The sequence below is a fragment of the Paenibacillus agri genome, assembly GCF_013359945.1.
GTDB classification, from domain to species: Bacteria; Bacillota; Bacilli; order Paenibacillales; family Paenibacillaceae; genus Paenibacillus_AQ; species Paenibacillus_AQ agri.
In genome coordinates, this window is the sequence record NZ_JABWCS010000221.1 from 519044 (window position 1) to 576714 (window position 57671).

At 46.4% G+C, this 57671-nt stretch carries 60 protein-coding genes and 1 riboswitch (1 of these 61 cut by a window edge); of the genes, 40 read left to right on the forward strand and 20 right to left on the reverse strand.

The window, feature by feature from the left end:
* The first annotated feature begins 237 nt into the window (after nt 1-237).
* From HPT30_RS29150 to HPT30_RS29175, 6 genes are all read left to right on the forward strand, one after another.
* Nucleotides 238-2202, forward strand: a complete 1965-nt coding sequence (locus tag HPT30_RS29150; protein ID WP_175374739.1) for an AraC family transcriptional regulator — start codon at nt 238-240, stop codon at nt 2200-2202.
* Nucleotides 2189-3238 (forward strand): FecCD family ABC transporter permease, encoded by a 1050-nt coding sequence (locus tag HPT30_RS29155; RefSeq protein ID WP_175374740.1) that lies wholly within the window; start codon nt 2189-2191, stop codon nt 3236-3238. Before HPT30_RS29150 ends, HPT30_RS29155 begins: the two co-directional genes overlap by 14 nt.
* Entirely contained in the window at nt 3235-4242 is a 1008-nt protein-coding gene (locus tag HPT30_RS29160; RefSeq protein ID WP_175374741.1) for a FecCD family ABC transporter permease, read from the forward strand. The genes HPT30_RS29155 and HPT30_RS29160 overlap by 4 nt, the downstream gene beginning before the upstream one ends.
* Nucleotides 4243-4527: 285 nt before the next feature.
* Nucleotides 4528-5145: a thioredoxin family protein gene (locus HPT30_RS29165; RefSeq protein WP_175374742.1), complete on the forward strand. Its 618-nt coding sequence runs from the start codon at nt 4528-4530 to the stop codon at nt 5143-5145.
* Nucleotides 5146-5341: 196 nt separating this feature from the next.
* Nucleotides 5342-6778: an alpha/beta hydrolase family protein gene (locus HPT30_RS29170; RefSeq protein ID WP_175374743.1), complete on the forward strand. Its 1437-nt coding sequence runs from the start codon at nt 5342-5344 to the stop codon at nt 6776-6778.
* Nucleotides 6779-6874: 96 nt separating this feature from the next.
* On the forward strand, nt 6875-8311 hold the full coding sequence (locus HPT30_RS29175; protein WP_175374744.1) for an alpha/beta hydrolase family protein: 1437 nt from the start codon (nt 6875-6877) through the stop codon (nt 8309-8311).
* A 60-nt stretch (nt 8312-8371) separates the two neighbouring features.
* On the opposite strand, the gene HPT30_RS29180 is transcribed toward HPT30_RS29175, so the two are convergent.
* The gene (locus tag HPT30_RS29180; protein WP_246317514.1) at nt 8372-9352 is read right to left on the reverse strand and encodes a MerR family transcriptional regulator; all 981 of its coding nucleotides are present in this window, start codon (nt 9350-9352) and stop codon (nt 8372-8374) included.
* 185 nt (nt 9353-9537) lie between these two features.
* On the opposite strand from HPT30_RS29180, the gene HPT30_RS29185 reads away from it, so the two are divergent.
* On the forward strand, nt 9538-10977 hold the full coding sequence (locus HPT30_RS29185; RefSeq protein WP_175374746.1) for an alpha/beta hydrolase: 1440 nt from the start codon (nt 9538-9540) through the stop codon (nt 10975-10977).
* 20 nt (nt 10978-10997) lie between these two features.
* Here HPT30_RS29185 and HPT30_RS29190 read toward each other — a convergent pair whose 3' ends face one another.
* From HPT30_RS29190 to HPT30_RS29210, 5 genes are all read right to left on the reverse strand, one after another.
* Entirely contained in the window at nt 10998-11984 is a 987-nt protein-coding gene (locus HPT30_RS29190) for a MerR family transcriptional regulator (RefSeq protein ID WP_246317516.1), read from the reverse strand.
* Nucleotides 11985-12184: 200 nt separating this feature from the next.
* Complete coding sequence (locus HPT30_RS29195) at nt 12185-12772, reverse strand: hypothetical protein (protein ID WP_175374748.1); 588 nt, start codon at nt 12770-12772, stop codon at nt 12185-12187.
* Between the two features lie 421 nt (nt 12773-13193).
* Complete coding sequence (locus tag HPT30_RS29200) at nt 13194-14282, reverse strand: hypothetical protein (protein WP_246317518.1); 1089 nt, start codon at nt 14280-14282, stop codon at nt 13194-13196.
* A gap of 57 nt (nt 14283-14339) precedes the next feature.
* Complete coding sequence (locus tag HPT30_RS29205; RefSeq protein ID WP_175374750.1) at nt 14340-15743, reverse strand: HAMP domain-containing sensor histidine kinase; 1404 nt, start codon at nt 15741-15743, stop codon at nt 14340-14342.
* A gap of 2 nt (nt 15744-15745) precedes the next feature.
* On the reverse strand, nt 15746-16405 hold the full coding sequence (locus HPT30_RS29210; RefSeq protein WP_175374751.1) for a response regulator transcription factor: 660 nt from the start codon (nt 16403-16405) through the stop codon (nt 15746-15748).
* A gap of 204 nt (nt 16406-16609) precedes the next feature.
* Between HPT30_RS29210 and HPT30_RS29215 the strand changes: the two genes are divergently transcribed.
* Complete coding sequence (locus HPT30_RS29215; RefSeq protein WP_217622568.1) at nt 16610-17575, forward strand: phosphotransferase; 966 nt, start codon at nt 16610-16612, stop codon at nt 17573-17575.
* Nucleotides 17576-17689: 114 nt separating this feature from the next.
* Here the strand turns inward: HPT30_RS29215 and HPT30_RS29220 are convergent, their stop codons facing one another.
* Nucleotides 17690-18067, reverse strand: a complete 378-nt coding sequence (locus tag HPT30_RS29220) for a PilZ domain-containing protein (RefSeq protein ID WP_175374752.1) — start codon at nt 18065-18067, stop codon at nt 17690-17692.
* 127 nt (nt 18068-18194) lie between these two features.
* Nucleotides 18195-18305: riboswitch (purine riboswitch) on the forward strand.
* 69 nt (nt 18306-18374) lie between these two features.
* Between HPT30_RS29220 and HPT30_RS29225 the strand changes: the two genes are divergently transcribed.
* Complete coding sequence (locus tag HPT30_RS29225; RefSeq protein WP_175374753.1) at nt 18375-19331, forward strand: EamA family transporter; 957 nt, start codon at nt 18375-18377, stop codon at nt 19329-19331.
* 421 nt (nt 19332-19752) lie between these two features.
* On the opposite strand, the gene HPT30_RS29230 is transcribed toward HPT30_RS29225, so the two are convergent.
* Nucleotides 19753-20115, reverse strand: a complete 363-nt coding sequence (locus tag HPT30_RS29230) for a winged helix-turn-helix transcriptional regulator (protein ID WP_281364550.1) — start codon at nt 20113-20115, stop codon at nt 19753-19755.
* Between the two features lie 124 nt (nt 20116-20239).
* Here HPT30_RS29230 and HPT30_RS29235 point away from each other — a divergent pair, with 124 nt between their 5' ends.
* Nucleotides 20240-20866 (forward strand): nitroreductase family protein, encoded by a 627-nt coding sequence (locus tag HPT30_RS29235; RefSeq protein WP_175374754.1) that lies wholly within the window; start codon nt 20240-20242, stop codon nt 20864-20866.
* Nucleotides 20867-20953: 87 nt separating this feature from the next.
* On the opposite strand, the gene HPT30_RS29240 is transcribed toward HPT30_RS29235, so the two are convergent.
* Nucleotides 20954-22429 (reverse strand): 4-hydroxyphenylacetate 3-hydroxylase family protein, encoded by a 1476-nt coding sequence (locus HPT30_RS29240; RefSeq protein ID WP_175374755.1) that lies wholly within the window; start codon nt 22427-22429, stop codon nt 20954-20956.
* Nucleotides 22430-22638: 209 nt separating this feature from the next.
* Nucleotides 22639-23460: a VOC family protein gene (locus HPT30_RS29245; RefSeq protein ID WP_175374756.1), complete on the reverse strand. Its 822-nt coding sequence runs from the start codon at nt 23458-23460 to the stop codon at nt 22639-22641.
* A gap of 509 nt (nt 23461-23969) precedes the next feature.
* Between HPT30_RS29245 and HPT30_RS29250 the strand changes: the two genes are divergently transcribed.
* Nucleotides 23970-24155: a hypothetical protein gene (locus tag HPT30_RS29250; RefSeq protein WP_175374757.1), complete on the forward strand. Its 186-nt coding sequence runs from the start codon at nt 23970-23972 to the stop codon at nt 24153-24155.
* A gap of 191 nt (nt 24156-24346) precedes the next feature.
* Here HPT30_RS29250 and HPT30_RS29255 read toward each other — a convergent pair whose 3' ends face one another.
* Nucleotides 24347-25699, reverse strand: a complete 1353-nt coding sequence (locus HPT30_RS29255; RefSeq protein ID WP_175374758.1) for a cryptochrome/photolyase family protein — start codon at nt 25697-25699, stop codon at nt 24347-24349.
* 271 nt (nt 25700-25970) lie between these two features.
* Here HPT30_RS29255 and HPT30_RS29260 point away from each other — a divergent pair, with 271 nt between their 5' ends.
* Nucleotides 25971-26291 (forward strand): hypothetical protein, encoded by a 321-nt coding sequence (locus tag HPT30_RS29260; protein WP_175374759.1) that lies wholly within the window; start codon nt 25971-25973, stop codon nt 26289-26291.
* 314 nt (nt 26292-26605) lie between these two features.
* On the opposite strand, the gene HPT30_RS29265 is transcribed toward HPT30_RS29260, so the two are convergent.
* The 4 genes from HPT30_RS29265 to HPT30_RS29280 all read right to left on the reverse strand — a co-directional run bounded on the left by HPT30_RS29265 (nt 26606) and on the right by HPT30_RS29280 (nt 31319).
* Nucleotides 26606-27496 carry a sulfurtransferase gene (locus tag HPT30_RS29265; protein WP_175374760.1) on the reverse strand — a complete coding sequence of 297 codons (891 nt, stop codon included), beginning with the start codon at nt 27494-27496 and terminating at the stop codon, nt 26606-26608.
* 248 nt (nt 27497-27744) lie between these two features.
* Complete coding sequence (locus tag HPT30_RS29270) at nt 27745-28884, reverse strand: toxic anion resistance protein (RefSeq protein WP_175374761.1); 1140 nt, start codon at nt 28882-28884, stop codon at nt 27745-27747.
* 36 nt (nt 28885-28920) lie between these two features.
* Nucleotides 28921-30609, reverse strand: a complete 1689-nt coding sequence (locus HPT30_RS29275) for a vWA domain-containing protein (protein ID WP_175374845.1) — start codon at nt 30607-30609, stop codon at nt 28921-28923.
* Between the two features lie 14 nt (nt 30610-30623).
* Complete coding sequence (locus HPT30_RS29280; RefSeq protein ID WP_312876390.1) at nt 30624-31319, reverse strand: hypothetical protein; 696 nt, start codon at nt 31317-31319, stop codon at nt 30624-30626.
* A gap of 327 nt (nt 31320-31646) precedes the next feature.
* Here HPT30_RS29280 and HPT30_RS29285 point away from each other — a divergent pair, with 327 nt between their 5' ends.
* Genes HPT30_RS29285 through HPT30_RS29305 form a run of 5 tightly spaced genes read left to right on the forward strand, consistent with a single transcriptional unit; the run spans nt 31647 to nt 35177 of the window.
* Nucleotides 31647-32612, forward strand: coding sequence for an ABC transporter ATP-binding protein (locus HPT30_RS29285; protein ID WP_175374762.1), 966 nt, complete (start codon nt 31647-31649; stop codon nt 32610-32612).
* On the forward strand, nt 32605-33351 hold the full coding sequence (locus tag HPT30_RS29290) for an ABC transporter permease (RefSeq protein WP_175374763.1): 747 nt from the start codon (nt 32605-32607) through the stop codon (nt 33349-33351). Before HPT30_RS29285 ends, HPT30_RS29290 begins: the two co-directional genes overlap by 8 nt.
* Before the next feature lie 2 nt (nt 33352-33353).
* Nucleotides 33354-33740, forward strand: coding sequence for a GntR family transcriptional regulator (locus HPT30_RS29295; protein ID WP_175374764.1), 387 nt, complete (start codon nt 33354-33356; stop codon nt 33738-33740).
* 1 nt (nt 33741) lies between these two features.
* On the forward strand, nt 33742-34443 hold the full coding sequence (locus HPT30_RS29300; RefSeq protein ID WP_175374765.1) for an ABC transporter ATP-binding protein: 702 nt from the start codon (nt 33742-33744) through the stop codon (nt 34441-34443).
* Nucleotides 34437-35177: a hypothetical protein gene (locus HPT30_RS29305; protein WP_175374766.1), complete on the forward strand. Its 741-nt coding sequence runs from the start codon at nt 34437-34439 to the stop codon at nt 35175-35177. The genes HPT30_RS29300 and HPT30_RS29305 overlap by 7 nt, the downstream gene beginning before the upstream one ends.
* Nucleotides 35178-35251: 74 nt before the next feature.
* On the opposite strand, the gene HPT30_RS29310 is transcribed toward HPT30_RS29305, so the two are convergent.
* Entirely contained in the window at nt 35252-35632 is a 381-nt protein-coding gene (locus HPT30_RS29310; protein WP_175374767.1) for a PilZ domain-containing protein, read from the reverse strand.
* 126 nt (nt 35633-35758) lie between these two features.
* Between HPT30_RS29310 and HPT30_RS29315 the strand changes: the two genes are divergently transcribed.
* The gene (locus HPT30_RS29315) at nt 35759-36364 is read left to right on the forward strand and encodes a pentapeptide repeat-containing protein (protein WP_175374768.1); all 606 of its coding nucleotides are present in this window, start codon (nt 35759-35761) and stop codon (nt 36362-36364) included.
* 93 nt (nt 36365-36457) lie between these two features.
* Entirely contained in the window at nt 36458-38089 is a 1632-nt protein-coding gene (locus tag HPT30_RS29320; RefSeq protein WP_175374769.1) for a diguanylate cyclase domain-containing protein, read from the forward strand.
* 69 nt (nt 38090-38158) lie between these two features.
* On the opposite strand, the gene HPT30_RS30540 is transcribed toward HPT30_RS29320, so the two are convergent.
* A complete protein-coding gene (locus tag HPT30_RS30540; protein ID WP_281364551.1) occupies nt 38159-38284 on the reverse strand; it encodes a hypothetical protein in 126 nt (41 codons plus the stop codon).
* Between the two features lie 328 nt (nt 38285-38612).
* Between HPT30_RS30540 and HPT30_RS29325 the strand changes: the two genes are divergently transcribed.
* The 4 genes from HPT30_RS29325 to HPT30_RS29340 all read left to right on the forward strand — a co-directional run bounded on the left by HPT30_RS29325 (nt 38613) and on the right by HPT30_RS29340 (nt 41012).
* The gene (locus tag HPT30_RS29325) at nt 38613-39416 is read left to right on the forward strand and encodes a glycoside hydrolase family 73 protein (RefSeq protein WP_175374770.1); all 804 of its coding nucleotides are present in this window, start codon (nt 38613-38615) and stop codon (nt 39414-39416) included.
* 6 nt (nt 39417-39422) lie between these two features.
* Entirely contained in the window at nt 39423-39698 is a 276-nt protein-coding gene (locus HPT30_RS29330; RefSeq protein ID WP_175374771.1) for a holin, read from the forward strand.
* Nucleotides 39699-39843: 145 nt separating this feature from the next.
* Entirely contained in the window at nt 39844-40266 is a 423-nt protein-coding gene (locus HPT30_RS29335) for a hypothetical protein (protein ID WP_175374772.1), read from the forward strand.
* A 248-nt stretch (nt 40267-40514) separates the two neighbouring features.
* Complete coding sequence (locus HPT30_RS29340) at nt 40515-41012, forward strand: GNAT family N-acetyltransferase (protein WP_175374773.1); 498 nt, start codon at nt 40515-40517, stop codon at nt 41010-41012.
* Here HPT30_RS29340 and HPT30_RS29345 read toward each other — a convergent pair.
* Nucleotides 40963-41184 (reverse strand): DUF6199 family natural product biosynthesis protein, encoded by a 222-nt coding sequence (locus HPT30_RS29345; RefSeq protein ID WP_175374774.1) that lies wholly within the window; start codon nt 41182-41184, stop codon nt 40963-40965. The genes HPT30_RS29340 and HPT30_RS29345 overlap by 50 nt on opposite strands.
* 230 nt (nt 41185-41414) lie before the next feature.
* Between HPT30_RS29345 and HPT30_RS29350 the strand changes: the two genes are divergently transcribed.
* The 5 genes from HPT30_RS29350 (at nt 41415) to coaD (ending at nt 45171) form a co-directional block, all read left to right on the forward strand.
* Complete coding sequence (locus HPT30_RS29350; protein ID WP_175374847.1) at nt 41415-41744, forward strand: CHY zinc finger protein; 330 nt, start codon at nt 41415-41417, stop codon at nt 41742-41744.
* A gap of 162 nt (nt 41745-41906) precedes the next feature.
* On the forward strand, nt 41907-42254 hold the full coding sequence (locus HPT30_RS29355) for a DUF898 family protein (RefSeq protein WP_175374775.1): 348 nt from the start codon (nt 41907-41909) through the stop codon (nt 42252-42254).
* A 667-nt stretch (nt 42255-42921) separates the two neighbouring features.
* Entirely contained in the window at nt 42922-43179 is a 258-nt protein-coding gene (locus HPT30_RS29360; RefSeq protein ID WP_175374776.1) for a DUF3973 domain-containing protein, read from the forward strand.
* Between the two features lie 884 nt (nt 43180-44063).
* The gene (gene rsmD / locus HPT30_RS29365) at nt 44064-44672 is read left to right on the forward strand and encodes a 16S rRNA (guanine(966)-N(2))-methyltransferase RsmD (protein ID WP_376767074.1); all 609 of its coding nucleotides are present in this window, start codon (nt 44064-44066) and stop codon (nt 44670-44672) included.
* Nucleotides 44656-45171, forward strand: a complete 516-nt coding sequence (gene coaD, locus HPT30_RS29370) for a pantetheine-phosphate adenylyltransferase (RefSeq protein ID WP_175374778.1) — start codon at nt 44656-44658, stop codon at nt 45169-45171. Before rsmD ends, coaD begins: the two co-directional genes overlap by 17 nt.
* On the opposite strand, the gene HPT30_RS29375 is transcribed toward coaD, so the two are convergent.
* Complete coding sequence (locus HPT30_RS29375; protein WP_175374779.1) at nt 45146-46387, reverse strand: nucleoside recognition protein; 1242 nt, start codon at nt 46385-46387, stop codon at nt 45146-45148. The genes coaD and HPT30_RS29375 overlap by 26 nt on opposite strands.
* 157 nt (nt 46388-46544) lie before the next feature.
* Between HPT30_RS29375 and HPT30_RS29380 the strand changes: the two genes are divergently transcribed.
* Nucleotides 46545-47582 carry a SepM family pheromone-processing serine protease gene (locus tag HPT30_RS29380; protein WP_175374780.1) on the forward strand — a complete coding sequence of 346 codons (1038 nt, stop codon included), beginning with the start codon at nt 46545-46547 and terminating at the stop codon, nt 47580-47582.
* On the opposite strand, the gene HPT30_RS29385 is transcribed toward HPT30_RS29380, so the two are convergent.
* Nucleotides 47572-48816: a nucleotidyltransferase gene (locus tag HPT30_RS29385; RefSeq protein WP_175374781.1), complete on the reverse strand. Its 1245-nt coding sequence runs from the start codon at nt 48814-48816 to the stop codon at nt 47572-47574. The two genes, HPT30_RS29380 and HPT30_RS29385, sit on opposite strands and share 11 nt — an antisense overlap.
* A gap of 160 nt (nt 48817-48976) precedes the next feature.
* Here HPT30_RS29385 and HPT30_RS29390 point away from each other — a divergent pair, with 160 nt between their 5' ends.
* The 11 genes from HPT30_RS29390 to smc all read left to right on the forward strand — a co-directional run.
* Nucleotides 48977-49489 carry a YceD family protein gene (locus HPT30_RS29390; protein WP_175374782.1) on the forward strand — a complete coding sequence of 171 codons (513 nt, stop codon included), beginning with the start codon at nt 48977-48979 and terminating at the stop codon, nt 49487-49489.
* A gap of 62 nt (nt 49490-49551) precedes the next feature.
* Complete coding sequence (gene rpmF, locus HPT30_RS29395; protein ID WP_026263995.1) at nt 49552-49725, forward strand: 50S ribosomal protein L32; 174 nt, start codon at nt 49552-49554, stop codon at nt 49723-49725.
* A 265-nt stretch (nt 49726-49990) separates the two neighbouring features.
* Nucleotides 49991-50587, forward strand: coding sequence for a transcription factor FapR (gene fapR / locus HPT30_RS29400; protein WP_175374783.1), 597 nt, complete (start codon nt 49991-49993; stop codon nt 50585-50587).
* Nucleotides 50571-51560: a phosphate acyltransferase PlsX gene (plsX, locus tag HPT30_RS29405; protein WP_175374784.1), complete on the forward strand. Its 990-nt coding sequence runs from the start codon at nt 50571-50573 to the stop codon at nt 51558-51560. Before fapR ends, plsX begins: the two co-directional genes overlap by 17 nt.
* A gap of 8 nt (nt 51561-51568) precedes the next feature.
* Nucleotides 51569-52558: a beta-ketoacyl-ACP synthase III gene (locus tag HPT30_RS29410; protein ID WP_175374785.1), complete on the forward strand. Its 990-nt coding sequence runs from the start codon at nt 51569-51571 to the stop codon at nt 52556-52558.
* A gap of 79 nt (nt 52559-52637) precedes the next feature.
* Nucleotides 52638-53561, forward strand: a complete 924-nt coding sequence (gene fabD, locus HPT30_RS29415; protein WP_175374786.1) for an ACP S-malonyltransferase — start codon at nt 52638-52640, stop codon at nt 53559-53561.
* A gap of 61 nt (nt 53562-53622) precedes the next feature.
* Entirely contained in the window at nt 53623-54372 is a 750-nt protein-coding gene (fabG, locus tag HPT30_RS29420) for a 3-oxoacyl-[acyl-carrier-protein] reductase (RefSeq protein WP_066372800.1), read from the forward strand.
* A gap of 122 nt (nt 54373-54494) precedes the next feature.
* Nucleotides 54495-54728 carry an acyl carrier protein gene (locus HPT30_RS29425; protein ID WP_019911228.1) on the forward strand — a complete coding sequence of 78 codons (234 nt, stop codon included), beginning with the start codon at nt 54495-54497 and terminating at the stop codon, nt 54726-54728.
* A gap of 192 nt (nt 54729-54920) precedes the next feature.
* The gene (gene fabF / locus HPT30_RS29430) at nt 54921-56156 is read left to right on the forward strand and encodes a beta-ketoacyl-ACP synthase II (protein WP_175374787.1); all 1236 of its coding nucleotides are present in this window, start codon (nt 54921-54923) and stop codon (nt 56154-56156) included.
* A 15-nt stretch (nt 56157-56171) separates the two neighbouring features.
* Nucleotides 56172-56876, forward strand: a complete 705-nt coding sequence (gene rnc / locus HPT30_RS29435; protein WP_175374788.1) for a ribonuclease III — start codon at nt 56172-56174, stop codon at nt 56874-56876.
* A gap of 342 nt (nt 56877-57218) precedes the next feature.
* Nucleotides 57219-57671, forward strand: partial view of a chromosome segregation protein SMC gene (gene smc / locus HPT30_RS29440; RefSeq protein ID WP_175374789.1) — the 5' end (the start) only. The gene runs 3117 nt beyond the window's last position; 453 of the gene's 3570 nt are visible here — the first part of the coding sequence; the start codon lies at nt 57219-57221; its stop codon lies off the right edge, out of view.

Here is a 57671-nt window from a genome sequence, read left to right on the forward strand (position 1 = left end):
TTAAGCCAGTCATTCTCATATAGAGTGAACTGGCTTTTTGCTGTTTATCTGATCAATGACTCACATAGAACAGTCACCTATTTTTGACGAACTGACTCACATAGGCCTTGTTCACATGATATTAAACGACGATTGACAAAATAGAGGATCTCCCTAATACTAATTGATAATGATTATCAATAATTTGAGATAAAAACCTTAAATAGAATGTGGAGCAGAACGGAGTGAAAGGCAAAAATGAAGCTGGAAGATCATATTGTCGCATGGAATCATGCTGCTGTTAAAGTATTGGACATTCGACACACTGTGATGGAGCCTGGGGACAAGTTGCAAGGCTATATATTACCTGCATGTGGATTTATCTATACTGTGAAGGGCAAGGCCAGCATGAATCTGGGCGGCATAGATTACGACGTAGACAGTTACTTTATTATGCATGGTGGCAAAGGAATGAGACTCAGCATAGAACCAGAGGAGATTTTTGAATATTACCTCTTATTCTATAGAGCTTCGTTGCCAGGGAGAAAGGATTTAGCAAGACTTTTGGAACGCAGCAATCCATTTCGGATGCAGTATGGCTTCGAGTTATTGGAGCCATTGCCATTGCACTATCAACTAATGGCAATGGAACAACTCTGGGCCCAAGGAAGTCTATTGGATAGAATCCAAGTTAAGGGCTTGTTCTATCAGTTCGTGCATGAATTAATGAAGCAGTTTACAAAGGATGGAATTAATCTCAGGCAACCGGACGTCATTGGGCAGGTTGTTCGCTATATCGAGGAGCATTATCGTCACAATTTATCACTAGAATCTATAGCCGAGCAATTTAATTACAGCCCGCGTCATTTATCTACGCGCTTTAAGGGAGAGACGGGCTTCAGCTTGATCGAATATTTGATCCGATTCCGGCTTCAACAAGCAGAAGAACTATTACGATTTACCGATGCTCCACTTCGCGCTATTGCAGAAGAAGTTGGATATAACGACGTATATTATTTCAGTCGTATGTTCCGTAAATATAATGGTCAATCTCCTATCCGATTCCGCAAGGAAAGCAGGCAGATGGTCCCATCGGAGAATTCTCCATTTACCGCCGCCGGATTGTCCATTGGCGAGAACATATCATCCCGCTATAATGTGTTTGAATATGATAATCATTATCAACACAAAAATATCGGAGGGTCTTCACCTATGCGAGTAACAAAGACATCAAGTTTTATTGTAGTGATGCTACTGAGCTTTACCTTGCTTTTAAGTGCATGTGGATCTGCAAACGTGGGTTCGAATGCCGCGAATTCTAATGGATCTAAAGCTTCAGAAGTCACAACATCAGCAGCTAATAATGCAACTGACAATACCAATAAGGCACAGACAAGAACCATCTCTACGCTGAAGGGAGATATTGTCGTGCCGGCTAATCCCGAGCGGGTTGTCGTGTTATATCTTCAAGGAGATCTTATTGCACTTGGCATTAAGCCGGTAGGTACTTCGGATGTCTTCGAAGGAGCGCCCTTTGCAGAAATGATGGAGGGTGTTAAAAATCTGGGTGCATGGTATGAGCCTAATCCAGAGGCTATTATGGCACTAAAGCCGGATTTGATCTTAGTTCCTTCTGAAGAAACTTACGATAGGGTTAAGGATATAGCACCGACCGTTTATATTCCTCAAGATACAATGGCGACGGATGAACGTGTAATGAAGATTGGCGAAGTGTTTGGTAAGGAGCAGGAGGCACAAGCTCTATTAGATCATTTCCACGAGAAGGTGGAGAAGAGCAAGCAGAAGCTTGATGAACTGGGAATTTTGGATAAGACAGTAACCATTATCGAAGGCGGCAAAAAAGAGATGGCGGTGATCGATAGCAAGCTTTACGGAAGGGGCTCTCAGATCATCTATGAATATTTAGGACTAAAGGCGCCAGAAATTATTCAGAAGAAGATTGATGGAAGAGAGAAAGCTACTGGAGGGTTTGTTTCCTTAGAAGTATTACCTGAGTACATAGGAGACTTCGTGTTCCGTTCTGTATGGGATGGGGCTGATGATTTGACGGATAATCCAATTTGGAACAGCATTCCAGCTATCAAAGAAGGTAGATTGATCGAAATTGGATTTGATTTTTCATATTATTCCGATATTTACTCTCTTGATAAACAGCTCGATTTTGTAGTTGAGAAGCTAGTGTCAGCGTATGAAAAAAAATAGAAAGCTAGATGATAGAACAACCGTAATACCTCATCTTGAGCGGAAATCGTATTTCGGTCTGTTTTTACTCCTAGGGATACTGCTGCTGCTGCTTTCGGCAGCAGCTTCTATCTCTTTTGGTTCTGCTTCCATGAGCCTGACAACGGCATGGACAGCGATTTTTAATTTTGATCCAGAATTGACTGAACATCAGATTATTCATGCCCTTCGTATTCCGCGTACGGCGGCTGATATTATTGCAGGCATGTGTCTCGCAGTAGCAGGAGCGGTTATGCAAGGCTATACGCGAAATCCGCTGGCTGATTCGGGATTGATGGGAGTAAATGCAGGAGCAGCTTTTGCAATGGCTGTTACACTAGCTTTCCTTCCAGGGCAGCTGCAGACAACTACACTGCTAGTTAGCTTTATTGGCGCAGGGCTTAGTGCAGGATTAACGTATCTTGCCTCTTCATTGAATCGTTCAGGAATGACGCCGCAACGACTGGTGCTAGCTGGAATGTCAATTACTATGCTATTTGGCGCTATAGGATCATTTATCTCATTAAACTATGGAATTGGTTATGCCCTTGCTTATTGGACATCAGGTAGTGTGGCAGGAGCGACCTGGATGGAGATAAAACTAGTTATTCCTTGGTTCTTGGGTGGGCTGGCTTTATCACTATTCATTTCACGCTCCATTACTGTTTTAAACCTGGGAGAAGAGATCGCGAAAGGATTCGGGCAACGAATCGGTTTCGTTAAGATGCTAGCTACGCTTGCAGTTCTTTTACTTGCTGGTGTATCTGTTGCACTTGTAGGACCAATCGGCTTTGTAGGGTTGATTGTACCGCATATCATGCGTTTTTTTGTAGGCGTAGATTATCGTTACATTATTCCGGCGTCAGCCATTTATGGGGGCGTACTCATGGTTGTGGCGGATATTGCGGGAAGGTTGATTAATCGTCCGGCAGAGACAGCGCTGGGCATTATTTTTGCAATGATCGGTGTGCCTTTCTTCTTGCTAATTGCGAGTAAAGAGAGGAGAGCTGTCAAATGAGTGTTGTTAAATCTTATAAGGCGACAATATGGGTTCTATCTCTCTTAATACTGCTTATTGTAGGAGCTATTCTAAGTCTTAATATGGGAAAAATGTCTCTCAATTCACTTGAAGTATTCCAAGTATTGATTGGACAGGGTCCTGAAGAGCATCATCTCGTTGTTTATAAGTTTCGTCTTCCGCGAATTGTATTAGCGATACTTGTTGGATTTGGGATGGCCCTGGCAGGTGCTGTTATGCAGGCGCTGTTGCGCAATGATCTAGCTGATCCCGGCATGCTTGGTATTAGCTCAGGTTCAGGTCTTATGGTGCTATTAATTATCTCGACTATAGGCATTCAAGGTGCCACTACAGCATTTTTATTGCCGTCTATGGCATTCGTGGGTGGTCTGCTCGCCGCAGCGCTGATTTATGTTCTAGCTTATAGAAAACATCGTATGATTTCATCTACACGACTTGTTCTGACTGGCGTTGCGATTAATGTGGGGTTAAGTGCACTAACGTTATTTCTGACGTTAAAGCTGGATGACCAAAAGTATGAGTTTGCACAGCGTTGGCAAGCGGGATATTTATGGGGAGACAAGTGGCCCTATATTAGTTTGTTGTTACCATGGGTGCTGTTATTATTCATATACATTGTGGCCAATGCACGAATATTAAATGTTTTGGTGTTAGGCAATGAAACATCGATAGGACTAGGAGTTGCTTTAAAGCGGAAATTTCTATGGCTGTCGATTGCGGCTGTTGCCATTGCTTCTGGTTGTGTAGCGCTGGGGGGCTCCATTTTCTTTATTGGCTTGATTAGTCCGCATGTGGCTCGCAAGCTGGTAGGTCACGATTACAAAGTACTTCTACCAGCTTCAGCGCTAATTGGTGCGATATTGCTGCTTGCAGCGGATACGATTGCCCGAACGGTCAGCTTTAAGACGGATATTCCAGCAGGGATTATTGTTACGATGCTGAGTGTGCCTTACTTCCTATATCTATTAATGCGGTCAAAATGAATATGGATTATGTCAAAAGTCTTTGAGCATGCTCGAAGACTTTTTGGCATACGAAAAAGATACGAAGCTGTATGACAGTGAGCTGTAATCTAGTAATGCATAAATAAGTAGTAGCAGGGCTGTATTTGTCTTACTGAGCCTAATTCGGTGTTTTGGAGAGCTGCAGAGACAATGTTATTGCATCCATTCGCGGGAGAGTACATAGCGTATCTTTCATGTTTCTGTTTTTTAACGTATAATACCAAGTAAACAGATGCGCATTTTATTTATTGGGAGGGTATACTTATGAGTACACAACAAACAGCAATTTCACCTGAGAGATTGCAAAAGGCTTTTGCAGAGGGTCTTACATTTGAACAGTTCGTCGATCAGGCTGAGGTGAATCAGGAAAGATTACAAACGAATTTTAAAGGCTTTGCGCTAAACGATGAAGAACGGGCTTATTTTGCAGCATGGGCTGAACCTGTAGATGTACTGGTGCTAGCTCACGATTGGTGCGGCGATGTTGTGTCCAATTTGCCGCTCTTTGCAAAAATTGAGCAGGAAACCGGCAAGCTGAAGCTGCATATTTTGAACCGTGATCCTGATAACTTAGATATCGCAGAATTATACCCGCATCCGGACGGCAAGAGCCATATTCCTACGTATGTGTTTTTTAATGATAAGGGAGAAGAGCAGGGCATCTTTATTGAAAGACCGGAACAAATTACAGCCTTGTTCCCTACGTGGGGAGCGCAGTTTTGGGACCTGAATCCGGAATTGGAAGGACGAAACCAAGCGATTGCTGAATTAGACCCGGCAGTGAAACAGGCTTATTATAAATATTTGCTTTCACAGCGTGCAGATACTAAGGATGTCGAAAAACAAGGAATCATCAGCATCATTCAATCCATCGTAAAATAAAGCTTTTTTACTTTAATAATACTGACATACTGATTAATACCGCCGCAGTTTGGCGGTTTTTTTGTGCAGTCACAAACGTTAAATGGTCTTTACGAATCATTTTCCTAGGAAGGACTTGTACCTCCACCCACTGGAGAATGTAAGCTGTGTTTTAGCTAGCGGCTAGCATTTAACTATAAACGGAGGTTCAATGCTTATGAGGTTATTTGAAGTTTTGATTGTTGTTTTCAATATTTTGTTGATTGGCTGGATTCTATTATTCAAGAACAAATCGCAACGAGGACCGCTTATTGGCTTCGGCGTTTCCGCCATCATTATGTTAGTGCATGGGCTCGTTGAGGGGATGCGCTGGCCGATGATTCCGGCTTATGTCATGACGGCGTTGCCACTTGTGATCTTCGCTGTCAGATTGAAGTCGAAGTCCCGCCTACCGGGGGAACAGCCTGCTCGAAAAAGATCCATTGTAAAGCTCGTCTTGCTGACCTTACTGACCGTTATTTATTCATCCGTAGCCGTAGTGTTGCCGATCTTGTTTCCGATATTCACCTTTAACAAGCCGGCAGGCCCTTACAAAATCGGCACAGTCACTTATGATTGGAAAGATGATCAGCGGGACGAAGTCCTCACGCCAGACACGAGCGACAAGCGTGAGTTAATGGTCCAAGTCTGGTATCCTGCTGATGCAAAAGCGAAAGGAAAAACCGAATTCTATCATTCTGAGCCTGATATTTTTGCGGAAGGATATAGTAAAGTTTTTAATATGCCCAAGCTATTGTTTACGGCTTTCGGTAAGGTCCGTACACATGCCATAGAAAATGCGGAAATTTCCAATGCGGAGTCGTCTTATCCGGTGCTTATTTTTTCGCATGGCCTGAGCGGAACTAAAATGCAGAACACCTTTCAAATTGAACTATTAGTTAGTCATGGTTACATTGTAGTGGGCATAGATCATACCTACAGCAGTACAGCTTCCATTTTCCAGGATGGGCGTGTGGCGTATTATCAACCGATAGACATGACATCCACGGGCCCCATGGATCAATTGAATGATCAATGGGTAGGGGATGCTGAATTTGTGCTGGATCAAGTGGAGAAGCTGGCGGCGAATGATCCGGAACATCGTTTTACAGGCCGAATGGATATGAATCATGTGGGGATGTTTGGCCATTCCTTTGGCGGGGCGACAAGCGTTCAAATGGTAATGAAGGATGCTAGAATAAAGGCCGCTATTAATATGGATGGAGTGTTATATGGTAAACTGCGTATTCCGGAAGAAGGACTGAACAAGCCGTTTCTGATGATGAGTGCGGATAGCAGCCTGGAGGCTTTACAAAGCACGGATAATAGTGAGCTCTCTGATCTTGGGAAGAAGCTCATGGAACGATTTGATCATATAGCTGACGGCGGTAATTACTGGATGACCATAAAGAACATGACACACATGGGCTTTACCGATATTTATCTGCTCTCACCATTGTTTCAATTCCTTCAAAAGGGTAATATTCGAGAGGCTCAGAGCCTTATTAATGAGTATTCGCTGGATTTCTTCGATCATTATTTAAAAAAGAAGCCACTTCGGCTACTAGAACAAAATATCGGTGAGCATCCGACGTTCACGCTTCAAAAAGACTGATATGAAAAAAAGACTTGAATCTCCACCTACTGGAGATTGTAAGCTGTATATTAGCTAGTGCTAGCAACTTACTATCAACATGGAGGTTCAATGCTTATGAGGTTTTTTGAAATTGTGTTGCTTGTTTTCAATATTTTGCTGATGGGCTGGATTCTATTTTTCAAGAACAAGACACAGCGTAGTTTTCTAATTGGATCCGGGATTTCCGTCATCCTTATGCTGCTGCACGGGATCATCGAAGGCATGCGCTGGGCGATGATTCCGGCGTATGTGTTGTCGGTAGTGGCATTATTGTTGTTCGTTGTCAGATTGAGATCGAAGTCTCGCCAAGCGGGGGAACAGCCTGCCCGAAAAAGATCCATTGTAAAGCTCGTCTTGCTGACCTTACTGACTGTTATTTATTCAGCTGTAGCGGTAGCCTTGCCGATATTACTTCCCGTATTCACCTTTGATAAACCAACGGGTTCTTACAAAATCGGTACAGTTACTTATGATTGGAAAGATGATAGTCGGGACGAGGTCCTCACGCCAGATCCAAATGACAAACGCGAGCTAATGGTACAAATCTGGTATCCTGCTGACGCCAAAGCAAAAGGGAAGACTGCGGCCTATCATTCGGATGCCAATGCATTTGCTGAGGGATATAGTAAGATGTTCAACTTCCCTAAACTGTTATTTTCATCTATAGGTTATGTCAAGACGCATGCCATAGAGAACGCAGAAATTGCAAATGCGGAACCGTCCTACCCGGTGCTTCTATTTTCGCATGGTCTGACTGGAAATAAAATGCAGAACACTTTCCAAGTCGAACAATTGGTTAGTCATGGTTACATTGTGGTCGGCATAGACCATACCTATAGCAGTACCACTTCTGTTTTCCCGGATGGACGGGTAGCCCCATTAATTATGCAAGACATAAAGTCTATTACCGATCTCGATAATGCCAATGAACAATGGGTAGAAGATGCCAAGTTTGTATTGGATGAGGTCGAGAAGCTGGCAGCGAATGATCCAGACCAACGTTTTACCGGCCGGATGGATATGAATCATGTGGGGATGTTCGGCCATTCCTATGGGGGAGCGACAAGTACGCAAGTGTTGATGGCGGATTCCAGAATCAAGGTAGCCATTAACATGGACGGTGTATTATATGGCCAGCGGCTTATTCCGGAAGAAGGGCTTGGCAAGCCGTTTATGATGATGAGTGCGGATTCCAGTGTAGAGAATATTAACTCCACTACAGAAGGCAGCCCGATCGATATGAAGAAGGAAGTCCTGCCGCGGTTCGCTAATATCACTAAGGGCGGTAACTACTGGATGATTCTGAATAAGACGACGCATATCAGCTTCACTGATTTTGTTTCGTTCTCACCACTTTTCCAATTGATGCAAGGACGCAATATTGGAGAGGCTTACAGCCTAATTAACGATTATTCACAGGACTTCTTCGATCATTACTTGAAAAATCAGCCTTTCCGGCTATTGGAGCAAAATATTGGAGAGCATCCGGATTTTACGATTTTACATGACTAATTATAACTATGAACAGCCCAAAGGTCTTAGTCTTTGGGCTGTTCGTTGTTATAGGTTATGCTACAAATTCATCTTTCGCTGCAAGTTTTGAAAGAACACGAGATTCCCTTCTGAGAATAAATTTATTTGCGGACTCATGATGGAACATAGCCTGTTGAGGCGTTCAATAAGAGGTGTACGAGTCTGCCGGGCATGTTTCATATAGGATTTTAGGAAATCCTCGTTATAGATGGTTTGTTCTACATTGCCGTATAGCGAGAACGACTCTTTAATGATCGCCTGAACTTCAGGACTGTCAGCTGGCTTTTTGGTCTCCACCGCTTGGGTCAATCGAAGATAAAAATGATCCAGTTTCTTGATCCATGTAGCTGCATCATAGCGGGGCTGAAGTTCTTTAATGAAGAAAGTATAGTTAGTGTTTTTCACATCTTCGAAATATTGAGGATCATTTAAGATTTCTTGCAGCTCATTCCAGGCGGCTATTTGTTTCGCTGTTGTTTTCTCTTGATTCACAATATATTTATTGAAATAATGCAGCATAGGATCCTGCCATTCTGGAGGAACTCCATCAAAGAGATCAGAAGATTCCACTTTCTCGACAATAAATTGGTTGCGTTTATCAGTATTTGATGCTTTAGCTTGAACGAGATCGTAAATGTAATTTATGGATGAATCCCCTTGTTGCTGCTTTGCTTGTTGTAAAATAGAGATCATATTCGTAAGCGCGCTAACCTGAATGGACAATGATTCAATCTGCCAATCGAGTGCTTTGTCAACCGATAAGGTCCCGGATAGGAGCTGACTGATGTCTTCAATACCAAAATCCAAATAGCGTAGCGTCGTAGTAAGCTCCAAACGCCGTATATCTTCCATCGTATATAACCGGTGCCTTCCCTCCGTATGAGTGGAGGGCTTAACCAATCCAATCTCATCGTAATATCGGATGGTTCTGACCTTAGAGCCAATCATTTTGGCAACTTCCCCGATTGAAAAGGTTTGTAGTTCTATATCGCTGTCTGAATACAAATGATGCGCCTCCAATGCTAGAACTTCTGTCAACATGACTAAAGGTTTAATGCAATTATACTGCGCACTGCTTATTGAATTCCAGCCGTATTTCCTGCATTAAGATAGCATCAAAAGGACTCGAATCTCACCTCTTGGAGATAATAAGGTGTATTAGCTAGTGCTAGCAACTTACTATCGATATGGAGGTTCATTTGCGTATGAGGGTTTTTGAAATTTTGTTAGTGGTTTTTAATATCTTACTATTGGGCTGGATTCTATTCGCTAAGAATAAGACACAGCGCGGCCTGTTCACTCTATTCGGGATTTCCGCCATCATCATGTTGGTGCATGGGGTCATTGAAGGGATGCGCTGGCCAATGATCCCGGCGTATGTTTTGACGGCAGTGGCATTACTGCTTTTCGTTATCAGATCGAAGTCGAAGTCTGACAAAGCTAAGGGACAATCCACCCGGAAAAGATCAACTGTAAAACTCATTTTCGTGACCTTGCTGACTGTTATTTATTCAGCCGTAGTGGTAGCCTTACCGCTCATGCTTCCTGTATTCACCTTTGAGAAGCCGAGAGGTCCTTACAAAATCGGTACGGTTACTTATGATTGGAAAGATAATAGCCGGGAAGAGGTCCTCACGCCTGATCCTAATGACAAACGCGAATTAATGGTACAAGTCTGGTACCCTGCTGATGCTCAAGCGAAGGGGAAGGTTGGGGTCTATCATTCGGACATCAAAGTCTTTGCTGAGGGATATAGCAAGGTGTTTCATGTCCCTAAGATGTTGTTTACTTCTATAGGTTATGTTAAGACACATGCTATAGAAAATGCAGAGATTTCTAATGCAGAGGCGACCTACCCGGTGCTTCTATTTTCACATGGTCTAACCGGGAATAAAATGCAGAATACCTACCAGGTCGAACAATTGGTCAGTCATGGTTACATCGTGGTCGGCATAGATCATACCTATAGCAGTACCGCTTCTGTGTTCCCGGATGGACGGGTGGCACCATTAATCCAGGAAGAAAACAAATCCATCGCTGATCTGGATCATGCCAATGAACAATGGGTAGGGGATGCCAAATTTGTTCTGAATCAGGTGGAGAGGCTGGCGGCGAATGATCCAGACCAGCGTTTTACCGGCCGGATGGATATGAATCATGTGGGGATGTTCGGTCATTCCTTCGGCGGAGCGACCAGTGTGCAAATGTTAATGACGGATTCCAGAATCAAGGCAGGGCTTAACATGGATGGCATATTATATGGACAGCGGCGTATTCCGGAAGAAGGGCTGAGTAAGCCGTTTCTGATGATGAGTGCGGATTCCACTGTAGAGTATATTCATACAAGCACAGATGGCCCGATTGATATGAAGAAGGAAGTCCTACCGCGGTTTGATAACATCACTAAGGGCGGAAACTACTGGATGATCCTGAACAAAATAAGGCATGGCAGCTTCACTGATTTTGTTCTGTTCACACCGGTTTTCCAATTGATGCAGGGAAGCGATATTCGAGAGATCCATGATCTCATTAGCGATTATTCGCAGGATTTCTTTGATCATTACTTGAAAAAGAAGCCGTTCCGGCTATTGGAGCAAAAAATCGGAGAGCATCCGGATTTTACGATTTTACATGACCAAATATAACTGCGAACAACCCAAAGGCCTTAGCTTTTGGGCTGTTCGCTTGTTTGGTTATCTAACTCCAGCTTCCGTTGCAAGTTTTGAATAAACACAAGATTTGCTTCTGCGAGCAAGTTTAATTGGGGGCTCATAATGGCACATAATCTGTCTATGCGTTCAATAAGAGGTGTACGAGTCTGCTCGGCCCGGTCGAGATAGGATTTAAGGAAATCCTCGTTATAGAATGTTTCCTCAGTATTCGCATATAGCGAGATTGTCTCTTCTATAATGGCCTGAACCTCAGGACTGTCAGCAGATTTCTTTTTCTCCACCGCTTGCGTCAATTGGACATAGAATAAATCCAGCTTCTTGATCCAGGTATCTGCGTCATAGCGGGGCTGAAGTTCTTTGGTAGAAGAGGCAAAGCCCGTATTTTTCACATCTTTTATAAACTGGGGATCGTTGATGATTTCTTGCAGCTCATTCCAGGCGGCTATTTGTTTTGGTGTGGTTTTTTCTTGTTGAACAATGCATTTATTGAAAAAATACAGCATGGGATCCTGCCATTCCAAGGGAACTCCGTCAAAGAGTTCAGTAGCGGCTACCTTTTCAGCAATAAACTGTTTTCGTTTTTCAACATTTGAGGCTTTGGCTTGAACAAGATCGTACAGATAACGCATGGAATCCCCTTGCTGCTGCTTCGCTTGCTGTAAAATAGAGATCATATGAGTAAGCGCATTAACCTGGATGGAGAGGGATTCCATCTGCCAATCGAGTGCTTTATCGACCGATAAGGACCCTGATAGGAGCTGGCTGATATCTTCAATGCCAAAATCCAGATAGCGCAACGTTGCTGTAAGCTCTAGACGCCATATATCTTCCATTGTATATAAGCGATGTTTACCCTCAGTATGGCTAGTGGACTTCACTAATCCAATTTCATCGTAGTAACGAATGGTTCTGATTTTAGATCCAATCATCTTGGCCACTTCCCCAATGGTAAAGGTCTGCGCCATATCTCCTGAATTCATATCCTCTTGATCCTGCAGTTCGTTCTCGTTGTTCGAATACAAAGGATTTCCCCCCAATGATGTCACTCTCTATCACTACTAACTATAGGTTTAGTAATCATTATACTGCTCAGATCACTCATCTTCTACTTGGGGGAATATTCCAGATCAGATATGTACCAAAACTCTCATCTGCATTTTATAAATGATGGCTGTTTAAGCTACCGCAAGCCTTTACTAAATATCCATGAGTAAAAGAGCTCTTGTTGAGGCTTGATATATTCGTAATCAGACAGTGTTGTGGCATGATCAATAAGTTCTACTGCCTCAAGCATAACTTGTTGAGGTGTTTTATCGTTAATATCGATTTCAAATTCATTGATGAGTAATGGCCTGGTTAGGATTTTTAAATACATATTTTCAAGAAGTTCAACATCGACAAGTCCACCAGTTTCGCGATTAACCATTTGATTTAAATTCTGTTCATAGTCACTACATACAAGCTTTAAGGTTATATAGTTAAAGCCTTTGAAAACCTCTGGGATATCTTTTGTTCTTAAATCGTCAAAATCTAATCCAATGATATTTTTGTATCCCAACGTATTAAAATTTTTAAGAAGCGCAACTGTATTTGACCAACAGGTTTCTTCTTCAAACGCCCCAGTGATCTCCGTCTCGCCATCAAGGGTTAAAAATTCAGGAATCATATTTTGTTCAATGTACACACTCTTGTAGTGTGTGAATAGCTGTTTAGCCAGAGTTGTTTTACCAACCCCGCATGGTCCGATAATGAAAACAAAATCTCTCATGTAATTTGTTCACCACGCTTATTAGTATAGGATGTCAGTTTATTTTTTTGTGAGCTCCTTCATCAGCTTGTGTGGATGTCATAATCAGATTGAAGCCCTTTTGTTTCATTTGTTCTTCCCAGAAGAGGAGACCTTTCGTTCCTGTTCCCTTGGCCTTTATTCCTCCTATATGCCACACTAAAATCTAATGATATTCTAACAAAATCTAATTCAATACGAATAATAAAGAACTTTTTTAAAGACTGATTTTGTACTAACCTTGATTCCTGCCGAAGAAACGTCTATCAAATTTTTTTTACAACACTCTAAGGGGCTATTGTTATCTTCTGATATTGTTTGATCTCAAATAAAAAACACTGCAAATGACAGGGAGTCTACTCTGCAGTGTAATCAAGATTTAATTAAAGGTGCAAAAATGATCTTACTTGGTGGCTTTTGCTTCTTCATAGAGGAGGCAGCGAAGCGTCTTATCCGGGTAGCGCAACTCTGCAGTATAGCTGCTGCCGTCTTCGAGTAACATTTTGACGTCAACCATACCGCGACTATCATTTTTGTCGGTATCTACCAGGTAGGCCATAGTGATTTTTCGGGTCTCTCCTTGCTTGTCAGTTACTATTTTCGTAGCCTCGTGAATCCATGTCGCATCCTTTTGGATAGCCTTGGCAGCTTCAGCGCTAATCGGGGTTCTTTTTAGAGTGAAATTAGCGGCTGTCGTGTCCACTACCGTCCGGGTAGTATAATCAATGATTACGTTATATTGCCAGAAATCTTTACCCTGTGCTCTTAAGGTGTCCGCTTTATAAGGAGCAAATGTAATTAGCCAGGATTTTTTATTTAATATCACGGCATCATTTAAATTAGCATATACTTCTAATTTGGAGACATCAGCACCAAATAGCTTTTTTACACTTGTAGCGGCGAGGGCGACGGCATCAGCCTGAACCAAATCTTTGGAATCCAGCGGTGTTACGATGTTCCGTTTGGATAGACCATAGTTTAGCCGATAGTACCAGTCCGTAGTTTCCAAGAGCTCCTCGTCAGTCAATGGTCGATTCGGATAATGGATCCTGTTATTGTCCAAGTCCCAATAATACTCCGATTGTCCCGGCTTTAACGGAAGGGACTGCTTGGGGCGGAGACCCTCATACAAATACTGGTCTTGCAATATTAGCCTCCGATTCGCTTCTTCCTCGGTCATCTCTCTGTTGGAGGTAAGCTCGTTATCGGGCTTGTCCGCAAAATTATAAATTTGCTGAAATTCTTCTTGGGTCATCAGCTGCTCCAACTCTTTGTTCACGTCGGAGACCGTAGTCTTTGCTGTTTCTGCCTCTACCTTTAATACAGGCGTCTTGCTGCTGGTCAAGGTCTGCTTGCCCGTGTCCTGCACGACAGGAATACTCTTGGCAACGCTGGTATTCACAAATCCTGGGACAATCATTGCGCTGACCACCAAAACGCTACCAGAGAACAAAAGCACTGTAAGTGTAGTTGCAATCTTCTTGTTGTTCATTAACTTAACCTCCATAGGGATTGGATGATGAATCTACCTAACCTTAATCCAAAGATGTTATAGAGTAGGAGGGCAGTTGTTATGAAGTTGTAAAAAGATACGTACGCAAGTCCCCTTGCCAAGGTCAGAGTCTAATGTTAACCTGGCCTGATGTGCTTCGGCAATTTGCCGGCATAAGGATAATCCCAGGCCAGCGCCGCCGTACTCGCGTGAACGCGCCTGATCTCCCCGGTAGAATGGTTCAAATACGCGTTTAGCCTGTTCTGCCGAGAGTCCGGCACCCGTATCGCGGATTTCCAGCACGGCTTCTCCTTTCAGCTCATAGGCCAGCATATAGATCTCGCTACCGCGCTTGGAGGCATGAATCGCATTTTCAATGAGATTGACTAAAAAAGAAGCCAGCAAATCTGCGTCTCCCCAAACAGTAGCGATCTTATGCTGAACAAGAAGTCGTATGTCTGCACTCACTAATTTGGGGTGTTCCGTGTGTTGGACCGTTTGAAACAGTTCCGGAATGTCCACCTGCCGGAGTGTCAACGGTTGATGCCGGAGGACAGACAAATCCAGCAGCTTAAAGGCCAGGTTCTTGAGACGGAGAGTTTCGCTAAGAATATAGTCGCCCGCAGTTTGCTGTTCTTCCTGTCCAATGTTGGCCGTGGTCAGAAACTCGGCGAATCCCTGCATGCTGGTCAACGGTGTACGCAATTCATGGGCCAAATTATCTACCATCCGCTGTTTCTCCTCAGCCATGTCCGAGAGTTCGGTGACCCGCTGCTCCACAGCCTCTGCCATCCGGTTGAAGTTCAAGGCCAGTTCGCCAAATTCATCCTTACTGTGCAGCTCTACCCGTTTCGTATAGTCACCTTCGGCGATCGTTTTGCTGGTCTCTGAGAGGAGCTTCAGAGGCTTACTTAGCTGCCGGATCAGCAGATAAAGCAGTAGCAGCAGAACTGGACCCGCAATCAGGTTAATCATTACAAAAAAGCGGTTCAGCTCCTGTTGCTTGGCGAAGAGCTCGCTGATTTCACGCTGATAGACAAGCCGCAAATGCTGGTAAGGAGCAGGAAGCGGGGTGGAGAGCTGAATAGACCGAGCGTCTAAGGCTTCAGTCTCGCTGCCGTTTCCCGGGCTTTGCGCTGTGAATTTTTCATTCTGGGGAGGATAAATCATCCCGTCGCTATCCCAGAGCTGCAAATAGATTCCTTGCTTATGATAATAATCGCCATAGGATTGAGCCACGCTGGCCAGTAGAATAGGAGTCAATGGGTTACCCCGCGCCTGAATAGAATTAAGGTTCTCATAAATATTATTGGCAATTAACAATTGATCACTGGAGGCTCTCTGTGTCTCACTATCTATATTGAGCTGCCAGCTTTTTTTCATCACCATAATCACACTTACATCCAGAGTGATGATGAAGAGGGGAAGTACCGACAGTAGAATTTTATGCCAGAATCTCATGATTAACTCTGAACTTCCAGGCGGTAGCCTAGTTTGAAAATGGTTTTGATCCGTTCTTCCCAGCCCAGTTTTTTGCGTAGCTGCCGGATGTGTACATCCACAGTGCGGGTGTCGCCCTCAAAATCATAACCCCAGGCCAATTCCAGGAGCTTTTCCCTCGATAATGCAATATTCCGGTTACGGATTAACACCTCAAGCAGTTCGAATTCCCTGACAGTTAAATCAACCGGCGTCTGATCCACCAAAACCTGCCGTTCCAGGTAACGCACCTCAACGTCATCGCAAATGAAGCTGGAGGTACCTTTTTCCCCTCTACGCAGCACTACATTGATTCTTGCCAGCAATTCAAGGATTTCAAATGGCTTGATGATATAATCATCCGCGCCCAGCTCGAAGCCTTTGATGCGGTCAGCCAAAGAATTTTTGGCGGTGATCAAAATCACTGGAATCTGCAAATGTGCAATCCGCCCCATAACCTCAAAACCATCCAGCTCTGGGAGCATAACATCCAGCAAAATCAAATCGATTTTCTCTCGCTCCAGAATTTCAAAAACCTCCGGTCCACGGTAGGCCTTGCTATATGTATGTCCAACCAGCTTCAGATTCATTGTAATTAAATCACTGATTGCTCGTTCATCTTCTACTACCAATATATTTGCCATTCCGAATTTCTCCTCCTGATCCCTTACTGATTAAGTGCTGCTTCCCGTTATACACTATATACAACTAGAGGAAGGATTGTCCAGAAAATTGGTAGTTTCATCAGACAATGTTACCTATTAGAATAGAAAAGAATATTAAAGAGAGAGGGGCATAAGTCTATCAATAGTATAATCAGCCAGGTATGGCCGGAGTGGAATGGGGAGCTGCGAAAACAGCCAGGGGGCTGGAACAATACAACCTATATAGTGGAAAAGGAAGGACGGCGCGCAGTTCTGCGTATTTATAATACGCACAGGGACAGACACAAGATTGAATTTGAGCATGAAGTGCTGCAAAAGCTGGCAACCATGAGTTTGCTTTTTAAAGTACCTTCACCAATTCTTACCTCCGCAGGAGAGTCTTTGGTTCAGTTAGAGGACTACAATGACAAATTTGCTTGTTTGTGTACATATATCGAAGGAGATTCGCCCTCAGAGGGGAATTCTGACTTTTATGAATCGTTTGGTGAAGCGGCAGGAGTGTTGTCCGTAGTGCTGGCGGATGTAAATCCGGAACTTCCTGCGGCGTATCTTCCGTATTATGAGCTGGGTCAGTCCTATCCGCTATGTACAAGGGGAACGATCAGGGAATTATACTTGAATCCTCCAGAACCCTTCATCGATCTCGCCGAGGAACTGAAGATTCTCAGTGACACCGTTGAAAAAATTGAGAATTCAATGTGGAAACTGAAGAGACTGCCGCATCAGTTGGTACATGGGGATCTGAATGCTTCTAATTTGCTAGTGGAGATAACCGCTCCCTGGCAAGTGGCTGGGCTGCTTGATTTTGAATTTTGTAAATACGATGTGCGGGCAATGGAACCTGCAGTTATCCTATCTGGACTACTGGGCAATGCGGAGAAAGATGTTGTGGTCCGGGATTTTTGGCGGGGATATAGTCGCCAGGTTCGTCTCTCTATTGATGAAATTCAGGCGATTCCAATGCTGATATTGCTGAGAAAAATGGATGTATTCCTCCATTTTCTTACCCGCTATTTGGAAGGGACGGATCAAGCTGTCGTCCTGCGTGAGCAAGTGAAGAGGTTGTCCGTAGAGGTGCCGCGGTTGGCGGGAGATACGGATTGGCTTTTGGGGATTTTGGTGGAGGATTTGCCTGGCGAAAGCGAGTGAGAGGTAAGTTACGAGGGGAGTTAATACAAAAGTGAATCCACTGCCAGAGGTCTGTGCCTCACGATTCGGTGGATTCACGTACTAATCTTATGAGGAATGCTCTTTTTTAATAGGTCAGCGGACCAATATTTTGCCTTCGCCAGCCAGCTTACGAAGTACTCCTGGGAGACGATCACGGTCAGATTCAGGAATGTCCAGTTGGATACCGTAATGAAAACTGCCGTCCTGTTCCTTATTCCACTTCATTGTACCTTCTATGTACGTAGGTTCAACTGTGAGGTTTATCTCCATGCCAACGCGCACTAGATTGTTTTCCAGATTTATATTAATGGGAAGCGATAGATGACAGCCGGAACGACTGATGTCAAACAGTACAGCTCTTACAGGCTTAGAAGTAACTGGAATCTCGTTAATAGTAAGGATATGAAGATCAAATGTAAAAGGTTCCTTAAGGGTATAGCGAAAAGGTTCGGTTCTACGATTAGTGTTCATATTCTCCTCCATACTTTTCCATGTGTATTCTAAATTTATCGACATGAAGACGTAATAAGTGAAGAGTTGGTATTTAAGGTTGACATATGTTTACTTGCCGTGTAGCATATGAAAAGTCGTCATGTTGATGATAAACGCATATTGTTCTCGTATAACTCCGCATTCAGGAAATGCTACAAGGGCGGAGGTTTCTACAGGAAGCCTATTCTTCCTAACTACGATAATAAGGAAATGCTTCAGTTCCCTTATTACGAAGTTAGGTTTATTTGCGTTATGTCAACGGCTTGGAATATTGCGGAGGTGCTAAATGAAAGATTTGAAGTATTTAATATCCGTCCTAGTGGGGGCTATGAGCTACGGTATATTATCAACAATTGTTGTATTAGCTTACGATAAGGGATACCAGTTAGGTGAAGTGGTCGGCACACAGCTGGTGACGGGCTGCATACTTGCCTGGCTGTTAGCACTTTACACAAAGGTTAGAGAAAAGCGTACACAGGGCAGACAAGTTACAGTGGGTGGTAGTTCAGCTGTAGTTAGAAGTAGATTATCTTGGAAAAATAGAATAGTGCTGATGTTGGCTGGAGCGCCAACGGTCGTAACCGGTCTGATGTACTATCAATCCCTGCGTTACGTCCCGGCTTCACTCGCAATCATTCTATTGTTTCAGTTCACTTGGATCAGCGTACTGATTCAAGCGGTCAGCAAACGCAAATGGCCTGATAAGGTCACACTGCTAACCTTGCTGTTGCTGTTCGGAGGAACGCTGCTTGCAGCGGGAATTATGGATCAGGGCGAAGCTCGTTTCAATGTCCTGGGTCTTACGCTTGGGCTTCTGTCTGCAGTAAGCTATTCTATGTTTATTATTTTTAGTGGTAAAGCTGTTCCTGAGGTTCATCCAGCATACCGAAGTGCATGGATGGTTACCGGAGGAATGCTGCTGCTATTCATTTTATTCCCGCCATATTTCCTGTTTAACGGGTTGCTATGGAGTCAGTTGCTGCTATTTGGTTTCTTGCTGGGTTTGTTCGGAGCGTTTATCCCACCTGTGTTATTTGCGATAGGTGTTCCTCATATCGGAGGCGGCATGGCGGGAATTCTAGGTGCTGCCGAGCTGCCGGTTGCCGTATTGTTGTCCTCATTCGTGCTTCATGAGCAAGTCAGCGGACTTCAGTGGGTCGGGGTTATCGTAGTGCTGCTGGGAGTTGTGCTTCCTGAGCTGAGTAAGTTGCGTTGGAATAATGTTGACGCAAAAAAAGTATAATCCCTCCTAGAGGTTGACCACCACCTTGGGCCACGCACCGCGCGCCGGGAGGCGCACGCGGTGTGGAAATGGAGCTTACCACCCTTGAAGAATTCCAGCAGCTTGACGAAGTCAGCGCTCTGTCTCCGGAATAGTAAAACCAAGAAGACGATATAGTTGATCAAAAAAACGGCGCATTCCCTCCAAACAAGGGAGAATGCGCCGTAATTACTTTACGGGACAACCGGTGATAGAATTACCGTTTTTTGATGCTCATTCTCTCGCGTCGATTCACATTATTGGTGTGTCGTTTTTTCCAAAGTCCCGGAGAACATGCATCTCATACCGACTGTATGAGAATCAGGAATAGCCGCCCAGACTGAAGGCCTCATAGTTAAGGAGCTGCCTTCTTTAGGTTGTGTTGAACCAAAGTGAAAGGATGCTATTGATGATTATTTTGGTGAGTACAGTGAATTTGTCCATCGCTCTTGATTTCCTTCAACACGGCGTATTCATTACCCCAATCACACATTGTATTTAGAACGGGTACAAAAGATTGCCCCAGCTCTGTGAGACTGTACTCTACTTTTGGTGGAACCTCCTGAAAGATTTCTCTTTTCACAAGTCCGTCTTTCTCCAACTGCCGCAATTGATCTGTTAATACTTTTTGTGTGATCCCAGGTATCAGCGCATAAAACTCTTTGGTTCGAACTGAATTTTGACTCAAAAAGAAAAGGATTAAGCACTTCCATTTTCCACCCACGATATTCATAAAAACATTTATTCCTGTATTAAAATGGATCAAATCCCGTTCCTCCTCAGATAGGCACTTAAAGGTGGCTTACCCACAATTTTGTGCGTTATTTTCCTGTTTAGTATTAACTACTATAATTTGAAAAGCAATATAAATAAAGATGGGAGCGAATAACATGAGTGTTAAAAGTATTCTGGAGCATAGAAATTCAGTCCGACATTATGACCCGAGTTATAAAATCAGCCCGGACATGCTGGTTTCATTGATTGAAAGTGCAGGCAAATCGCCAAATGGAAATAATATCCAGTCGGTGAGGTATCTAATTATAGATGATCCCCAAATCCAAAAGTCTCTGTTGCCCATCGCTTTCAATCAACAACAAGTAGCAGACGCCTCAGCTTTAATTGTGATGCTAGGTGATTATAAAGCGTTCCAGGCAGAGAATATTGTACAGATCCATGAGGAAGGTTTTCAATCCGGTTATTTCGATGAATCTTTAAGAGACTTTCTAGCACAGGCGGCAATTGATTATTATGCAGATAAATCAGACGAGGAACTTGGGATGGAATTAACCAGAGATGTAAGTCTAGCCGCAATGTCATTAGTCTTGCTGGCAAAGGAAGCTGGACTTGATACGGTGATGATGTCCGGTTATGATTCGAAGCAGCTAAAAGCGGCTTTAAATATTTCCGAAAGATATCTTGATGTAATGCTTATCGCTATCGGAAAAGGGATTAAAGCTGGGCATCGAACGGTGAGACATGAGGTCCATAAAGTAATCTATAGAAATAAACTAACTTAAAGAGAAAAAAAAGAGAGCCGAGCGGCTCCCTTAGTATTGTGGAGATTAAAATGTTTCTCCCGAATTCCCCGCTAGATTTATTGCTCCTTAAGAAGTTGAATCAGTCCGAGGATTTTGGGATGCAATAAATTCGTGAATGATTTGACGGAAGTATTCGTGATTATCATAGCTGTTGTACATGCGGAAGGCCAAGGTTTGGGAGTTCCCGAAAAATAAGCGCTCAAACTGGGTTTGCCGACCGCCGAAGGCACCCGCTCCCAGTTCCCAAGCAAGCCGGAATAAGGCGTTTCGATACCAGGCATCCGAGACATTACCCTTCAAATACTGACTGAGGTACGAACCAACACTTGAAATGAAGTCGGATTCGGAAGGGATCATGATGAGACCGCTTGAACTGAGCTTTTGGACCATTTCAACCATCTCGGGATAAAACTCTGAAAAGTGAATGGTTGATGCCAGGAGTGGACCTTTATCTGGTATGAGATATCCAAATTTGTCTGGGGACGCCCCTATTTCAGAAGCCAGTCTTAATGCTTTGAATGTTTCTAAAAATGCTATTATTCTGGAAATCTGCTGAAAACTGTAGGGATCAAAAACAGAGTTTTGTTCTTCCGCCAATGACTCTAGTACACCCAGGAAAAATTCGGTCTTTGCAATATAACGGGTGATGATCTGGTGAGCCATGTGAGTATGAAAGTGACTCTCGTCGAACAATCGCGCACAATACACTTCATCTCCGTAATAAAATATACGATCATGAGGAACAAGCACGCGATCAAATATAACAAGCGTATCCATTTCTTCATATCTTGAACTTAACGGGTGGTCGTAGAGGGATGAAGCTGCATAGCTTTCACGACAAAAAAATGTCATTCCAGGCAGGTCATTGGGCACCGCAAAGGCAAATGCAAAGGGATTATCATCGTCAATAAAGGATGGAGAAGGGCTCGGGAATACAAGCATTTCATCGCATGTAGCACCTTGTGTTGCCATCATAAAAGCACCAGTGACAATCATCCCTTCATCATTGATCTCTACGACTTTCGCAGCGATAGAATCTTCTGTAGCATCAATCTGACCGGATATCTTGCTTGCTTGAGGCTGGATGAATGCATGGGATAAGGTGATATCATGATCCCGGCAATAGGCATAGTATTTCCTCAGGTTCTCAGCATACTTCGGATTAAGGTCTTCAAGGATATCGGCAGCTGTGAACAGAGACATGATGGCCGTGTTCATATAATCGGGGGAACGTCCTAAAAATCCATGATGCTTGCCTGACCAGAGTTCAATCATTTTTCTCCGGCGTTGTAAGTCTTCGGCATTTTTGGGAGGGAGAAAAGATAGACCGACAGGCTCTCCTGTTTCTGGTGAAGGATAGGTCATCTGTGCTAAATATTGCTCATCACATTGCATGTTGTACATCTCGGCTTGAGTTTGTATGAGACCTTGAAATGCAGGGTGCTTGGATAAAGGCCCCTCGATACGCACTCCTTTGTACCAGATATTGATTTTTTGCCGGTCGATTCGTTCGATGTATTGATCACCCGTTTTAATGGGCACACGTTTTCACCTCTTTGGAGAGCATCTTGTACTAAATAAAGCTGTGTTATTGCTTATAATGTACGTAAGCATGATCATCCTTGTACATTGTCCTTAAAAGGTGTGGGGGGAGAGGGCGCCTAAAATTAAAGTGCTATAGAAATAGGGTATCCCATTCGCCTTCAAGCGGTGGAATACCCTATGATCCAGTCTTTATACATCGAGGAATATTACATGCTGCTGAAATTTAAACGGTTACCGTCGGGATCATATGCATGAAAGCTGACCATTCCTCTGGTTGTAAATCCGCCAATATCCGAGGTTTCGATACCGCTTTCTGATAGAAACGTATGATAATTGAAAAAATCCTCACGATCAGTAACCCAGCAAATTGGCCGCACAGGTCCATCTATCTTGCCAATATAAGCATCTTCTGTTAACTGCTCTAATACCCATAAGGATTTTTGATCTCGTTGATGATTTAATTGAAGGCTCATGATGACATAACCATCTTTGCTGAAATCGCTCTCCATTTCCATCCCCAAATAGTTACGATACCACTGGATGGATTTTTCCAGGTCGCTAACACCTAATCTAATCCAGGAGGGGACGATTCCTTGTTCTTGTATTTGTTTATCTTCCTGAGCCGTAAATCGAATTCCCTCGTATGTTGCCCAGAAGTCAAAGTAAGTCGTACCGCCTGGCCCTTTATAAATATCGGTCACCCGAACCCCGTTTGATTTATAGTGACTGTGCAGTTGTTTCAGGTTTCGAGTCCTCCAGCACAACCGGATGTTGGACTCCACGGTCCCGCGTTCAGCAAAATGATGGGGCAGTCTTACAGACGATAGACTTGAGATCAGCCAAGTACCCCAATTCATTCGCGTCATTTTGCCCTCCGTACATCTTGGATCAGGCTTCCAGTTCTCCTTTTGGCCTACTTCCCACGACATGAACTTCTCAAACCAATGAATGGCCTCTTCGTGGTTGTCCCAAAGTACGTCGACAGTCGAACCATCAAAATGTAATTTCGGTACTGCAAAGGTTGTCATAAGCAATCTCCCATCTTATTATTTTTGCAAGATTTCCCTGTCCCTTATTTTAAACAAACCCATTATATACGGTTTGACGAATCTTGCTATTTTAAAAAATTGGCTATTTACCTCTGATTGGCAAGCACCACTGGCTGCGGAAATGCCGCTCAGGATCTGTGCGAACAGCATTCACTTGTCTAGTATAAATGGTCATTTCATGGATGTTCGGGGATTGCAATAGACTATCCTCCTAGCTGTATATCTGTCTGTATTTTCTTATATTCTCCCTTTGCATTATTGCCATAGGCCAGAAAACGCAGTGCATCATATTTCACTTCTATGTCATTAGTTTCGGAGATTAACTTGCTAGCGATAGCTATAGTTTCATCTGGATTCTTCGAAGAATCGTTTAATGTTGATTAGCTAGACTCCCAGAGCAGCATCGATTAATCTAGATAAATGGAAACCGGAGTTTGCTTGAATCGTGAATTTGAAACTCATGGTGTAAAGAAGAAAGGAGGCTGGCTATGACTTATTCACAGATGTGGAACAACTCAGGAAATGAAGCGGAGATTCTCTATTTGGAAGAGCAGATTAAGGAAGTCAAAAAAGAGATAAAACGAGCAGAAGCCGCAGGGCTTCAGGAAATATTGGATCAAGCGAATCGCAAGTTGGCTGAACTGGAAGCGAAGCTGGATGAGCTTGAGGAGTAGGGGCTAGCCGCCCCTTCTCCTCTATTATTCTTCACCAATGGTGATTGGATTCCTCTCATACGAAATCTAGTCACTCAGCTACCTGCAGATTTAATCAAGCTGTCTGCAGGAACAGCAGAAGTTTATTGCACGAAGAGCGGGGAAGTACATACAGACTATAGCTCATTTCCGCTATTAGGTTGCACCGGCGTTCATTTGCTGTTCAGGATTTTTTTATACACCTCAATCGCCAGCGCCCGTGACTGTTTAAGATCAACGATAGCATATGGTCTAGGCAGGTGGATAGCTTTATCGGACAAATCTGCCAGCTCCGGCAGCCAGGTGCGTATATAATCTCCGCTTGGGTCATGAGTCTGGGACTGGGTTACCGGATTCATGATCCTGAAGTAAGGGGAGGCGTCGAATCCGAGCGAGGAGCTCCACAGCCAGCCGCCACGGTTCAGCACATTATCATAATCGCTCAGCTTCAGCCGGAAGTATCGCTCCCCGTAAATAAATGGACAGCCCAGATTTTTGGTAAGAAACATTGCGGTAATCATTCGTAGCCGGTTCGGCATCCAGCCAGTTGTGTTCAGTTGGGTCATGGCAGCATCGATTACCGGAATGCCAGTTCTTCCTGAAGACCAGGCCTCAAAGTATTTCGTACCCAGACTGCTCAAATCATACACCTTCTCATAGCAGAAGAAATCAGAATCGAGCCGGGCCTGATACAGATAGAAATCCCGCCAGGCCAGCTGCCGCAGCCATTCTTCCCCACCATTTTCTTCATCCGCCAGCCGAGTATACACAGTACGTGCAGAGATGGTACCCGTATTGAGGTGTCGGCTGATCCGGCTGGTGCCCTCCTGTGCATATTTGTCACGGCTCACATGATAATCCCGTAAATGTAAGTCTATAAATTGCTCAAGCGTATCTTTTACATCTATCTTCTTTCCTGAAGGTGCTAGCTTTTCAATCTGAAGTGTAATCTCCTCAGGAATCTTGAAATCCTCAGCAATTCTCTCGTCCAGCGTGGACGTTGACAGCTCCGCTAAGGTCGAAGAATAGGGCGGACGAAACCGCTCTGCCAAGTAGCTGCGCCAGCGGCGGTAGAACGGTGTGAATACCTTGAAGGGCTCTCGTCTCCCACACCAATCCATGAAATCTTCCAGATCGCAGAGCATGCTGTCGTGATAAATTTTGAAACGGATGCCGAGTGCAGCCGATGTATTGCGCAGGCTCATGTCTCTTTGTAATGCATAAGGGGTGTAATCGGCATGAACCATCAATTCTTGAATGGGGTACGTTTCGCTTAGTCTCTTGATAATAATATCAGGCTCGCCATAAAGAATATGCAGCTGCTTGCCCTCAGCGCCGTACTCCTGCTGAAGTCTTGAAACCTGTGTCAGGAAGTTAACCCCGCTATGCTCAAGATAGCGTTGTTTGCGTAGTAGAAAAGGCTCCAGAATCAACACATGAAGGCTGCGAGATCCAGAAGAACGTATGGCCTCAAAGGCTGGAAGATCGCTAGTCCGCAGATCCTTGCGGTGAATGAAGAGAATCATTAGAAGTATTTCCTTTCTGTTATCTGAGGGAATAAAACTCCTGTCCATAATACGATAGATTTGAAGTTTTGGCGATGAGCTGTTCCAGCTGCAAGCGGAGGAGCAGTCGGCTACGTGAACACGGTTTGAAAATTTATGCTCTATCATTTGCTAGAATAATTATTAAAATCTTGTATTCACATGGAAAGAAGAAATTTCAGTCGGGAGCGTGATGAAATGCTGAGACTAAACAAGAATGCAGAAAATATATCGAACTTCAGGGTAATAGCCAATGCGATACGATCTTAATAGCGCAAGAAAGTTGGCTATTCGTGTGTGTGTTGCTTCTGGTGCAAGCAAAGCAGTAGCACTCTCTCTTGCAGAGGCAACTATCGCTGCAAAATGTTCCGGTCGTAGTTCGGTTGGATTTGCTCATCTTCCTGATTATATGGAGGGATTTTTGGATGGTCGCATTGCTAGCACAGAAGAGCCTATGGGGGATCAAATCGAACGTTTATCCTCCAAAGGCATTCACATTCCCGGGGGCAGCTTTGTTAAGGAAGAAATAGATCTTCCGTCTTCACTTGTTGCAACCCTTGAGAAGTATTATTAGAGCTAGCAATTATTTAAGTGATTATGACATGAAGCGGAAACCACCTAAGATAGCCAAGACCAAAATGAAGGTTTGGACAGATAAGTAACGCGTTACCTTTTTAGAATACGCCAAACCCTATCGTTACTACATTAATAACAAGCGGCTCTCTTTTTCCATGCAGGTAGACACTTCTAAGCTGACTTCTAGGCTTTTCAGCCGCCGTTCTCAGGGGGAATTTACGTTTGACTTCGTTACACCCCAGCATGACGCAAAAAAGTACATCGCCACATGAGTGATGTACTTTAATAAACAACTTGTATACCTGCTTAACGCTATTTTTCGTCCCCCGTCGCAATCGGATTCCCCTCATAACTAATCCAATCACTCCAGCTCCCCGCATACAACCTCACATTCTTGTACCCAGCCTTTTCAAGTGCTAGCACGTTCGGGCAGGCGGTGACACCGGAGCCACAGTAGACGATGATTTCTGCATCTTTGTCCAGCTGAGCGAAATGTTCTTGCAACTCTTCGGCGCTCTTGAGGCTGCCATCTTCATTCTGTGTTTCTTTCCAGAAGTAGTTAACGGCACCAGGAATGTGCCCGGCCTTCTTGTCCAAGGTTTCTTCAAGTCCCAGATAACGTTCCCGCGCACGGGAGTCGATAAGAACGGGAAGATCATAAGGAGCAGTGGATGCGCTATCTCTAGCTTCAGACAAAGCCTCAACCGTATTCACGGACACCTGGCGCACCTCATCGACACCCACTACCATCTGTGATTGTACGTTTGGCTCGAATGAGCTAGGTATTCTTATTGGCTGATGATCCGTAACAGGGAAGCGTTCGGCTTTCCAAGCGCTGAAGCCACCTTCGAGGATGAATACTTGCTCATGGCCCAAATAACGCAGCAGCCACCAAAGTCGGGCAGCGTTCATGCCACTCTCATCGTCATAAGCGACTACGCGCGTCGTGTTGCCGATACCAAGCTTCGCTAGACGTGCAGCTAATAGTTGTGGGTCGGGGAGAGGGTGGCGTCCACCATGCTCTGATACAGGGGCTGACAAGTCCAGCTCCAGATCGAGATAGACCGCTCCAGGAATATGCTCCTGCTCAAAACTTTCTTTGCCTGCCTGCGGTTTACCTAGCGTAAATCGGCAGTCTACAATGGTCTGCTCGGGTTCATAGAGTCGTGCCAGCAGCCAGCGTTTGGAAACGGTAGCTTCCATAAGTATCCCATCCTTTGCTTGAATCAATATAAAAATCATTATAGCAAAATATGATTGCTCGTGGAGTTGTAGTCAACGCAAAAATCCTAACCGCAGATGACAGGGGAAGTTGCCCTTGCAGTTAGGATTCTAGGATATGAACTAGAAATTATTAACCAGGATTGTGGTATGACCACGTTCAACTATGTTTGTTAATATTCGTAACAGCCCATAGAAAGAATATTTTAATGCAAGCTATCAGCTGCTACTCACAGCCCCAACCGATTACCCTTCTCCAACCGCAGAATTTGCTTTTCACCGTTATCAGCCAGTTCACGGAACTGGACGATGGTATCACGCATCTTAGGGAGAGCGTCCTGCTTGTAGGTGCTAATCGAATCCAGCGCTGAGAGGACGTCGGAGAACGCCTGCTTAAGCGTGTCGGCAGAAACGCTGGTCTCCAGCGCCTGCTTGTGAATGGCTGCACCTTGCTCTTTAAGCATTCTGGAAGTGCCACTGATCAGCGTGTCGGTGGTCTGGTTAAGCAGTTCGATTTTTTTCAGGACAATTCTTTGATTATAAAGGGCACTGGCGACCGTAACCGAGATTTTCAGCGCGGACACGGTAACGTTTCTGGCTCTGTCCACACCGCGGATTAGCTCTTTGTTATTGCGGATCACCACTTCGATGGCCATAATGCCTTGCTGGTTGACCACCAGCATTTGCTGCAGATCCATCACCCGTTGACGGAGAGGGAAGAGGACTTCTTCCGTAATGAAACGGATTTTGTCTTCGGACTCCCCACGCACCTTGGCAGCTTCGATCTGTGTTTCAATCTCCTGGTCCATTAAGATGCCGAGCTGAATTTCTTTTTGCAGCCTTTTCGTTAGCTCCCGTAAGGTCTGCTGTTCAATCTCCAGTGTTGTATTGTCGTTACGCAAAACGGTTTTGCCTTTATCCAGAGAGATAATAATATCGGATATGACGGCATCGGCCTTCTGGAATTTGGCAAAGTAAGAGCGCAGCGGATTGAACAGCTTACCTAGCAGCCCGCTTTTGGCAAAATCGACAGCGCTCGGGTCCAGATCCTTCAGCTGCAATTGCAGCTCCGTTAAGCCTTTGGCAACATCGCCGCCTTCATCGCCTGTTTTGGACAAATTGCCTACGGTTACTTGCAGCAAGGCATTCTTATCGGAAGAGGAGCGCATCGTTCCCATGCCGAAGCTGTCAATGGATTGCAGAACGGCTCTTCGCTTCTCCAATGAATCGATGTCCAGTTCCAGAATAGAAGAGACGTTGTTGATCGCGAGTTCCTTCAGCTGTGTGACCTCTTCCGGCTCCGGTTTTACCTGTTCTTCAATAACCGACTTCAATTTCTCTGCACTTGGCACTTCCATAGTGAATGACATGGCAATCCTCCTATAAGTGAATGGTTAATAACAAAATTACATTTGCACATTGAGCAGATTGCCGATTTTGTACACGACGTCATCTGTATCTGCATTGATATTGGCAGCTTCATTAATGATGGATATACTCTCCAGAGCTTTAATATTCGCATTGTAACCAATGGTATAGATCGGAATTTTATAGGTTTGAATAAGTCCTCTGATATCATCTAGTGAATGTCCCTCGTTGGTCTCCCCGTCACTTAGTACAAAGATCAGCGGCTTGATCTCCGGATTAACTTTGACTTGATCTTGAAGCATCTTCATGGCAACAACCATAGCGTCAAACGTAGCGGTACCTCCGGCAGCTTGCAGACTATTAATAGCACCTACGAACATAGATTGCTGATTGGTATCATATTTTGCAATGGGAAGATTGACCGTAACGTCACTGGAGTAAGAGACAAAGCCGATACTGTTGTCTTTTCCTAAATACTTCTGCCCCTTAAGCAATGACTCTTTCAGACGATTGAGTGGTTCGCCAGCCATGCTTCCCGATACATCGGCAACAAATACTGCTGCAATTGGTGTATTTCCGTCTTTCTTTTCCTTCCAGAGCTTCTGGGCAGATGAGAGCACACTGCCATCTACTGGGTCAAGCTCGGCAACATAATCATTCAGACCGTTAAATCCATTGTCTGCTCCAGATTTTTGGTATTTAGCCTGTTCAACAAAGGCAGCGAATTTCTTAATGATCTCCAGCTTTTCCTTAGGTAAATTACCAAGCGCGTACAGCGGGCTGTCATGTCTTACGCCGAATGGAGTAAATACATAACCGCTCTTTAAATCAGGTGTGTTGACATAAGTCTGATATTCCAGCACGAATGCGTCGAGTCTGCCAGTTTTTGCGGCTTCACGCATTTGCAGGGTGGTGGAGGCAATGAAGGGAACGTTGGCCTGGAACTTCTCGAAGCCTTGCACTGCCTTATCCCCCAGCAGATCAGAACTGTCAAAAGTGGATAGGGCCGTTACCAGAAAGTTCAATCCGGTGGAACTGGCAAAGGGATCGGTGTATCCCATCGCCAGCTCGTTGTCAGCGATAGCGTCTGTAATGGTTTTAACATTGAGCGAACCGTACTTATTCACCAGTTCATCATACTTCTTCTTGTTGGTCACAACACCGGTTACATTACCGATCAGGCGCTTGGCGACAAGTTCAGTTTGAACGCCGCTGGCTTTGACCATTTCTCCCCACAACTCATTAGAAGGGGTATAGGCGTCCGGCACATATTTACCGGATCTTATGTAGTCGGCCGCTGTACCTGAAGCGATATTGCGGATTTTGACCGAAACGGGCTTTCCGTCTACCAGTGTATTAGAATCATTGAAGTCTTTAGCCACACCATTCAACCATCCATCTTTGCCAGTTCCGGATTTCTCTATAGAAGAGAAGATTTCAACGAAGTTGTCGGTTGTAGGCTCAACAGAAATCGTGAACTTGGAGATATCAGGTAGGGAGTCGCCGACGGCTACAGGATCAAGATCGATTTGACCTTTGACCAGTGGCGCAGTGGTTACTTTAATATCTTTATAGAGTTTCTCCAGTCGTTTCGTGGCATCCTCCGCCGAAATTTCGGTCTTGGATTTACCCAAGTTAGAGGTAAGGGTGATTCCAAAGTATACAAGTGCAAAGACCGATACCGCAATAATTGCTAATACCGCAAATGTTTTTCCTTTCCTCGCCATCATCATCTTCCTTTCTATTGCTGGTAGAGTTTTGTTTGTTTGATTAAGTCATTGATTTCTCTCATGCAGGGCATTTCTTCGATCGATTTATAGTCTGTACTGTCTAACAGGGAGATTTCCAGCAACAGCTGATCAAGCTTCAGTAGAATTTCTTCGTTGGCACCTAAATACCCGGCCACATAGGCAAAGTATTCGTTGAAAAGATTCCTTTTCTGCTGTACCAGTTTATCGGAGAACTGTCCAGGGTTATGAGAATCCGTAAAAAGCGAGAATTCTTCGGCATCGAATACGCTTAACTTGTTAAGAATCCCTTTGATATTCAGATAAAAGAGTTTTTCAACGGACCCGATCACCGCAATAAATTTTTGATAACTCAGTTCTGTTTGCTCAAATCGCTGCGACAGGACATTCAGCAACGTATCCTTCTTCTTATCGATTCGCTCGAGCTGATCCAGAGCAAGGACCACATCTTTTTTTAGTACTTTAACATTACGGTATTTATGCAGCTCGGCTATATAATCCACCTGGGTCTCCAGCTTCCGGATGGATTTCGCAGGTGAAGGTTTGAATAGCAAGATATAACTTCCGTAAAGGACAACCAGCAAACTAAGGACTAACAGAGTTACGCCGGAGGCGGTCTCAAGGGCACTTCCGCTGACAATGTCCACGCCCAGCAGCCCCGGTGACAATACCGCGATGTTCAGTAACACAATGCCTGCAATTAGGCCGAGCAGTTTGAAAAGTCTTGAGCTGTTCAGGGTTTACACCTCCTCCAAGAGTATATTTTGACAAGGGTCATTCTGATTCATTTTATCAGAGAATAGCGAGATTGGCTTTCAAATCTTTCCAATAAAACAGGAACTATACGGAAAAATGTTGGCTGATTAGTGGTTATTACGTGAAATCAAGGATATTTGTTTCAAAATAAAATATAAATTGGGCTTTACACGGTTATAATGTTAGTGTACTATTCAACTATGACACCGATACAATAAAACGTTTACCATAACAATCTTTCTAAAGAGGGAGGCATATGCATGAGCCAAAGAGATGTACAGCAAGCGCAACACGAACGGGAAGACATTGTCCTGCAGATGAATGAAGTCAGCAAGGTCATTAAGGGAAAAGCTATTGTTGATAAGCTTTCTTTTCAAATTCGCAAGGGTGAGATCGTAGGGCTGCTAGGACCAAACGGTGCGGGGAAGACGACAACGATCCGCATGATGACTGGGCTGATTCGGATGAGTGAAGGAGATATTGAGGTACAGGGCCACAGCATCAAGAAGAATTTCAAATCGGCCATTGCCCACATCGGCGCCATTATTGAGAACCCGGAGTTCTATCCCTACATGACCGGACTCGATAATTTACGGCAGTATGAGCGGATGACTGACGATGTGGATGATGACCGGATTGATGAAGTGGTTCAGCTGGTGGGACTTCAGGAGGCAATGAACAAGAAAGTCAGATCTTATTCGCTGGGTATGCGCCAACGGCTGGGGATTGCCCAAGCTCTACTGCAGCGGCCTAAGCTGTTGATCCTGGATGAGCCGACCAACGGACTTGACCCGGCGGGTATTCGGGAAATGCGCGACTACATGCGAACCATTGCTGAAGTGGAAGGCATCTCCATTCTGATCTCTAGTCACATGCTGTCGGAGGTGGAGCAGATCTGCCACCGTGCGGTTGTGATTCAGAATGGAAAGCTCGTGACGGTAACAGAACTTGGAGCAGAGAACAGCGTTTCAGAAGAGGTTACGTTAACGTTCCGAGTAGATGCTATTGAACCGGCAATTGCGATAGCTCATGGAACAGAAGGTATACAGGTGGTCCGCACCGACTTTATTAGGGATCAGTTGACGGTCACGATGAACAATAAGAATGTACCAGAACTGGTAGGGGCTCTGGGTGCAGCAGGTGTGGGTCTGTACCGGATTGAAGAGAACAGGCAGAGCCTGGAAGAAGATTTCCTGAAATGGACAGGAGGGAATCGTATTGCATAACCTGAAACGGCTGGTCGTCAACGAATGGTTGAAATTGTTTAAGAAACGTTCGTTTTTTGTACCGTATGCCTTGTTAATAGGAATGTCTTTCATAGTAGGATACGTTATACATTCTTTTGCAGCAGGGATGTTTGGCTCGGTCTATGACTTTACAGTAACGATGTCCTACATCCAAGGACTGGGCCAGGTCGTAACCATTATGGCGATTATCGGTTCCTCCGGAATAGTAGCCAAGGAATACAGCCAGGGAACCATTAAATTTTTGCTGATTCGTGCCCGCAGCCGGACGTCTATACTGGCCTCCAAATATATAACAGCATTGATCTACGGCTTGTCATTGACGCTTGCAACAGCGGTTGCCCTATTCATTTCCGGGTCAATCTGGTTTGGCTTTAGCGGTGCTGAAGGAAGATGGGTCGACGTTCTTGGTTCACTTGGGTATAGCTATGTCTATACCGTGGTCTATATAACGCTTGCTTTTATGATAGGAATACTAACGACCTCGGGAGGGGCGACGATAGGGATTACGATGCTCATGCTTATGCTCGACAAGACAATTATTCAGAAGGAATTTTATAAATATATGCTGTTCCCCAACCTGGATCTGTCTGTCTATACCGATGGAGGAGCTCCGCTGCCGGGAATGACGTTATCCTTCTCGATCGTGATGCTTGCCGTGTATGTGCTTCTATTCCTCCTTGCCGGGTTTGTTGTGTTCAGACGAAGGGATGTTGCATAACTATGACGATTGAATTTGATAACAACCTGCCTATTTACATCCAGATTATGAATTATATCAAAGGTGAGATTGTGACCGGGAAGCTGAAGCCGGGCGATAAAATTCCTTCCGTACGTGAGCTGGCCAGTGATTTACAGATCAACCCGAATACGGTGCAACGGACCTTTCAGGAACTGGAGCGTGAGACAATCGTGGAGACAAGGCGCGGGATGGGACGATATGTGACAAGTGAGGAAGGTAGAATTATGACCATCAAGAAAGAAATGGCCAAGGATGTGCTGGATCGGTTTATCCGCGGGATGAGAGAGCTCGGTTTTCAAGGAGAAGATATTGTTGCTGCCGTAGCAGAGAGTGTGGGCCACGAAGATGCAGAAAAAGGGGATGTATAGTGTGGAGGATATCCTTCAGATACAGCAAGTCAGCAAGAAGTATTGGTCCAAGCAGGCTGTTCGCGATATTTCTTTTACATTGGGGCCTGGGAAAATCATCGGTCTCTTGGGCAGCAACGGCAGCGGCAAAACTACAATTATGAAAATGATCGCCGGTCTGGCCCAGCCAACCTCTGGCAAAATTGCCGTTTATGGTAATCCTGTTGGTGTTGAGACCAAATCCTTAATCTCATTTATGCCAGACCAGCCGCTAACCGAGTCGTGGATGACTGTGGGGGATGCACTGCGCTTTTACAGTGATTTCTTTGCGGATTTCGATCAAGCCAAGGCAGAGCGGATGCTGGACTTTATGAAGCTGTCGCTGGCTGACAAGGTCAGATCACTGTCCAAAGGGATGAGTGAACGTCTGCAGCTGACATTGGCATTATCACGCAAGGCCAGTCTCTATCTGCTAGACGAACCGCTGGGCGGTGTGGACCCCGTAGCAAGAACCAGAATCCTGAATGCATTGGTAGAGTTCTATGAAGAAGACAGTAGTATTCTGATTTCCACGCATCTGGTGTCTGATATTGAGCGGATCTTTGATGAGGTCATTATGGTCAAGAATGGGGAGATGGTCATGCACGGGAATGTGGAAGAGCTCCGGCTGCAGCATGGTAAAAGCATGGATGAACTGTTCAGAGAGGTGTTTGCCGAATGCTAAAGCTGATGAAATATGATTTCAGGCGTAATCGTGATCAGATTCTGGGGCTGTATGCAGTTACACTGCTGCTTGAGGCTGTGATTTGGATCTTGGCGGAGGTTTATCATTGGGAGAATCTTAGCATGCTTGTGCTTCAGGCCGTTACTTATTTCTCTGCTGCTATCTTCCTTGTAGTTCTGGCTTGCCGAACCTATAGCACCAATCTGAAGTCCTATGGCCGTAAGTTGATTCCCGTAAAAACCCTATATACCGTGCTCTCCCCGCTGCTGTTGAATCTGATTCTGTTGATAGTCTTAATTGCACTAGCAGTGCTGCATGTGGCCATCTATGGCTTTGTCTATCCGGACATTCTGCCAAAAGACTTCTGGTATATTTCGTTCATCAGTGTACTGAATTTGCTAGGTGCAGCCATGGTCTTTTTGATCGCACTGACGTTCTCTATTACGGTTTCCCATAGTCTGCCTTTTCGCAGCAAAGTCTGGATCGGCATTCTCACACTGTTTGTTCTGAATCTGATTCTGGGACTGGTCGAAGGGCAACTGTTTCCAGATTCAGGGGGCTGGATGGAACTTGCTTTCCGGTATAATTTCACTTCAGGTGAGTATTTGAACGCTAACGGAATTGAAGCAGCTGGTAAAGCGTTTGACATCGGTCCGGCACTAATTGAAACGGTATTTTGCCTGATTCTACTATATGCATCCACCTGGCTCGTTAAAAAGAAGGTAGAGATCTAATTTCTAGACTCTCTGCTATAGAGTATAATAGACAGACGCCCCTCCAAGCGGAGCGGCGTTTGTTCTATGTCTATTTACATTCCCTCCGCGCTGCGGCCATGGGTCCATGACTCCAGCTCCCGGATCAGCATGTCTTCTTCAGCTTTACTCAAATCCAGTCGAACACCATATTTGTACTGTCCGAGGCCGAACATCCAGCCCCAGCGCACACGGCCTTCAAATCTGAGCTTGTTCTCATTTAGCTGAAAATGAATAATCAGTTTCGTATCTCCAGCTGAGAAGCGAAGGTTCAGGGAAGTCCGCACTTTACATCCGGAACGGCTGAGATCGAGCATTACGCCCTCGGTTAGCTTCCCGGCACCGGGGCCGGTATTGCCGGCCGGCACTTCAAGCCAGCATTCGATCGGTTGGTTCATGACATACCGGAATGGTTCTTTTCTGCTCGAGCCGTCCATAATTTACCTCCGCTAGTTTATTTGCTATTATATCGAAATGAAGAGAGTGCGACAATCTACTAAAGTGTTATTTTTCAGATTTTGTAGTAAAAATTTACATTAATATCGAATAAGGGTGGGTCAGACATGTATCAATACGATAATGAAACTTTTCACCATCATAATTTTGACCAAAGTAATTTGCAGGATGGTGAACTGAACGGCTGTATCTTCGAACAATGCTCGTTCAAGGGTGCGTCTATGGAAGAAATGACCTCTACAGGATGTCAGTTTATTGATTGTGATTTTACGGGTGCCTATCTGAATGCATCACTGCATAGGGGTTCAGCGTTCACGAATTGTAAATTCAGCGGGACTAATCTGTTCGTCGTAAAATTTGAAGATTGCAAAATGGTCGGTTCAGATTTCTCCAACGCAGCGCTTGACGGACTGACGATCACAGGTGGTGATTGGTCATACACCAATCTGAGACACGCCAATTTGAGCAAGCAGAACCTGCGCGGGATAAGATTTTTAGAGGCGGATCTGTTTGGCTGTGATTTACAGAAAAGTGATCTCCGCGGAGCGGATTTAAGCAGGGTACAACTTGGCCAGTGCAAGCTGAAGGGGGCGGATCTCCGGGACGCGAAGCTGGAAGGTATTGATCTGAAAGGCCTCGATTGGCAAGGGGTGCGAATGGATGTAGAGCAAGCTGTACTTCTGGCACGCTCGCTTGGTGCGAAGGTAGGCTGAGCTGAGAAAACAGACTGTTGAAAACTTAAGAGGAATCCGATGATAGAATAGTAGCGTTTTCACTCAAGCAGGATCGGATAAGGAGAATGAATTGTGTCATTGAATTTGCGCACCGTATTCTCAGGCGCCTTCGCTGTTATTATTATCATGCTGACAGCACTCTTAAGCTATATAATCGGCAATGAGTCCACCAAAACCGTCGAGGTGAGTATCGGGAGCACCTTAACGGAGGTGGCTGAACAGATGTCGGAGAAGCTGGATCACTTTATGTGGTCGCGTTCCGGAGAGGTTGAAGTTCTGAGTAAGTTGAATGCTTTTCAGGAACCAGTGGATAAGACAGAGGTCAGCGTGCTGCTGAACCAGTTGAAGCAAAGCATGCCTGTGTTCACCTGGGTGGGGTATCTGGATACTCATGGGGAAGTAGTGGCTTCGACGGACAATATTCTGTTAGGACAAAATATAAGTCAGCGCCCGGTGTTTCAAGAGGGCATCAAAGATAAATTCATAGGTGACGTCCACGATGCGGTGCTGCTCGCCAAGCTGCTGCCGAACCCTAGCGGAGAACCTTTGCAGTTTGTTGATGTAAGCGTTCCTATTTATGGCAAGCAAGGACAGAAGAATGGCGTTCTGGCTGCACATTTTAGTTGGGAATGGTCACGGGAGGTAGAGCGGTCGATTCTCGCACCTTTGGAGGAACGGATGAAGGGTGTTGAGGTTTTTGTAGTCAGTAAGAAGGATGACACCACTCTGGTGGGGCCTAAGAAGATGGTAGGGCACCAAATGACCGGGGAGAGTCTTCAGCACGTCCGTAAGGGGGAGAATTCCTGGCTGGTGGAAAAGGATGCCAGTGGCTCTTCTTATCTGACAGGATATGCCTACGGTGATGGGTATATGGACTATCCCGGCTTAGGGTGGTCGGTCATTATTCGCCAGCCTGCGGATATAGCCTTTGCCTCTGTTCGTCAGCTTGAGCGGTTTATCATAATCGTTGGTATGGTGACAGCGGCTTTGTTCGGAGTGCTGGGATGGTTCGTAGCGCGGTGGATTGTACGGCCGCTGAACCACATTGCGATAACGGCCGATCGGCTGGCTGCGGGCGAGGAAGCAGAAATTCCGGAAAGCCACAGGTATAAAGAGGTTAACACCTTATCATCATCTCTAAAAAATTTGGTTAACAACCTTACACGCACAGAAACGGCGCTAGGGTTCATGTCCGATATCGCTCATCATGATGTTCTTACCGGTCTACCCAACCGAATGGCGTTGAATGACTTCCTGGTCCATGCAGTCAGCCGGGCGAAACAGAAGGGTACCACGCTGAGCTTTCTCTATCTGGATCTAGACGGATTCAAGAAAGTGAATGATACGCTAGGACATGCCGCAGGTGACAGACTTCTGCAGGAAGTAGCTTGCCGTCTTCAGGAGTGCACACGGGATAATGAGATTGTTGCCAGACTTGGCGGGGACGAATTCGTTGTAGTGCTGCACACCTCGGTAAGCAAGCCAATGCAGGAGGCGGAGGTAGTAGCCAAACGTATTATTAACACGATTAACCAGCCCTTTCATTTGGAGGAGGGAGTGAATGTCGGCTGCAGTATTGGCGCAGCTGTCTGGAGTGTAGGAAGCGGGCAGGACACACGCGAGACGATGCGCCTCGCGGATGAAGCCCTTTATATATCCAAACGTACCGGCAAAAACCGGATTACGTTCGAAGCTAATTCATAATCAAACCGAAAAGGCTGGTTGAGCACTAAGTGCACTGTATTCCTGGTAAAGGATATGGTGCCGTACTGCTTAACGCAGCCTTTTTCTCGGTTTAGCCCACCATTTGATCCAGAGATGACCCTCATCGTCCCGGAAATATTTGATCCCGATCCAACGCAGAGGCGTCCAAATTTCCTTAAAATAATATGACGGCATAGTCTTTTAGACCCCCTTAATAGTCGAATACTACTATATTTTACGCCATAACTATGAAAATCTCAACGATTACTTGCTTAAAATTTCCACAATATGAATAAAAACACCTAAAACAATCTACCAAACCTTCCTCCTGACTTCATGATTGAGCGTATAGTTCTTTAGCACCTTATTTTTATTATATTTCTTCTCAATGACGGGAAAATGACAAATTATAGATTTAGAGAATTATTGTATGATTTTCAAACGGAAATAGAGAAAAGCAGGGGATATGCACAAGCATTTTGTGCGGACTGGCATTAGATAGTAGTAGAAAGGATGTGATGATATGAAAGAGGCGGATTTCATCGCAAAAATTGCACCTTTTGCGGTGGACAGCATGCGAAGCAGTAAAGTTGCAGCTTCCTTGACGATTGCGCAGGCCGCTCTTGAATCCGGCTGGGGCAGCAGCGGACTTACGGTGAAAGCCAATAATTTATTTGGTATAAAAGGCAGCGGGCCGGCTGGAAGTATCACCATGCTGACTACGGAATATGTCAATGGAAAGCCGGTTCAGGTTCAGGCTGCCTTTCGTGCCTATAACAATTGGGGCGAATCCGTCGCTGACCATTCCAGATTACTGGTCAACGGAGTGTCCTGGAATCCTAAAATTTATAGCAAGGTTATCGGGACTACTGGCATAGCAGCAGCCCATGCCATTGCCGCTGCCGGTTATGCCACCGACCCGGGTTACGCAGCCAAACTGATTTCAATGATGGACACCTATAATCTTTACCAATTTGATGAGCAAGGAAAGGGGGACGACGAGATGTCGGCTGAAGATAAGCAGAAGCTCGCAAGCCTGGAGGAGCAGGTTAAGGCGCTTAATGGATTGATAGCCGGTCTGAATATCAGCAGGGATACGCTGAAGACGGGTGTGCAGGAGCAGGGGCAGGCGATCAAAAATGTGATTGACCGAATAGCTGCTGTTGAGAACCGGGCGGTCATGAATGTGCCAGATTGGGCCGAGCCGGCGGTTAAAGCGGCAACCGCAGCTGGACTACTGGATACACCGTCCGGGGGAAGTTATGATTTTTACCGCATTTTGACGGTATTGAATCGTGCTGGTCTTTTAATAACTAAGAAAGGATGATCTGAGATGAATGCTGAGCTCAACACTGTATTGGCTTTTGCTTCGATGCTCGCAGTATTTGTAATGGCTCTCGTGCAACTGGTGAAGAACAGCTTCAACCTGCCACGCAATCTGGTGCCTGTTGTGGGTCTGGCGCTTGGCCTGGTGGTGGGAGTTGTTTCCTACCCATTTACCAATATGGATTTGATAATGCGTCTTTGGGCAGGCGGACTGGCAGGGTTATCTGCTACAGGGCTGTTTGAATTGGCTTTTAACAAACGGGAGGGTACAACTAAAGAGTGATAGAAGTAGGGGGTTATAGGTTAAGCTCGCAGATAAGGGTTGTTTTTCTAGTGAAACAAGCTTTTGATAGAGGAGATTTAACCAAGCCAACGGGTAGTAAGGTTAATACAATAGAGTATGTTAAAAAGAAAGGAGGTGCATTCTTATGGGAACTTATGTTGATGGCAGAACATCACAGAATGCCAGCTACGCCAACTCCATTGCAATTCCGATCACGTTCATTAACACTCCACAGCTTTTTGGACAAATCGGCTTGGTGACAGCTGGCGTTGGTGCTAACCCTCGCGTAATCTTGACGGGAACGATTTCTGTGCAAGTTCCTCTGGATTTGGTAGGAATTAAAGTTACTATTGTTAGAGGAACCCTCCCAACCGACCCAGTTGTATATTCTGCGACTTCTACCTTTGATCTCAGTGTGTTGGCTCCGCAGCTTATCACTTTCTCAGCTACGGATTTTCAACCGCCAGTCACACCACAGATCACGTATACAGCCTTCGTCTCCTCTTCATTGCTGGGAACAGTTCGTGTCGGTCCTGAAAGCTTTGACGGTATTCTCGTTTCGGATTAATGCTCTCCTCGCACAATTAATCAAATCTTTATATTCTTTTCAGGTAGATTTAAGCTGGAGTGAGTATAGTAATGGCATGACCCCCTTATAATATAGACTTTGACCCTGCCGGATCGCGGCAGGGTCACTTTTTTTATATGGAATGGAAAAAATCTATTTTTCTAAAAAAAGACCTACTCTTCATTATTAACAACCGATACAATAAAATCATCATAATTACATACGAAGAGTCAGGTGGTGTCATGGTTGTGAATATTAGAAAGATAGGACCGCATGAAGCTCCTCCGATGGAGCTACTGCTGTTGGCCGATCCCTCGGTGTCAGTTGTTGAAGGGTACATAGAAAGAGGAGAGTGTTACATCGCGTTAGTCGAGCGGGAAATCGTTGGCGTGTATGTACTGCTTCCAACCCGGCCGGGGACGGTAGAATTGGTCAATATTGCGGTGGTGGAACATCTTCATGGCCAGGGCGTAGGGAAGCGGCTGGTACAGCATGCCATAGCGACAGCCAAGTCGCAGGGCTACAAAACTATAGAAATCGGCACGGGAAATTCCAGCTTGCATCAGCTCGGTCTTTATCAAAAATGCGGTTTCAGAATCATTGGGGTGGATCGTGATTATTTTATCAGACATTATCCTGAAGAGATCTTCGAGAATGATCTGCAGTGTATCGACATGATCCGGCTGGAGCAAGATCTCACAACAGATTCAGTATTCCTCCCAGTAATAGAAATGAACCAAGAATGACGGTTACTAGACCTCCGAATTTGGCCATGTCTATATAGGCATCGCTGGGTTCGGAGTCATTTTTAACTTTCCAAGCTTCGTTCATCTTCCACCCAAAGGTGGGCTTGCGAATCGTAAAGATGCCCAGTGCAATAATCAGACCGCCTAGAATAATGAGAAAATATCCATTCAATTTAGGAGTCTCTCCTTTCGTTATGAATTACCTAAACTATATTCTATTTTTGCCGGGATTTCCAAATACGGATGCCGACAGTAAGCAGAACAAAAATAATGATAAAAATTACTAATTGAGACATATGTATTCACCTCCACCAATGCAATTGTAAACGATTGGCAGGTGAACATCTGTGAAAAAAAATCTAAGGGGTTGATAAAGTGTCAGATACTTCTGAACAATATTATATGAACATACATGGCGTAAAAGTATGCGGGGTCCAAATAGATTCCCAAACCCGCTGCAGGCATTACCATTCACCAATAGATATTATCGCGATTCGTTTTGCATGCTGCGATATTTATTATCCTTGTTACAAGTGTCACGAAGAAGTTGGAGGTCATTCTGCAGTGAGGTGGGGAAAGCATCAGAGGGATGAACAAGCAATTCTGTGCGGGGCGTGTGGTCACCAGTTAACCATTCATGAATACATGACGTGCGGCTCATCGTGCCCTGGCTGTAAGGCTGCTTTCAATCCAGGGTGTCAAAATCATTATCATTTATATTTTGAAATGTGAATTTGATGCTTGTTGGGCTGTGGCAGAAATTGAAGGCGGCATCGTCCGGGTAGGTTACACATGGAGGGATTTTTTTATTAAACGGAATAGTACGAGCAGGAAAATGGTTCCATCTAGATGAATATAATGTATTGTATGAAAAAATGTAGAGGATTGATGGGCATGAGTACTGTGGTAAACGTTAATGTGGCAGGAGTAGAGCAAAATGGACAGGGTCAGTCCTATTTTGACGGTGGTCTTGTGCAGTACATTGGATGGAGCATTATAGGAGCGTTAGTAACGGTACTGACGTTGGGAATTTGCTATCCATGGGCCCTCGTTATGATTTACCGTTGGAAAGTCGAACATACCGTCATTGATGGTCGCCGTCAAAAGTTTGACGGTACAGCAATACAGCTTTTCGGAAACTGGATTAAGTGGTGGGTTCTGTGCTTTATTACTGTAGGTATTTATTCTTTTTGGTTGTTCATAAAACTGGAACAGTGGAAGGTAAAGCATACTCATTTCTAATACATATGCCTAAATGAACATAAGCATCGAAGTAAGCTAACTGGCTACATGGACAAATACCCGTCAACCTTAAGTGGTGGCGGGTATTTGTTTTAAATAGCAGCATTAGAAGCCTGTTGATAGCGTAACTGTTCAAGTGAAGAGCCCTGCATGAGCTACTTGTTTCACTTGAGAAGAAATCGAATTATCAACATATTTCTCAGCAAGCGTTGAAGTTTTCTCAACACGATCTCAATGGACCTGCACTCATCTCAACACTTTATCATATGCTGATTTCAAAATAGGTTAGGGTGGTGAAAATCAAAAATGATGTCATACAATTCATCTGTTCTTATTAGTGGTATTGCAGCATTTTCCGATGGGGTAAAAGCAACGTAATCAGTTAACGTTCAAATGCCCATCTGACGGTCAGAACCAAACCACATGAGCTAACCAAGCTAATTAGAAGAAAGCACCCATGCTAATGGTAAAGAAACACCCCAAGCAAATCACACAAGCAAACGATAATCAAACTTTAACCAAACGACACAGAGAGATAACCGAATCACATAGAGAGATAACCAAAGTTAGGTCGATCTCAATACTAATCGTATTTAGAATAGCGGGGATAGTGTCCTCACACTCGGAATTTAGGTTTGAACAATTTTATAAGAAGAGGTGATTATGTATGTATTATTGCATCGTTTGTTCACAAATACATCAAGGGAAAAATAGCCAAGGAAGTGTTTTCAAGAAAGGACTTTATGTAGACCCAGGAACTGGGGCAATGATCCATTTGGGGATGTGCGAAGAAGAACACAGAGAAGCACAAGACAATATACAATTAACAATCGATAATGATTATGTGCAATTAAAAACCATTAATAGTTGGTTACCCGTTCAGCAATCTGCTATGGAAAATTCGGAATTTAGCGAATATCATTAGGTGGCAAAAACGAGGTGGCAAAAACGGGTGATATCCTCAATGGAGGACAGCATCCGTTTTTTGTGTGCATTTATTATATTTAATCTATTTCATTAATTTAATCGATTCATTTATTTCCATCAATTGCATCGTAAAGTTGGCCTAGCTCGCTGTCTTCCTAAACTAAGGGCAAATTTGTACCTTAATTCAACCTTTTTAGGTCAAATTAAGGAAATAAGGGCATTTTTGTATGCTACTTTACTGAGAATCTGATTTAAAGCATGATATCAGAAGATTTAAGGTACAAAAATGCTCTTAAGTTGAGCTGGCCAACCTCTTCACAGAATTTAAGGTACGAAAATGCCGTTATTTAAACTTTGGTGAGGTACAAGGCGATCTCCGTTTTATTCGAGTGGCACATTTTGCAGTTAGAATGCTTTGTATTGCTTTCTTTTGTCCATCGTATAAAGTTAACATTGTTATGGAGAATCGTAAATGGTGTTTTATAAATAGGCGCTCATAAAATGGCTCATGTAAATATAAAATTTGGTGTATTTGAAAATGAATATCCCCTTGATGCGTAAGGGGTTATAAACAAAAAATCGAGACCCTATTTCTAGGGTCTCTTTCATGGGAGAGGAGAAACCGGACGAAGAGCTTATGGGGAAACGTAAGCCTGCTCCGCGGTTGTCTACGACATTTTGTGATGTCGATAACTACATGATGTCCCGGCTTGCTCGATCTTATACATACGGCTTTAGAAATTGCTCGGAAAAGGTGGGATACCGCTAGATCCGACATAATGATACAAACTTTTTATTTCGGCGGGCGAATGTGGTACGATAGGCGTGAACTTGTGCCCTTTTTGGCATAATAAACAGAGATATAAGCAGGTGAGCAAAGTCGTGAGAGTGGTATCGGGAAGTGCAAAGGGGAGGCCCCTTAAAAGTGTTCCGGGAAGTGGGACAAGGCCAACAACGGACAAGGTCAAGGAAGCGCTATTTAGCATGATTGGCCCTTATTTTGACGGGGGATCGGCGCTTGATTTGTTTGCCGGTACAGGCGGATTAGGGATAGAAGCCCTGAGCAGAGGCATGGACAAGGCCGTATTTGTGGATATGGAGCCTAAAAGCATAGACACGGTGCGTGCCAACCTGAAGGCAACCAAGCTTGAGAGTCAGGCAGAAGTTTACCGGAACGATGCGGGCAGAGCGATCAGCGCTTTGGAAAAACGGGGGAGACGGTTCGATCTGGTGTTTTTGGATCCGCCCTACCGGTTGAAGCACGGGGATGAGCTGATGCTGGCTTTAGCGGAAAAAGGGCTGCTGGAAGAAGATGCGACGATCGTCCTTGAACATGAATCAGGATATGACTACCCTGAGGATATCAAGGGATTCTACAGAGTACGGCAAGCTGTGTACGGAGAAACGACAGTCTCGATTTATCAGTATGAAGCCGCTGGACCGGATGAAACCGGAAGCGGTGGGGAGGAACAGGATGAGTCAGCCAATTAGAAAAGAACGTATTGCCATATATCCGGGAACGTTTGATCCGGTCACCATGGGGCATATGGATATTATTCATCGTGCGGCCAAGCAGTTTGACCGTCTGATCGTAGCGGTGCTGAACAATTTAAGCAAAAACCCGTTGTTCACCGTGGAGGAACGTACTGACCTGCTGCGCCAGGCTACAGCGGACATCCCTAACGTGGAGATCGACAGCTTCAGGGATCTGCTAGTTAACTATGTCCGGCAAAAAGATGCACAGGTCATCGTACGTGGAATACGCACCGTAACGGATTTTGAATATGAATTGCAGAATGCTTCCATTAATCATAGTCTTAGTCCGACAGCGGAGACTATTTTTATGATGACTAACCCGAAATATTCTTATCTAAGTTCCAGTGTGGTGAAGGAAATTGCCCATTTCGGCGGTAATGTCACTGAGTTTGTCACACCCGAGGTAGAGCAAGCGATGAAGCTCAAGTTCAACCGGAACGCCGACGAAGTGTAGTAAAGAGATACACTGCACCAGAAAGCAGCATGAGCAGGGCTAGCAGGGCGATTTGTACACCCAGTAGCTGCGGAAATGCGCTCCATAATGTATAAGTCTGTACGTCTCCGGCGGGCAGAATTTGTGTTCCCGTAAAAGTCGGCAGGCTCTTCTCTTGCAGTGACATAAGCGGCTTCCAGAGCAGCAGGGTCAATACAAAAGCGTAGCTGCCGTGCAGCAGACGGACTGCTGCGAATGGCAGGAGCCGTATACCTGCTGATTTTAGCAGTGTCAGCACCTGAAGCTGTGCACAGATGCCGCTCCAGCCCAGCGCTGCCGACAGCAGGGCGAAGCCCAGGATACCGGCTGTTCCGTTCGGTGATGAAGCGGCATTAGCTCCAGCTGTCTCATTGATGCCGGTCAAAGCCTGGGTCCCCAAGTGAAGCTCCAGCAGACTGGCCGGCAAGGCTGCGGGCAGTCCGGGGAACAAGCGGACCAGGATGTTGATGATTACGGCGAACATAATAATGTAACCACCTACGACCATCAGGTTCTGTACCGCATTGCCTACAGCTTCGCCCAGCAGCTTGCCGAAGCTCCGGCCATCTTGTGCCCGGGCATGAGCAGCAGCATTCGTGACCCGGTGATACAGAGAGTCTCGCTTGCTGTGCGATACGGTCGCCGGAGCAGGTGGCTTTGAAGGCTGCCACCCCAGCCGGGCTGCAGTGAAGCCTGCCAGTAGGCCCGCCAGCCAATGCAGGACCAGCAGGCTATAGCCTGCTGCAGGATTGTGCAGCAGCGCTGCTCCGATAACGATAAGCAGCGTTACAGGACTTGCAAAATGGACGAGCGAGGCGAGCCTTCCCGCTTCTTTGCCAGTAAGGCTGCCCTGCTTGTGAAGCTGGAGGACGCCCCCGGCACCGCCGGGGAATCCGGCAGTGGCCCCCAGGGCAAGCGTCCAGCCACCGGCCCCGGGTAGCCGGAAGACCCGCGTCATCAGCGGTTCCAATAGCACGCCGATTCCGTGTACAAAGCCTGATGCGGTCAGCATCTCTGACAGCATCAGGAATGGCAGCAGCGCCGGGAAGACGAGGCTCCACCAGAGCTTAAGCCCTTGCAGCGAGGCTGCAAAGGACGACTCTGGCGAAGCCACGATGGCTGCGGCGAGCAGAATGGCCAGCATCCCGGAGAGAAACGGGATGGACCGGACTCCGAGCCTGCGTATTTTAGTGTTCATTTCTGGGATCACCTCTTCATAACTTAGGACAGGGTGGTAATGTTATCAATTTATGCAGGGGAGACAACCGTCATGCCAAAGGCTGGTGGCGGTGTCTTTTTGAAATATAAGGATTTATATGTTTTACGCTAGAGTCAGGGGAAAGAAGGGAACAACCGTGAAACAACTGAAGCGCCGGGCAGGACTTCGCTCTATAGTCTACCTTTGCACGTTTATAGTGGTCGTTTATGTATTTGTATTTATGAGTACGCCATACATCATGTACCAGCCGGGCAGCGCTTCGGAGGTCGCTCCGATGATTAAGGTGGAGAATGGTGATCCCGCCGAACAAGGAACCTTCATGATGACGACGGTTTCGGCCAGTTATGCCAATGTGGCGTTACTGGTGGCTAATATGTTCAACAGCAATGCAGAAATTGCCCGTAAGGATACGCGGCTTGGAGATAAGTCTGAAGCAGAATATGCAGCAGAACAGGTCTATTATATGAACAGCTCTCAGTCTCTGGCAGTGCAGGCAGCCTATCATGCGGCAGGCATTCCTTATAAGGATGTTACCGACTATCTCTATGTGTTCTCCGTTCCTAATCAGAGCAACAAGAGCCAGTTCCAGCCGGGAGACAAGATCTTGAATGTGGATGGTAAACCGGTAACGGATCCGGCGGCCCTCTCTACCCTGTTATCTGCGCGAAGCATTGGCGATAAGGTGAAAGTAACGTTGCAGCGTGCGGATAAGAAGCTGGAAGAAGAAGTTACGCTTGTAGAAGTGAAGGATAAAGACGCGGCAGCTGGGCGTCCGGGTCTAGGTGTGGTCATTGGTGCGGTTCAAAGAGTGGAGCCTCAGGAACCTGGGAAAAGCGTAAGCTTTGTCAACACAGATGTTGGCGGTCCCTCGGCAGGTCTGATGTTTACGATGGAAATTTACAATCGTTTGACGCCTGGTGATCTTACCAAAGGACATCGGGTAGCCGGAACCGGCACCATTGATGCAGATGGTGTGGTAGGACCGATTGGCGGGGTGAAGCACAAAATTGTAGCCGCCGACCGGGCTGGAGCGGAGTTTTTCTTCGTGCCTGTCAAAAATTACGATGAAGCTAAGACGAAAGCGGATAAGATCGGGACAGCTATGAAGCTGGTACCCGTATCTACGCTTACAGAGGCACTGGATTATATGAAAAAGCTTCCGGTCAAACCCTGACCGGAGGCTCCAGATAATCGCGGTACAGGTCCGCGCGCAAGGGGTGCTGGAAGGCACCGGCATAAGCAGCAGCGGCCTGAATATCACGGGTAAGCTGTGGATGGGGGCAAAGCGCAGGCCGCAAGACGACGGGCAGGGTAGCGCTTTGCTTCATTTTTTTGAGCAGAGGCCGGCCGCTTTCCCGAAAGCCGAGGACACGGATATAGCCGGGACCCTCTGCCAGTGCGGAAGAAGCCAGTTCCTCCTTGCTGTGCCCCAGCAGAAGATGGAGCAATAGCCGCTGGAGGCGAGTGCGGGTGTAGCGTTTACTCTTCACCGACTGGAGCAGGTGCTCTATCGTGAACTGCTCGAGCTCGGGCATGACGCGGAGCAGACGATTCTCCAGGCCTTCATTCATGTCATGGAAGGACCGCAGCTCGTCTGCGGTGCGGGTAGAGAGCAGATGGCGCAGAGGGATGCGGAAGCTCTCCCAGTCCAGTGGGCCGCGGCCAGCCGCGCGCTCGCGCTCAAGGATGGACAGGCTATATTCCGGCATATAGGGTGCCGGAGAACCGCCTTCTCCCAGCAGCCGGCGGATAGCCGTGGCGCTGGCGATCGAGGAGCCGTGCTGGAGCGGATCATGGAAGCCTGCGCCGGTCCGCGGCACAGTAAGCGGAGTGATCTTGCTCTTTAGCCGCTGGAGCGCGATGAGATAATGCAAGCCGAGGCTGTTGTTCGGCTGGCGCAGAAGCTCAGCTGCGCTGCCGCCGTCCGGTTTCTCCTCTCCCAGGAGAAACCCCTCCCAGGCGACCGCCGCCGCTGCGCTGTAGGCGGCGGGAAAGCTCTCTCCGAGCGCCATGCGGCGGCGGATTTCGCCCTGAAGCTCGCTGCTCTCGTCGGCGAGGTATGCCGCGAGGGGCAGCAGCGAGCCCAAAGTGCCGGCTTCGGAGCCGAAGCACAGGCTGTCCACGACTCCGGTCGCTTCCAGCAGGGCCACGGCTCCGTGGGCGAACCATTCTGCCGGCTGAACGGCATAGGCCACCGGCAGCTCAAGCACGAGATCGGCGCCCATATGGAGCGCCATCTCCGTGCGGGCCTGCTTGCTCACCGCCGCCGGCTCGCCGCGCTGGGTGAAGGGGCCGCTCATCACTACAACTGTGTGCTCGGCGCCGGAGATCTTTTTCGCCTCTCTATAATGATGAACATGCCCGTTATGTAAAGGATTATATTCTGCAATAATACCTACCGTTGTCACGGATACCTCACTCCTGTATTGTTATAATAGTCGGCTTTTGGCTCCTGCCAATAGTTATATCATAATTCTCCGTCTTTTCTGAAACAATATAAAGGGAAAATGGTTGACAAAGCTAACCAATGCTAGGTATAATAAATTTTGTTTGTTTGGAGTGATACTGATGAAGATTCACTTTCGCAAAATTGCGAATGCCGACGAACCCTTGCAGATCCATGAAACCATGGATGTAAGCGAGGTTGTCAGAGGGCGTAAGGATATTCTGGACATTAGCCCCCTCTCAGTTAACCTTAATGCGCTGCCCGCGGGTACCGATCAGGTGAACGTGGTGGGAACGCTGAGTGGAGATGTGGACATGTTATGTGGCCGCTGTCTCAATGAGGCTCATAGTCATTTGAAGATTCCTTTTGCCGAGACTTTCAAGTGGCTGAAGCAGCCAGATCTTCCGGAAGAAGATGAAGATGATGAACTCATCTACGTCAAGGACGAGATTGTGGATCTTGTTCCGCATCTGGAAGAAACTTTCGTACTGCACTTGCCGGATTCGGCATTGTGCAAGGCAGACTGTCTTGGTCTTTGTCAGACTTGCGGACAAAATTTGAACGAAGGCACCTGCAGTTGCGACAACACAGTGGTCGATCCTCGACTTGCTGGGTTGAAAGACTTTTTCAAATGATACATTAAATGAACCTGTCTTCCGCGCTTCGCGGGTTAAAACAAATTAGGAGGTGGAATCACATGGCAGTACCTCAACGTAGAACGTCCAAGACACGCCGTGACAAACGTCGCACTCACTTTAAATTGGCTGTGCCAGGCATGGTTAAATGTGAACAATGCGGAGAATTGAAGCTTGCTCACCACGTATGCAAAGTGTGCGGAACGTACAAAGCAAGAGAAATCATCAAGCAATAGTTTTTGGCGAGATGACGAGCGCTCTCCTTTTATTATAAGAGGAGGGCGTTTCTTTTAATCATTAACTTACATAGTTTTAGATACAAATGAGAAGCCGCTTTGGAAGTCAATGCTTTATTTTTCCGGCGGCATGCTTTATACTACATATTAGTACCTGGTTCTAAAATGAAGTTATAAGATTTTATATCCATATAGACAGCGGCCATTGTGTGGCCGGATGCTTTTGTTTTCAGCACGTGCCAGGAGGTGAGCCGCCATCGAGCGGATGTCTAAAAAGGATCGTCAGCAGCATATGCTTCAGATTATCGGAAGCAATCCTTTCATGACTGACCGGGAACTGACCCGGCAGTTGAAGGTGAGCATTCAGACGATTCGTCTGGATCGGATGGAGCTTGGGATTCCGGAGCTGCGTGAGCGTATGAAGCAGATGGCTGAGCATTCCTATGATCAGGTGCGCTCACTGCCTGCGGATGAAGTGATAGGGGATATAGTAGACTTGCAGCTCGACAGGAGCGGCATTTCAATATTTGAGATTAGTGAGGATCATGTCTTCTCCAGAAACGGCATTGCACGCGGACATTACGTATTCGCCCAGGCCAATTCGCTTGCAGTCGCCGTGATTGACGATGAGATTGCCCTGACGGCTTCAGCTGATATCCGTTTCTTGCGTATGATTCATTTGGGAGAGAAATGCATTGCCAAAGCTCAGGTGCGTTCGCTCGCTGGGCGCGGAGGCAAGGCTGAAGTGGATGTATTCACATATGTTGGTGAGGAAATGGTGTTTCAGGGCCATTTTATCGTGTATCGGTCTGCAGTTGAAGAAAACAGCGAAGGGGGAAACCGCAGTGCGGATCGCCATTGATGCCATGGGCGGGGACAATGCTCCTGAATGTAACGTAGAGGGTGCATTGTCCGCGGCCGCGGAGTGGCAGGATACACAGCTCGTGCTCGTCGGAGACGAAGCCAGACTGTTACCACTGCTGAAGAATATGCCGTCTAACGTGACGGTACGCCATGCAGGAGAGGTTATTGAGGCAGATGAAGAGCCTGTAAGAGCGGTGCGCCGTAAAAAGGACTCGTCGATGGTCGTTGCCGGACGTATGGTGCGTGAAGGAGAAGCGGACGCCATGATCTCGTCCGGTAATACAGGGGCACTCATGACCACCGGTTTGCTGATTGTTGGCCGGATGGAGGGCATCGAGCGTCCTGCATTGGCGCCGATGATTCCGACGCTGGACGATGTCGGTGTGCTTGCACTGGATCTTGGTGCCAATATGGATGCCAAGCCTCAGCATTTGGCACAGTATGCCCTGATGGGCAGCATCTACCGTAACAAGGTGCACGGTATTGCCAAGCCGCGTGTTGGTTTACTTAACGTAGGTACAGAGCCAGGGAAGGGCAATGAACTGACGAAGGAAGCCTATCCGCTATTGGAGAATGTACCGGGTATTCATTTTATCGGGAACGTTGAAGCTCGTGATGTACTGACCGGCAACTGCGACGTACTGGTCTGTGACGGCTTTGCCGGAAATATTTTGCTGAAATCGCTGGAAGGTACAGCCGGGGCGATCTTCTCGCTTTTGAAAGAGCAATTCAGCAAGTCGCTTAAGACCAAGCTCGGCGCAGCGATGCTGATGCCTGAACTGCGGAGCCTTAAAGGCAAGATGGACTACAAGGAACATGGCGGTGCGCCGCTGCTCGGTCTTGGCGGGCTGGTCGTCAAAGGTCATGGCTCATCCGACGGCAACGCGGTCAAGAATGCGGTTCGTCAGGCGCGCATTGCCCTGCAGGCTGATCTAGTACCAAGCATATCGAAGGAAATTAGCGGGAAGTGAGTGACAATATGAAGAATTTGCGGCCGGTTGGGATTATCGGGACAGGAAAGTATGTGCCTGAGAAGATCCTGACCAACAGTGATCTGGAAAAAATCGTGGACACCAATGATGAATGGATTGTGAGCCGGACAGGGATTCGGGAACGCCATATTGCAGCTCCACATGAAGCAACCTCCGATCTGGCGTATGAAGCTTCGCTGAAAGCGCTGGAATCCGCTGGAATGAAGGCGGAAGATCTGGATCTGATTATCGTAGCAACGATTACTCCTGATAGTGCATTTCCTTCCACAGCCTGCATCCTGCAGGATAAGCTTGGAGCGAAAGGCGCTGCGGCCTTCGATTTGTCCGCCGCCTGTTCAGGATTCGTATACAGTTTGGCAACTGCTGTGGGCTTTATTCAGAACGGAATGTACAATAACGCACTGATTATCGGCGCCGACACGCTTTCTCGCATTACAGATTATACTGACCGTAATACTTGCGTGCTGTTCGGTGATGGTGCGGGTGCGGTAATTATCGGTGAAGTGCCTGAAGGCCGTGGCTTCCAGTCCTTTGATCTGGGTGCCGAAGGCTCCGGCGGCGATCTGCTCAAGCAAGAAGCAGGCGGATCCCGTCTCCCAGCCTCGCAAAGTACTGTGGAAGACAAGAAGCACTTCATCTATATGAACGGGCGTGAAGTGTTCAAGTTCGCTGTCCGCATCATGGGGACGGCTACGGAACGTGTGCTTACTAAAGCTGGTCTGGCTAAAGAAGATGTGGATCTGTTCGTACCGCATCAGGCGAATATCCGTATCATTCAGTCGGCGATGCAGCGGCTGGATTTGCCGCCAGAGAAATGTGTGATTAATGTAGATAGATATGCCAATACCTCGGCAGCGTCGATTCCGCTGGCACTGGTTGAAGCGGCAGAAGAAGGGCGGATGAAGGAAGGCGACAAAGTGCTTATGGTCGGCTTCGGTGGAGGCCTCACATGGGGTGCATCCGTTCTGGTATGGTAATATAACGTTGAACTGAAGAAGATAAGGGTAGATCGCCGGTAGTTTGGCAGCTACCTTTTACGGGAAGGGGATCAACATTATGGGTAAAATTGCATTTGTCTTTCCCGGGCAAGGTGCGCAGGCAGTTGGCATGGGTAAAGATGTATATGATGCGCTCCCGGTCAGTCGTGCAGTATTCGACAAGGGAGACGAAGTACTCGGGTTTCCACTGAGTCAGCTGGTATTCGAAGGCCCGGACAGTGATTTGAAGCAGACGGTTAACACTCAACCTGCGCTGCTGACAGCAAGTGTGGCGTATCTTGAAGCACTGCGCGGTCTTGGCGTGAAGCCGGATTATGTGGCTGGTCACAGTCTTGGGGAATACAGCGCGCTTGTAGCCGCAGGTGTTCTTTCCTACGAAGATGCAGTTAGGCTTGTGCGTCTGCGTGGCCGCTTCATGGAAGAGGCTGTGCCAGGTGGACAAGGGGCTATGGCCGCGGTGCTTGGCGCAGAGCGTGATGCACTGGCAGAGCTGTGCCGCAGCATTTCCGAAGGGACTGGTCTGGTAGAACTGGCGAACGTGAATTGCCCGGGACAGATCGTCGTATCAGGTTCCCAGGCTGGCGTAGAGAGTGTTGTACAACGCGTCAAGGAAGCCGGTGGCAAGCGGGCTATTCCACTTGAAGTCAGCGGACCGTTCCATTCTTCTTTAATGAAGGAAGCAGCGGATCGTCTGGCTGCTGAATTGAAGAACATTACTTTCAATGCTCCATCCGTCCCTGTCGTTGTCAACGTCACAGCAGCACCGGTCAGTGATCCTGAAGAAATTCATGAATTGCTGGTTCGTCAGGTGTATTCGCCTGTATTGTGGCATGATAGTGTAGAGTGGATGATTAGCGAAGGTGTAGACACTTTTGTAGAGATTGGTTCCGGCAGCGTACTAACAGGTTTGATCCGTAAAATTGACAAGAGCGTTAAGCTCGTCAACATCAACAGCCTGGAGAGTGCGCAAACATCCTGGTAAGCAAATGGCGGATCAGGTGCGATAATAGCAGGAAGCATATCGAATGAAAGGGGATAAAACTATGTTCTCAGCATTACGGGGCCAGACAGCCCTCGTTACCGGCGCTTCGCGCGGCATTGGCCGCAGTATCGCGCTGGCGCTGGCGGAGCAAGGCGTGAAGGTGGCCGTAAACTTCGCCGGCAGTGAAGAAGCGGCACAGGAGACTGTGGCGCGGATTGTCGAGCTGGGCTCAGAGGGCATTGCCCTCCGGGGCAATGTCGGCAATGCTCAGCAGGCAGACCAGCTCGTGAAAGAGGTGCTGGACACTTGGGGGCGGATTGACATTCTTGTCAATAACGCTGGCATTACCCGGGATAATCTGATTATGCGTATGAAAGAGGAAGAGTTCGATCAGGTCATCGAAACGAATCTCAAAGGCGTGTTCAACTGTCTGAAGGCAGCTACACGTCCGATGATGAAACAACGTTACGGACGGATCATTAACATCTCCTCGGTCGTGGGTGTAACAGGGAATCCTGGCCAAAGCAACTACTCGGCAGCCAAAGCAGGCATTATCGGCCTGACGAAGTCTGCGGCGCGTGAACTGTCCTCACGGGGAATTACCGTGAACTGTATCGCACCGGGCTTCATTGATACCGATATGACCCGTGAGCTGTCCGATGAAGTCCGCAGCGGACTGGTGGAAGGTATTCCACTGGCTCGCCTGGGACGGCCGGAAGACATCGCTAATGCGACAGTATTCCTGGCTTCCGAAGGGGCTGCTTACATGACAGGCCAGACACTTCACGTGGATGGCGGTATGTACATGTAAGCCCCGAAATGGGTCCAAAGCCTTGCTGGACAAGGGATTTGAGGAAGCCGGAAAGCGTTTATATCCGTCTATGGCATTTTGACTTCATATCTCGTATAATACCAAAAGAGGAGGTGAACCGGATGTCCGATGTATTGGAGCGTGTAAAGCGCATTGTCATCGACCGCTTAGGTGCCGATGAAGCTGAGGTAACATTAGAAGCGTCTTTCAAAGATGATTTAGGTGCTGATTCTCTTGATGTAGTAGAATTGGTTATGGAATTGGAAGATGAATTCGATATGGAAATCTCTGATGAAGATGCAGAGAAGATTACGACCGTGGGTGAAGTTGTGAAGTACATACAATCTCATACCTAGAGTCATATGATTGAGAGTCCCGATCCTGCTAAGGCGGGACTTCTCCTCATTTTTGCATCGTAATGGGCTTTGCAGGTGCTTATAGAGCGCCGCTTATGGGGATAATTACTGAACCGCAGATGGCTTGTACTGCTGCGGAAATTGCAGTTTATATAGGTTTGATCTTACAGTTAACAGATGAGGTGATTGCGTTTGAGTCATAGAGTGGTTATTACCGGAATGGGCGTAGTGACGTCATTGGGCAAGGATCTGAATACGTTCTGGGACAGTCTGATGAATGGTAAATCCGGGGTTTCCTTAGTTGAAGCATTTGACGTTAGTGAATACCCGACGAGAATTGCAGCTTCTATCAAGGATTTCGATCCGGAAGAGCGCTTTGGTCGTAAAGAAGCCCGCAAGATGGACCGTTTTGTACAGTTTGCGGTAGCAGCTGGCGAGGAAGCACTGAAGGATAGCGGCCTGAAGATTGGCGATGACATTGACGCTGAGCGTATTGGTGTAGCTGTCGGTTCAGGGATTGGCGGACTTGGAACATGGGAAGATCAGCATAACCTTCTGCTTGAGAAGGGACCTAAACGTGTCAGCCCGTTCTTCATTCCGATGATGATCGCCAACATGGGATCTGGACAAGTATCTATCAACCTTGGCGCGAAAGGCCCGAACACAACAACAGTAACTGCTTGTGCAACGGGTAGCCATTCTATTGGGGAATCTCTGCGGCTTATCCAACGTGGGGATGCGGATGCTATGATTTGTGGCGGTGCAGAAGCGACGATTCGCCCGACAGGCATGGCCGGTTTCTGTGCAATGAGAGCGATGTCTACGCGCAACGACGAGCCGGAGAAGGCAAGCCGTCCGTTTGACACTGACCGTGACGGTTTTGTCATGGGAGAGGGCGCAGGAATCCTGATTCTTGAATCGCTGGAGCATGCACAAAAGCGCGGTGCGAAGATTTACGCGGAAGTTATTGGTTACGGCCTCAGTGGTGACGCGCATCACATGACAGAGCCAGATCCGGACGGAGCGGCACGCTGCATGAAGATGGCCATCCGTGATGCGGGGATTAAGCCAGAGGACATTGATTACATCAATGCTCATGGTACATCGACTCCTGTAGGGGACAAGTCCGAGACTGAAGCTGTCAAGAAGGCACTTGGAGATCATGCTTACAAGGTAGCGATCAGCTCCACCAAGTCGATGACAGGTCACCTGCTTGGCGCGGCCGGCGGAGTGGAAGCAATCATCTGTGGGCTTTCCCTGCAGAACGGTATGATTGCACCAACCATCAACCTCGACAATCAAGACCCGGAATGCGATCTTGATTATGTACCGAATGTTCCGCGTAAAGCAGATTTGAACATTGTAATGTCGAATTCATTTGGATTCGGTGGACATAACGCAACCGTTATTTTGAAAAAATTCAACTAGTAAGGGGACAGTGCGGTGAAAGGAGACCTGAAGCAGTTACAGCATCAACTTCAAATCCAATTTCACGATTCTGTGCTTCTGAAGCAGGCCTTTACCCATGCGTCATACGTGAATGAACACCGATTTAATCAGCATCAGGACAATGAACGTCTGGAGTTTCTAGGCGACGCTGTCCTGGAGCTGACAGTCTCCGAGTATCTGTATAATCTGCTGCCGGACAGGCCAGAAGGAGAGCTGACCAAGCTGCGGGCGGCAATTGTATGCGAGCCATCACTAGTGAAGTTCGCCGAGAAACTGGGCTTTGGACGGTATGTGCTTCTGGGAAAAGGGGAAGAACTGACGGGCGGACGTACTCGCCCTGCCCTGCTTGCAGATGTGTTCGAATCATTCGTGGGAGCGCTTTACCTGGATCAGGGGTTGGAGGCAGCACGCTCCTTCCTGGATAACCATGTATTTCCCCTTGTGGAAACGGACGGCAAGCTTCAAATGCAGATTAGCGATTTCAAGACGGAACTGCAGGAACTGATTCAGCATCACAACATGGGTACGCTGGAGTATCGGATCATTGAAGAACGGGGACCCGCGCATGAGCGCGAATTTGTCTCTGAGGTATACATGGCCAGCCGTTCACTTGGCCGGGGAAGCGGACGCTCCAAGAAAGAAGCGGAGCAGCAAGCAGCAGCAGCGGCGCTGTTGCGTCTCAAGGAAGATGGTGCCTGATAACGCACCCGCTGTCCTGTAAAGGGACAGCCGATGAGAGAGAGCAGCAATGGTCTGAATGCCGGCGTAGAGGCGGAGGTCAGACCGTTGCTGCTCTTTTTTGAAAATATAAGAATTTATATGTTCTACGCTATAAATCATCCTTATATTTCTCGCTGAAACGGATGCCGTCCCTTAGAGGACGGCAAAAGCCGTTTCTACTTGTGAGAATTGAAGTTTAGGTAATGTCTGAGTTCGGTCAGAAGTTATAAAGCCTTGTCATGCAAGGGGATTCTTGCAGGGCGAGGTTGTTTTAGGGTGCTGAACGCTATGGTATAATGGGTCAGAGGTGATTGGCGAGTCATGTTTTTGAAACGGATTGAATTAGCGGGTTTTAAATCTTTTGCCGATAAGACAGAAATGGAATTTGTACGCGGGATTACGGCTGTAGTTGGGCCTAACGGTAGCGGCAAAAGTAACATTTCTGACGGCATCCGCTGGGTGCTTGGTGAACAAAGCGCCAAGTCGCTGCGCGGCGGCAAGATGGAGGATATCATTTTTGCCGGAAGCGATGCGCGCAAAGCGGTGAATTACGGTGAAGTCTCGCTGACGCTGGACAATGAAGACCATACGCTGCCGCTTGATTTCAGCGAGGTCACAGTGACCCGGCGTGTTCACCGCAGCGGAGAAAGTGAATATTTGATCAATAAGCAGTCCTGCCGCCTGAAGGACATCACGGAATTGTTCATGGACACAGGGATCGGACGGGAAGCCTACTCTATTATTGGACAAGGCCGTATTGAGGAGATTCTCAGT

Coding starts and splice junctions, on each gene's coding strand:
- HPT30_RS29150 (WP_175374739.1), top strand. CDS start 238: ATGAAGCTGGAAGATCATATTGTCGCATGGAATCATGCTGCTGTTAAA.
- HPT30_RS29155 (WP_175374740.1), top strand. CDS start 2,189: ATGAAAAAAAATAGAAAGCTAGATGATAGAACAACCGTAATACCTCAT.
- HPT30_RS29160 (WP_175374741.1), top strand. CDS start 3,235: ATGAGTGTTGTTAAATCTTATAAGGCGACAATATGGGTTCTATCTCTC.
- HPT30_RS29165 (WP_175374742.1), top strand. CDS start 4,528: ATGAGTACACAACAAACAGCAATTTCACCTGAGAGATTGCAAAAGGCT.
- HPT30_RS29170 (WP_175374743.1), top strand. CDS start 5,342: ATGAGGTTATTTGAAGTTTTGATTGTTGTTTTCAATATTTTGTTGATT.
- HPT30_RS29175 (WP_175374744.1), top strand. CDS start 6,875: ATGAGGTTTTTTGAAATTGTGTTGCTTGTTTTCAATATTTTGCTGATG.
- HPT30_RS29185 (WP_175374746.1), top strand. CDS start 9,538: ATGAGGGTTTTTGAAATTTTGTTAGTGGTTTTTAATATCTTACTATTG.
- HPT30_RS29190 (WP_246317516.1), bottom strand. CDS start 11,984: ATGAATTCAGGAGATATGGCGCAGACCTTTACCATTGGGGAAGTGGCC.
- HPT30_RS29195 (WP_175374748.1), bottom strand. CDS start 12,772: ATGAGAGATTTTGTTTTCATTATCGGACCATGCGGGGTTGGTAAAACA.
- HPT30_RS29200 (WP_246317518.1), bottom strand. CDS start 14,282: ATGAACAACAAGAAGATTGCAACTACACTTACAGTGCTTTTGTTCTCT.
- HPT30_RS29205 (WP_175374750.1), bottom strand. CDS start 15,743: ATGAGATTCTGGCATAAAATTCTACTGTCGGTACTTCCCCTCTTCATC.
- HPT30_RS29210 (WP_175374751.1), bottom strand. CDS start 16,405: ATGGCAAATATATTGGTAGTAGAAGATGAACGAGCAATCAGTGATTTA.
- HPT30_RS29220 (WP_175374752.1), bottom strand. CDS start 18,067: ATGAACACTAATCGTAGAACCGAACCTTTTCGCTATACCCTTAAGGAA.
- HPT30_RS29225 (WP_175374753.1), top strand. CDS start 18,375: ATGAAAGATTTGAAGTATTTAATATCCGTCCTAGTGGGGGCTATGAGC.
- HPT30_RS29235 (WP_175374754.1), top strand. CDS start 20,240: ATGAGTGTTAAAAGTATTCTGGAGCATAGAAATTCAGTCCGACATTAT.
- HPT30_RS29245 (WP_175374756.1), bottom strand. CDS start 23,460: ATGACAACCTTTGCAGTACCGAAATTACATTTTGATGGTTCGACTGTC.
- HPT30_RS29250 (WP_175374757.1), top strand. CDS start 23,970: ATGACTTATTCACAGATGTGGAACAACTCAGGAAATGAAGCGGAGATT.
- HPT30_RS29255 (WP_175374758.1), bottom strand. CDS start 25,699: ATGATTCTCTTCATTCACCGCAAGGATCTGCGGACTAGCGATCTTCCA.
- HPT30_RS29260 (WP_175374759.1), top strand. CDS start 25,971: ATGCGATACGATCTTAATAGCGCAAGAAAGTTGGCTATTCGTGTGTGT.
- HPT30_RS29265 (WP_175374760.1), bottom strand. CDS start 27,496: ATGGAAGCTACCGTTTCCAAACGCTGGCTGCTGGCACGACTCTATGAA.
- HPT30_RS29270 (WP_175374761.1), bottom strand. CDS start 28,884: ATGTCATTCACTATGGAAGTGCCAAGTGCAGAGAAATTGAAGTCGGTT.
- HPT30_RS29275 (WP_175374845.1), bottom strand. CDS start 30,609: ATGGCGAGGAAAGGAAAAACATTTGCGGTATTAGCAATTATTGCGGTA.
- HPT30_RS29285 (WP_175374762.1), top strand. CDS start 31,647: ATGAGCCAAAGAGATGTACAGCAAGCGCAACACGAACGGGAAGACATT.
- HPT30_RS29295 (WP_175374764.1), top strand. CDS start 33,354: ATGACGATTGAATTTGATAACAACCTGCCTATTTACATCCAGATTATG.
- HPT30_RS29305 (WP_175374766.1), top strand. CDS start 34,437: ATGCTAAAGCTGATGAAATATGATTTCAGGCGTAATCGTGATCAGATT.
- HPT30_RS29310 (WP_175374767.1), bottom strand. CDS start 35,632: ATGGACGGCTCGAGCAGAAAAGAACCATTCCGGTATGTCATGAACCAA.
- HPT30_RS29315 (WP_175374768.1), top strand. CDS start 35,759: ATGTATCAATACGATAATGAAACTTTTCACCATCATAATTTTGACCAA.
- HPT30_RS30540 (WP_281364551.1), bottom strand. CDS start 38,284: ATGCCGTCATATTATTTTAAGGAAATTTGGACGCCTCTGCGTTGGATC.
- HPT30_RS29325 (WP_175374770.1), top strand. CDS start 38,613: ATGAAAGAGGCGGATTTCATCGCAAAAATTGCACCTTTTGCGGTGGAC.
- HPT30_RS29330 (WP_175374771.1), top strand. CDS start 39,423: ATGAATGCTGAGCTCAACACTGTATTGGCTTTTGCTTCGATGCTCGCA.
- HPT30_RS29335 (WP_175374772.1), top strand. CDS start 39,844: ATGGGAACTTATGTTGATGGCAGAACATCACAGAATGCCAGCTACGCC.
- HPT30_RS29350 (WP_175374847.1), top strand. CDS start 41,415: ATGAACATACATGGCGTAAAAGTATGCGGGGTCCAAATAGATTCCCAA.
- HPT30_RS29355 (WP_175374775.1), top strand. CDS start 41,907: ATGAGTACTGTGGTAAACGTTAATGTGGCAGGAGTAGAGCAAAATGGA.
- HPT30_RS29360 (WP_175374776.1), top strand. CDS start 42,922: ATGTATTATTGCATCGTTTGTTCACAAATACATCAAGGGAAAAATAGC.
- coaD (WP_175374778.1), top strand. CDS start 44,656: ATGAGTCAGCCAATTAGAAAAGAACGTATTGCCATATATCCGGGAACG.
- HPT30_RS29375 (WP_175374779.1), bottom strand. CDS start 46,387: ATGAACACTAAAATACGCAGGCTCGGAGTCCGGTCCATCCCGTTTCTC.
- HPT30_RS29390 (WP_175374782.1), top strand. CDS start 48,977: ATGAAGATTCACTTTCGCAAAATTGCGAATGCCGACGAACCCTTGCAG.
- rpmF (WP_026263995.1), top strand. CDS start 49,552: ATGGCAGTACCTCAACGTAGAACGTCCAAGACACGCCGTGACAAACGT.
- fapR (WP_175374783.1), top strand. CDS start 49,991: ATGTCTAAAAAGGATCGTCAGCAGCATATGCTTCAGATTATCGGAAGC.
- HPT30_RS29410 (WP_175374785.1), top strand. CDS start 51,569: ATGAAGAATTTGCGGCCGGTTGGGATTATCGGGACAGGAAAGTATGTG.
- fabD (WP_175374786.1), top strand. CDS start 52,638: ATGGGTAAAATTGCATTTGTCTTTCCCGGGCAAGGTGCGCAGGCAGTT.
- fabG (WP_066372800.1), top strand. CDS start 53,623: ATGTTCTCAGCATTACGGGGCCAGACAGCCCTCGTTACCGGCGCTTCG.
- HPT30_RS29425 (WP_019911228.1), top strand. CDS start 54,495: ATGTCCGATGTATTGGAGCGTGTAAAGCGCATTGTCATCGACCGCTTA.